50 protein-coding genes (2 of these 50 only partly in view) are annotated in these 57,671 nt (G+C 54.2%); 30 read left to right on the top strand and 20 right to left on the bottom strand.

Going from position 1 to position 57,671, the window contains the following annotated elements; genetic code table 11:
- The 4 genes from ACHHZ6_RS16945 to ghrB form a co-directional block, all read left to right on the top strand.
- A protein-coding gene (locus ACHHZ6_RS16945; RefSeq protein WP_182273043.1) for a sugar phosphate isomerase/epimerase crosses the window boundary here: on the top strand, window positions 1–402 show its 3' portion. It extends 345 nt beyond the left edge of the window; only the last 402 of its 747 coding nucleotides appear in the window; its start codon lies off the left edge, out of view; the stop codon is at window positions 400–402.
- A 3-nt stretch (window positions 403–405) separates the two neighbouring features.
- Window positions 406–1,344: a sugar kinase gene (locus ACHHZ6_RS16940; RefSeq protein WP_182919225.1), complete on the top strand. Its 939-nt coding sequence runs from the start codon at window positions 406–408 to the stop codon at window positions 1,342–1,344.
- Window positions 1,345–1,463: 119 nt separating this feature from the next.
- Complete coding sequence (locus ACHHZ6_RS16935; RefSeq protein WP_395122772.1) at window positions 1,464–2,744, top strand: MFS transporter; 1,281 nt, start codon at window positions 1,464–1,466, stop codon at window positions 2,742–2,744.
- Window positions 2,745–2,770: 26 nt separating this feature from the next.
- On the top strand, window positions 2,771–3,748 hold the full coding sequence (gene ghrB, locus ACHHZ6_RS16930) for a glyoxylate/hydroxypyruvate reductase GhrB (protein WP_182273046.1): 978 nt from the start codon (window positions 2,771–2,773) through the stop codon (window positions 3,746–3,748).
- A 59-nt stretch (window positions 3,749–3,807) separates the two neighbouring features.
- On the opposite strand, the gene cspA is transcribed toward ghrB, so the two are convergent.
- Window positions 3,808–4,020, bottom strand: a complete 213-nt coding sequence (gene cspA / locus ACHHZ6_RS16925) for an RNA chaperone/antiterminator CspA (protein ID WP_003860775.1) — start codon at window positions 4,018–4,020, stop codon at window positions 3,808–3,810.
- Window positions 4,021–4,267: 247 nt separating this feature from the next.
- Window positions 4,268–4,978, bottom strand: coding sequence for a DUF3053 domain-containing protein (locus ACHHZ6_RS16920; protein ID WP_182919224.1), 711 nt, complete (start codon window positions 4,976–4,978; stop codon window positions 4,268–4,270).
- A gap of 330 nt (window positions 4,979–5,308) precedes the next feature.
- Between ACHHZ6_RS16920 and ACHHZ6_RS16915 the strand changes: the two genes are divergently transcribed.
- Window positions 5,309–5,596 (top strand): HTH-type transcriptional regulator, encoded by a 288-nt coding sequence (locus ACHHZ6_RS16915; RefSeq protein ID WP_182273048.1) that lies wholly within the window; start codon window positions 5,309–5,311, stop codon window positions 5,594–5,596.
- 42 nt (window positions 5,597–5,638) lie between these two features.
- On the opposite strand, the gene ACHHZ6_RS16910 is transcribed toward ACHHZ6_RS16915, so the two are convergent.
- The gene (locus tag ACHHZ6_RS16910; protein ID WP_395122771.1) at window positions 5,639–7,258 is read right to left on the bottom strand and encodes an ABC-F family ATP-binding cassette domain-containing protein; all 1,620 of its coding nucleotides are present in this window, start codon (window positions 7,256–7,258) and stop codon (window positions 5,639–5,641) included.
- Between the two features lie 928 nt (window positions 7,259–8,186).
- On the opposite strand from ACHHZ6_RS16910, the gene ACHHZ6_RS16905 reads away from it, so the two are divergent.
- Window positions 8,187–8,624 (top strand): hypothetical protein, encoded by a 438-nt coding sequence (locus ACHHZ6_RS16905; RefSeq protein WP_395122770.1) that lies wholly within the window; start codon window positions 8,187–8,189, stop codon window positions 8,622–8,624.
- 93 nt (window positions 8,625–8,717) lie between these two features.
- Here ACHHZ6_RS16905 and glyS read toward each other — a convergent pair whose 3' ends face one another.
- From glyS to ACHHZ6_RS16890, 3 genes are all read right to left on the bottom strand, one after another.
- Entirely contained in the window at window positions 8,718–10,787 is a 2,070-nt protein-coding gene (gene glyS / locus ACHHZ6_RS16900) for a glycine--tRNA ligase subunit beta (protein ID WP_182273051.1), read from the bottom strand.
- A gap of 9 nt (window positions 10,788–10,796) precedes the next feature.
- Window positions 10,797–11,708, bottom strand: coding sequence for a glycine--tRNA ligase subunit alpha (gene glyQ, locus ACHHZ6_RS16895; protein ID WP_003860141.1), 912 nt, complete (start codon window positions 11,706–11,708; stop codon window positions 10,797–10,799).
- 161 nt (window positions 11,709–11,869) lie between these two features.
- On the bottom strand, window positions 11,870–12,175 hold the full coding sequence (locus tag ACHHZ6_RS16890; RefSeq protein WP_182273052.1) for a YsaB family lipoprotein: 306 nt from the start codon (window positions 12,173–12,175) through the stop codon (window positions 11,870–11,872).
- A gap of 182 nt (window positions 12,176–12,357) precedes the next feature.
- Here ACHHZ6_RS16890 and ACHHZ6_RS16885 point away from each other — a divergent pair, with 182 nt between their 5' ends.
- Window positions 12,358–13,353, top strand: a complete 996-nt coding sequence (locus ACHHZ6_RS16885) for an acyltransferase (RefSeq protein ID WP_182919222.1) — start codon at window positions 12,358–12,360, stop codon at window positions 13,351–13,353.
- A 47-nt stretch (window positions 13,354–13,400) separates the two neighbouring features.
- On the opposite strand, the gene xylB is transcribed toward ACHHZ6_RS16885, so the two are convergent.
- Window positions 13,401–14,855, bottom strand: coding sequence for a xylulokinase (gene xylB, locus ACHHZ6_RS16880; protein ID WP_395122769.1), 1,455 nt, complete (start codon window positions 14,853–14,855; stop codon window positions 13,401–13,403).
- 72 nt (window positions 14,856–14,927) lie between these two features.
- Window positions 14,928–16,250: a xylose isomerase gene (gene xylA / locus ACHHZ6_RS16875; protein WP_182273055.1), complete on the bottom strand. Its 1,323-nt coding sequence runs from the start codon at window positions 16,248–16,250 to the stop codon at window positions 14,928–14,930.
- A gap of 371 nt (window positions 16,251–16,621) precedes the next feature.
- Here xylA and xylF point away from each other — a divergent pair, with 371 nt between their 5' ends.
- The 4 genes from xylF to xylR all read left to right on the top strand — a co-directional run bounded on the left by xylF (window position 16,622) and on the right by xylR (window position 21,598).
- On the top strand, window positions 16,622–17,614 hold the full coding sequence (gene xylF, locus ACHHZ6_RS16870) for a D-xylose ABC transporter substrate-binding protein (RefSeq protein ID WP_182273056.1): 993 nt from the start codon (window positions 16,622–16,624) through the stop codon (window positions 17,612–17,614).
- A gap of 72 nt (window positions 17,615–17,686) precedes the next feature.
- Window positions 17,687–19,228, top strand: coding sequence for a xylose ABC transporter ATP-binding protein (locus ACHHZ6_RS16865; RefSeq protein WP_395122768.1), 1,542 nt, complete (start codon window positions 17,687–17,689; stop codon window positions 19,226–19,228).
- Complete coding sequence (xylH, locus tag ACHHZ6_RS16860; RefSeq protein WP_395122767.1) at window positions 19,206–20,387, top strand: xylose ABC transporter permease XylH; 1,182 nt, start codon at window positions 19,206–19,208, stop codon at window positions 20,385–20,387. Before ACHHZ6_RS16865 ends, xylH begins: the two co-directional genes overlap by 23 nt.
- Before the next feature lie 32 nt (window positions 20,388–20,419).
- Window positions 20,420–21,598, top strand: coding sequence for a D-xylose utilization transcriptional activator XylR (gene xylR, locus ACHHZ6_RS16855; protein WP_182273059.1), 1,179 nt, complete (start codon window positions 20,420–20,422; stop codon window positions 21,596–21,598).
- Between the two features lie 39 nt (window positions 21,599–21,637).
- On the opposite strand, the gene ACHHZ6_RS16850 is transcribed toward xylR, so the two are convergent.
- The gene (locus ACHHZ6_RS16850) at window positions 21,638–22,462 is read right to left on the bottom strand and encodes a protein bax (RefSeq protein WP_182273060.1); all 825 of its coding nucleotides are present in this window, start codon (window positions 22,460–22,462) and stop codon (window positions 21,638–21,640) included.
- A 314-nt stretch (window positions 22,463–22,776) separates the two neighbouring features.
- Here ACHHZ6_RS16850 and ACHHZ6_RS16845 point away from each other — a divergent pair, with 314 nt between their 5' ends.
- Both ACHHZ6_RS16845 and avtA read left to right on the top strand, forming a co-directional pair.
- Window positions 22,777–24,807 carry an alpha-amylase gene (locus tag ACHHZ6_RS16845; RefSeq protein WP_182273061.1) on the top strand — a complete coding sequence of 677 codons (2,031 nt, stop codon included), beginning with the start codon at window positions 22,777–22,779 and terminating at the stop codon, window positions 24,805–24,807.
- Between the two features lie 230 nt (window positions 24,808–25,037).
- Complete coding sequence (avtA, locus tag ACHHZ6_RS16840; protein WP_182273062.1) at window positions 25,038–26,294, top strand: valine--pyruvate transaminase; 1,257 nt, start codon at window positions 25,038–25,040, stop codon at window positions 26,292–26,294.
- 4 nt (window positions 26,295–26,298) lie between these two features.
- Here avtA and ACHHZ6_RS16835 read toward each other — a convergent pair whose 3' ends face one another.
- Together ACHHZ6_RS16835 and yiaJ are read right to left on the bottom strand one after the other, a co-directional pair.
- Window positions 26,299–26,754: a 4Fe-4S dicluster domain-containing protein gene (locus ACHHZ6_RS16835; RefSeq protein WP_395122766.1), complete on the bottom strand. Its 456-nt coding sequence runs from the start codon at window positions 26,752–26,754 to the stop codon at window positions 26,299–26,301.
- Between the two features lie 3 nt (window positions 26,755–26,757).
- Window positions 26,758–27,576 carry an IclR family transcriptional regulator YiaJ gene (gene yiaJ / locus ACHHZ6_RS16830; RefSeq protein ID WP_182273064.1) on the bottom strand — a complete coding sequence of 273 codons (819 nt, stop codon included), beginning with the start codon at window positions 27,574–27,576 and terminating at the stop codon, window positions 26,758–26,760.
- Window positions 27,577–27,801: 225 nt separating this feature from the next.
- On the opposite strand from yiaJ, the gene yiaK reads away from it, so the two are divergent.
- The 8 genes from yiaK to araD are packed head-to-tail and all read left to right on the top strand — an operon-like array spanning window position 27,802 to window position 35,362.
- Window positions 27,802–28,800: a 3-dehydro-L-gulonate 2-dehydrogenase gene (yiaK, locus tag ACHHZ6_RS16825; RefSeq protein WP_395122765.1), complete on the top strand. Its 999-nt coding sequence runs from the start codon at window positions 27,802–27,804 to the stop codon at window positions 28,798–28,800.
- Between the two features lie 10 nt (window positions 28,801–28,810).
- A complete protein-coding gene (locus ACHHZ6_RS16820; RefSeq protein ID WP_395122764.1) occupies window positions 28,811–29,278 on the top strand; it encodes a YhcH/YjgK/YiaL family protein in 468 nt (155 codons plus the stop codon).
- 26 nt (window positions 29,279–29,304) lie between these two features.
- Window positions 29,305–30,231 (top strand): DUF4862 family protein, encoded by a 927-nt coding sequence (locus ACHHZ6_RS16815; protein ID WP_182919218.1) that lies wholly within the window; start codon window positions 29,305–29,307, stop codon window positions 30,229–30,231.
- 47 nt (window positions 30,232–30,278) lie between these two features.
- On the top strand, window positions 30,279–31,598 hold the full coding sequence (locus tag ACHHZ6_RS16810; RefSeq protein ID WP_395122763.1) for an MFS transporter: 1,320 nt from the start codon (window positions 30,279–30,281) through the stop codon (window positions 31,596–31,598).
- A 56-nt stretch (window positions 31,599–31,654) separates the two neighbouring features.
- Window positions 31,655–33,160 carry an FGGY-family carbohydrate kinase gene (locus ACHHZ6_RS16805; RefSeq protein ID WP_395122762.1) on the top strand — a complete coding sequence of 502 codons (1,506 nt, stop codon included), beginning with the start codon at window positions 31,655–31,657 and terminating at the stop codon, window positions 33,158–33,160.
- Window positions 33,157–33,810, top strand: coding sequence for a 3-keto-L-gulonate-6-phosphate decarboxylase UlaD (ulaD, locus tag ACHHZ6_RS16800; protein WP_182273069.1), 654 nt, complete (start codon window positions 33,157–33,159; stop codon window positions 33,808–33,810). The genes ACHHZ6_RS16805 and ulaD overlap by 4 nt, the downstream gene beginning before the upstream one ends.
- Window positions 33,811–33,812: 2 nt before the next feature.
- A complete protein-coding gene (locus ACHHZ6_RS16795; protein ID WP_182273070.1) occupies window positions 33,813–34,673 on the top strand; it encodes an L-ribulose-5-phosphate 3-epimerase in 861 nt (286 codons plus the stop codon).
- On the top strand, window positions 34,667–35,362 hold the full coding sequence (gene araD / locus ACHHZ6_RS16790) for an L-ribulose-5-phosphate 4-epimerase (protein ID WP_182273071.1): 696 nt from the start codon (window positions 34,667–34,669) through the stop codon (window positions 35,360–35,362). The genes ACHHZ6_RS16795 and araD overlap by 7 nt, the downstream gene beginning before the upstream one ends.
- Here the strand turns inward: araD and ACHHZ6_RS16785 are convergent, their stop codons facing one another.
- Entirely contained in the window at window positions 35,363–36,181 is an 819-nt protein-coding gene (locus tag ACHHZ6_RS16785; RefSeq protein ID WP_182273072.1) for an AraC family transcriptional regulator, read from the bottom strand.
- A 224-nt stretch (window positions 36,182–36,405) separates the two neighbouring features.
- On the opposite strand from ACHHZ6_RS16785, the gene ACHHZ6_RS16780 reads away from it, so the two are divergent.
- Complete coding sequence (locus ACHHZ6_RS16780) at window positions 36,406–37,806, top strand: MFS transporter (RefSeq protein ID WP_182273073.1); 1,401 nt, start codon at window positions 36,406–36,408, stop codon at window positions 37,804–37,806.
- A 10-nt stretch (window positions 37,807–37,816) separates the two neighbouring features.
- On the top strand, window positions 37,817–39,772 hold the full coding sequence (locus tag ACHHZ6_RS16775; protein WP_395122761.1) for a glycoside hydrolase family 127 protein: 1,956 nt from the start codon (window positions 37,817–37,819) through the stop codon (window positions 39,770–39,772).
- Window positions 39,773–39,908: 136 nt separating this feature from the next.
- On the opposite strand, the gene ACHHZ6_RS16770 is transcribed toward ACHHZ6_RS16775, so the two are convergent.
- A complete protein-coding gene (locus tag ACHHZ6_RS16770; RefSeq protein ID WP_182273075.1) occupies window positions 39,909–40,649 on the bottom strand; it encodes a MipA/OmpV family protein in 741 nt (246 codons plus the stop codon).
- Between the two features lie 118 nt (window positions 40,650–40,767).
- Here ACHHZ6_RS16770 and ACHHZ6_RS16765 point away from each other — a divergent pair, with 118 nt between their 5' ends.
- Complete coding sequence (locus tag ACHHZ6_RS16765; protein ID WP_182273076.1) at window positions 40,768–41,733, top strand: LysR family transcriptional regulator; 966 nt, start codon at window positions 40,768–40,770, stop codon at window positions 41,731–41,733.
- Here the strand turns inward: ACHHZ6_RS16765 and aldB are convergent.
- From aldB to ACHHZ6_RS16730, 7 genes are all read right to left on the bottom strand, one after another.
- Entirely contained in the window at window positions 41,730–43,268 is a 1,539-nt protein-coding gene (gene aldB, locus ACHHZ6_RS16760) for an aldehyde dehydrogenase AldB (protein WP_182273077.1), read from the bottom strand. The two genes, ACHHZ6_RS16765 and aldB, sit on opposite strands and share 4 nt — an antisense overlap.
- An 85-nt stretch (window positions 43,269–43,353) precedes the next feature.
- Window positions 43,354–44,505 carry an L-threonine dehydrogenase gene (yiaY, locus tag ACHHZ6_RS16755; protein ID WP_395122760.1) on the bottom strand — a complete coding sequence of 384 codons (1,152 nt, stop codon included), beginning with the start codon at window positions 44,503–44,505 and terminating at the stop codon, window positions 43,354–43,356.
- Window positions 44,506–44,672: 167 nt separating this feature from the next.
- Window positions 44,673–46,529 (bottom strand): selenocysteine-specific translation elongation factor, encoded by a 1,857-nt coding sequence (gene selB / locus ACHHZ6_RS16750; protein ID WP_182273079.1) that lies wholly within the window; start codon window positions 46,527–46,529, stop codon window positions 44,673–44,675.
- A complete protein-coding gene (gene selA / locus ACHHZ6_RS16745) occupies window positions 46,526–47,911 on the bottom strand; it encodes an L-seryl-tRNA(Sec) selenium transferase (RefSeq protein ID WP_196390679.1) in 1,386 nt (461 codons plus the stop codon). The genes selB and selA overlap by 4 nt, the downstream gene beginning before the upstream one ends.
- A 103-nt stretch (window positions 47,912–48,014) precedes the next feature.
- A complete protein-coding gene (locus ACHHZ6_RS16740; protein WP_196390678.1) occupies window positions 48,015–48,623 on the bottom strand; it encodes a glutathione S-transferase in 609 nt (202 codons plus the stop codon).
- Between the two features lie 90 nt (window positions 48,624–48,713).
- Window positions 48,714–49,850, bottom strand: a complete 1,137-nt coding sequence (locus tag ACHHZ6_RS16735) for an HlyD family secretion protein (RefSeq protein WP_395122759.1) — start codon at window positions 49,848–49,850, stop codon at window positions 48,714–48,716.
- A 2-nt stretch (window positions 49,851–49,852) separates the two neighbouring features.
- On the bottom strand, window positions 49,853–50,209 hold the full coding sequence (locus ACHHZ6_RS16730; RefSeq protein WP_182273082.1) for a DUF3302 domain-containing protein: 357 nt from the start codon (window positions 50,207–50,209) through the stop codon (window positions 49,853–49,855).
- Window positions 50,210–50,869: 660 nt separating this feature from the next.
- Here ACHHZ6_RS16730 and ACHHZ6_RS16725 point away from each other — a divergent pair.
- From ACHHZ6_RS16725 to lldR, 6 genes are all read left to right on the top strand, one after another.
- A complete protein-coding gene (locus ACHHZ6_RS16725; protein WP_395122758.1) occupies window positions 50,870–52,777 on the top strand; it encodes a PTS mannitol transporter subunit IICBA in 1,908 nt (635 codons plus the stop codon).
- Window positions 52,778–52,859: 82 nt separating this feature from the next.
- Window positions 52,860–54,023 carry a mannitol-1-phosphate 5-dehydrogenase gene (gene mtlD, locus ACHHZ6_RS16720; RefSeq protein ID WP_395122757.1) on the top strand — a complete coding sequence of 388 codons (1,164 nt, stop codon included), beginning with the start codon at window positions 52,860–52,862 and terminating at the stop codon, window positions 54,021–54,023.
- Window positions 54,020–54,610 (top strand): mannitol operon repressor MtlR, encoded by a 591-nt coding sequence (gene mtlR, locus ACHHZ6_RS16715; RefSeq protein ID WP_196390675.1) that lies wholly within the window; start codon window positions 54,020–54,022, stop codon window positions 54,608–54,610. The genes mtlD and mtlR overlap by 4 nt, the downstream gene beginning before the upstream one ends.
- Window positions 54,611–54,668: 58 nt before the next feature.
- Window positions 54,669–55,031: a YibL family ribosome-associated protein gene (locus ACHHZ6_RS16710; protein ID WP_395122756.1), complete on the top strand. Its 363-nt coding sequence runs from the start codon at window positions 54,669–54,671 to the stop codon at window positions 55,029–55,031.
- Between the two features lie 313 nt (window positions 55,032–55,344).
- Window positions 55,345–57,000: an L-lactate permease gene (gene lldP, locus ACHHZ6_RS16705; protein ID WP_182919214.1), complete on the top strand. Its 1,656-nt coding sequence runs from the start codon at window positions 55,345–55,347 to the stop codon at window positions 56,998–57,000.
- On the top strand, window positions 56,997–57,671 hold the 5' portion of the coding sequence (gene lldR, locus ACHHZ6_RS16700) for a transcriptional regulator LldR (protein WP_182273087.1). 99 nt of this gene lie beyond the right edge of the window; only the first 675 of its 774 coding nucleotides appear in the window; the start codon lies at window positions 56,997–56,999; its stop codon lies off the right edge, out of view. Before lldP ends, lldR begins: the two co-directional genes overlap by 4 nt.

Here is a 57,671-nt window from a genome sequence, read left to right as displayed (position 1 = left end):
TTGCGCACGCTGCTCAATGAAAGCGGTATGGCACTGGTGGTCGAAAACGACCAGACCGACTGCGGCCAGCTTGCTCCCATGCAGCGCTTCCAGACCGCCTGCCGGGAGATGGCATTGCCCGTCACGCTGACGTTCGATATGGGCAACTGGCTGTGGGTCGGCGACTCGCCGGAAGAAGCCGCACACCATCTGGCCCCCGCCGTGAGCTATATCCACGTTAAAGCCGCCGTGCCGCATAAGACACAGTTCCGTGCCGTTGCGCCCGATCGCGCCGACGCACGCTGGCTGGATTTGCTCAATCAGCTGCCTGCCGATGCCCCGCGTGGTATCGAGTTCCCGCTGGAAGGGGCGGATTTAACCGCGGTTACCCGCCATTACGTAAACCTGCTGCGTGAGGAGTAAACCATGCACAAGACGCTGGATGTGATCACCATCGGCGAGGCCATGACCATGTTTGTCGCCACCGAAACGGGCGAACTGAGCACGGTAGAACACTTTATTAAACGCGTGGCGGGTGCAGAGCTGAATGTGGCAACCGGCCTGGCACGCCTCGGTCTGAACGTTGGCTGGGTGAGCCGGGTGGGTGATGACAGCTTTGGTCGTTTCGTCCTGAACTCGTTGAAAAAAGAGGGTATTGATGCCACAGGCGTTACGCTCGACGGACGCTTTGCGACCGGTTTTCAGCTGAAATCTAAGGTTGAAAATGGAACCGATCCCATCGTGGAGTATTTCCGTAAAGGATCGGCGGCAAGCCACCTTTCTGTGGAAGATTACCATGCCCACTATTTCGCCAGCGCGCGCCATTTGCACCTGAGCGGCGTTGCTGCGGCACTGTCTGCCAGCTCGTATGAATTGCTCGATCACGCGGCAACGACAATGAAAGCGCAGGGCAAAACGATCTCTTTCGATCCGAACCTGCGTCCGGTGCTGTGGAAAAGTGAAGCGGAAATGGTCGAAAAGCTGAACCGTCTGGCATTCCAGGCGGACTGGGTTCTGCCTGGTGTAAAAGAAGGGATGATCCTCACGGGTGAAAATACCCCTGAAGGGATTGCCGATTTTTACCTGAACAACGGGGTAAAAACCGTGGTGCTGAAAACCGGAGCCGATGGCGCATGGTTTAAAACGGCCGACGGTGAGCAAGGTGCGGTCGCGGCGGTAAAAGTTGAGAACGTGGTCGATACCGTGGGTGCGGGCGATGGCTTTGCCGTGGGAGTGATCAGTGCCCTGCTGGAAGGCAAACCACTGCATCAGGCCGTGGCACGGGGGAACAAAATTGGCTCGCTGGCGATCCAGGTGCAGGGCGACAGCGAAGGATTACCAACACGAGCACAACTCGAATCTTAAGTTCCCTCTCCCTGTGGGAGAGGGTCAGGGTGAGGGCAATAACCCGCACCAAATAACATTAAACCACCGTGTACCCTACATACAACGGCGGTACCAACCTCAACAACAGAGGCAAGCCTATGAACAGTTCGACCAATGCAGTAAAACGCTGGTGGTACATCATGCCCATCGTGTTCATCACGTACAGCCTGGCGTACCTTGATCGTGCCAATTTCAGTTTCGCTTCCGCCGCAGGGATCACCGAAGACCTCGGGATCACCAAAGGTGTTTCATCACTCCTGGGTGCCCTTTTCTTCCTGGGCTACTTCTTCTTCCAGATCCCTGGCGCTATCTACGCGGAACGCCGCAGCGTACGCAAACTGATCTTCATCTGTCTGATCCTGTGGGGCGTCTGTGCGTCACTCACTGGCGTGGTGAATAATATTCCGGCGCTGGCTGCCATTCGCTTTATCCTCGGGGTGGTTGAGGCGGCGGTGATGCCCGCAATGCTCATCTACATCAGCAACTGGTTTACTAAATCCGAGCGTTCACGTGCGAACACGTTCCTGATCCTCGGTAACCCGGTCACCGTACTGTGGATGTCTGTCGTTTCTGGCTACCTGATCCAGTCCTTTGGCTGGCGCGAAATGTTTATCATCGAAGGGATCCCGGCGGTTATCTGGGCATTCTGCTGGTGGGCGCTGGTCAAAGATAAGCCTGCCCAGGCAAAATGGCTCTCTGAAGATGAAAAAGCCGCGTTGCAGACGCAGCTGGATAAAGAGCAGCAAGGGCTTAAAGCAGTGCGTAACTACGGTGAGGCCTTCCGTTCCCGCAACGTGGTGCTGCTGTGCATGCAGTATTTCACCTGGAGCATTGGCGTGTACGGCTTCGTGCTGTGGCTGCCATCCATTATCCGCAGCGGCGGCGAAAACCTTGGTATGGTAGAAGTGGGCTGGCTGTCGTCCGTACCTTACCTGGCAGCCACCATCGCAATGATTGTCGCGTCATGGGCGTCAGACAAGCTGCAGAACCGTAAGCTGTTTGTCTGGCCGCTGCTGCTGATCGCTGCCTTCGCTTTCATTGGCTCCTGGGCCGTGGGGGCTAACCACTTCTGGATCTCTTACACCCTGCTGGTCATTGCCGGTGCAGCAATGTACGCCCCGTATGGCCCATTCTTTGCCATCATCCCGGAGATGCTGCCGCGTAACGTGGCAGGTGGTGCGATGGCACTGATCAACAGTATGGGTGCGCTGGGTTCGTTCTGTGGCTCCTGGTTTGTGGGCTATCTGAACGGCGCAACCGGCAGCCCGTCAGCCTCGTACATCTTTATGGGGGTAGCGCTTTTCACCTCAGTGTGGCTAACTCTGATTGTAAAGCCTGCTAATAATCAACAACTCCCTGTCGGCGCACGTCACGCCTGACCCCTTAAAAATCAACGGAGATTAGCATGAAGCCGTCCGTCATTTTGTATAAAGCACTGCCTGAAAATCTGCAAAAACGCCTGGAAGACCACTTCACCGTGACCCGGGTGAAGGATCTTAGCCCGGACACCGTGGCGCAGCACGCTGATGTGTTCGCCAGCGCCGCAGGTCTGCTGGGTTCCAGTGAGAAAGTGGATGTCGCTTTGCTTAAGAAAATGCCGAAGCTTCATGCTGCTTCAACGGTTTCCGTGGGGTATGACAACTTCGACGTAGACGCACTTAACGCCCGCAAAATCCTGCTGATGCACACGCCACATGCCCTGACGGAAACCGTGGCCGACACGCTGATGGCGCTGGTGCTCAGCACTGCCCGTCGTGTGGTGGAAGTGGCCGAACGCGTCAAAGCCGGTGAATGGACAAAGAGCATTGGTCCGGACTGGTTCGGCGTGGATGTCCACGGCAAAACGCTGGGGATTGTCGGGATGGGTCGTATCGGTCTGGCACTGGCGCAGCGCGCGCATTTCGGTTTTAACATGCCGATTCTGTACAACGCGCGTCGTCGCCACAACGAAGCGGAAGAACGTTTCAACGCCCGTTACTGCGAACTGGATACCCTTTTACAGGAGGCGGATTACGTCTGCCTGATCCTGCCACTGACAGATGAAACTCATCATCTGATTGGCAAAGCCGCGTTTGAAAAGATGAAGAAGTCGGCCATTTTCATCAATGCGGGTCGTGGCCCGGTGGTGGACGAAAAGGCGCTGATCGAAGCACTGCAAAACGGTGAGATCCACGCCGCCGGTCTGGACGTGTTTGAACAAGAGCCTCTTCCGCTGGACTCCCCGCTACTGACACTCCCCAACGTGGTAGCATTGCCCCACATCGGCTCGGCGACCCATGAGACGCGCTATAACATGGCAGCCACTGCGGTAGACAACCTCATCGCCGCACTTGGCGGAGGAAAAGTTGAGAGAAACTGCGTCAACCCACAGGTTCAACAGTAGAAACGAAAAAACCCGCCAGAAGGCGGGTTTTTAAATTCATTTGCTACTGGGTTGGAAGCTTACAGGCTTACAACGTTACCAGCTGCTGGGCCTTTAGCGCCGCTTTCGATGGTGAAGGAAACTTTCTGACCTTCGTCCAGAGATTTGTAGCCATCGTTCTGGATAGCAGAGAAGTGTACGAACACGTCTTTAGAGCCATCGTCAGGAGTGATGAAGCCGAAACCTTTATCAGCGTTGAACCATTTTACCAGACCAGTCATTTTAGCAGACATAGAAATTACCTTATTAACAAATATATTGTGCCTTCCGGCTTGATGGGTTGCGTTACAGATTTTTAAGCGATGAAGGAAGGGTCACTACGAAGGGTATCTATGGATAACAATCTGGACTGCTTTACTAAACTGCTTTAGGTCTGTGTAACAAACCGACAGGCACTGTTATACCGATGTGGTAGATGAATGACAAGCGTTATTTTAGACACGTATAAAAAACCCCGCACCAGGCGGGGTTTTTTTTGGTTTATTCGGTGGCCGTCACCGCTGTACTCCACGCCTGGCTAAACGCCTGGTGCTGAGAAGCCAGCGGCCCAATCAGCGTATTGTACTGACTTGCCTGCTGTGAGGTCGGGAACTGAATACCGTTCGCAACAAAGCTCACCTGAGTTCCCTGCTGGGAAATGTAATCCCCAACCTGAACCAGCTGTTGTGTGAAGATCTGCGCGGCCGGGATCAGCGGTTGCATGGCGTCAGAAGGTTTAGTGACCACTTTCTCATACACCTTGTCGAAGACCGGCTTGAGATCGTCGCCCTGCTTCAGCGCTGAACGCGAAGCATCCGCCTGCATTTTCGCATTCTGCAGCTGCTGGCTCAGCACGCCGAGCGCACCGTTGGACTGGCGCAGCGGTTCACGCTGGGTCATATAATCCTGTGGTACACGGATGGCATTAACGCTATCCAGCACCGGGCGAAGACCTGAATCCATCGCCTGGCTCACCTGCTGTGAATAACCATACAGAATGGCGTAATCGGACACGAAGGGGCCAAACTGTTTTTTCTGATCCGCAGTCAGCGTTGGTAAACGCTCGCCGCTGCGCATCACCGTATTCTGCAGAAAATCGATAAACGCTTTGCGCTGATCGCCTTCCTTATCGAAACACCCACTCAGGCTAACAACCATCAACAACGCCGCAACAGGCGCAAACCAGCGAGAGCAGGACTTTCCTGTCGCCATTTTATTACTCCTTTCACCCAAAAAAGCGCACACCGGCACACGCGTGCCCGACGTTGACAAGGATAGTCCAGGTCAGCCTTGCAAGATACTCTTTTCATGCAAAACGGCTATTGCCGTTTTAATACTGTCAATTTACAAAAAAAATATGCTGCAGGCCGGTTTCTGAATAATCAGTCAATTAGGCTGAACACCCCTTCTGCTGAAACGCATGTCGTCATGGCAACCGCACGATTAATCACAACCACAGCGATCCTCCCCCTTTTTACCGACTATTCTTAATTGGCTCTCTGATGTTCACGATCCCGCAGTGTGATTTAAGAGGAGTTCTCAATGGAATACAAAGATCCTGAGTTTGAGCTGTTGAGTAGTCTGGAACAGATTGTTTTTAAAGACGTACCGCAGGCATTTACCCTACAACAAAAATCCAACCCCTTTACAGAATTTGAACAATTGCGCAAAGGGACGGGACTGAAAACAGATGAATTCGCCCGAGAAATGGGTGTCAGCGTGGCGATGGTGCTGGAGTGGGAGTCAAAACGTGTCAAACCCTCCGCCACCGAGTTAAAACTGATGCGTCTGATTCAGGCCAATCCAGCACTCAGCAAACAGATAGCATAGTCTAAGATTGTTACCGCCCCCGCACCTGCGGGGGCTTGTGTTTTAAAGGCTGTCGCAACGCCACCCGGCCTCTTCCCACACCAGCTCATGCGTTAATGTTAATCCTTTCAGGAAAGCCTCATCGTGTGACACCACCAGCAGCGCGCCCGGGAAACCAACCAGCGCGGCCTCAATCGCCTGAACGGATGCCAGATCCAGGTGGTTAGTCGGTTCATCCAGAAGCAGTAGCTGCGTGGCCTCTTCCCGCCACAACACACAGGCCAGTGCCGCTTTCAAACGCTCACCGCCACTCAACGCCGCCAGCGGAAGCGTGACCTTATCCGCACCAAGCTGCAGCTGAGCTAAACGGGTACGCAGCATCCCCTCTTCCAGCGGCGTATTGCCCAGATTCAGGTGCGACATCACCGATAGCGAAAGATCCAGCTGCGACAGGTGTTGATCGAGATAAGCACACGTCACCGACACCCTGCAGGTTCCCGAACGGGGGGCAATCTCTCCGAGGATGACTCTTAACAGCGTCGATTTTCCGCAGCCGTTCGGCCCTCTTAGCGCTACACGCATCGGCCCGGCCATACGCCAGCTGGTCGGTGGGATATTCACATGTGGCAGCACCAGATCTTCCAGCACCAGCACCTGTTTCCCCTCTGCAATCTGGCTTCCTGGCAGGGTGAACATCACCGGGTTGTCCTCTTCAACCCGTTCACGCGCCCTGTTCACCGCCGCATTCAGCGCATCGTTTTGATCGTTATGCTGTTTTTTCCAGGAGCCAATGCGCTCTTTCGCCGCCATTTTGTATTTAATGCGCTCAAACGAGGCGATATTCAGTGTATCAACCGTACGCAGCGTTTTTGCCGAACGCCGCTGGCTGTCGTCATGCTCCTTTTGCATACGGGCGCGAGTGCGCTTGCGCTCCGTAGCCGCATGTTCCAGCGCCGCGCGGGCAGACTGCTGTTCGGCCTCACGCTGACGCTGATAATCCGTGTAATTCCCGCCATAGCTTCGCAGACCGGAAACGCTCAGTTCAAGGATGCGCGGCACCAGTGTCAGTAACTCACGGTCGTGAGAGGCCACCAGCACGCCACCCTGATAGCGGGCAAGCTGGTCGTAGAACCACTCCCGGCCTTCCCTGTCGAGGTGGTTGGTGGGTTCATCCAGCAACAGATGGTCAGCTCCGGCGGTAAACGCACCGCACAGCAATGCGCGAATGCGCTCGCCCCCGCTGAGTGTTACAGCGGGTTTATCAGGATCAAACGGCGGGAGTTTCGCGTTGTTAAACGCGTCGCTCAGACGTTCTGCTAAATCCCAGTATCCGTCGAGCGTATCCAGATCCTCAGGCTGATAATCACCGCTGTCGATACGCTGACGCGCCGTAAAAATCGTGTCATAACCGAGCAGTTCCGCAAGCGTAGTCTGCGGGGAAATATCATGCTGCTGTGCCACATAGACATATGTTCCAAAGCGTTCAATATGACCGTTTGCCGGTTTATCCAGCCCCGCCAGCAGGCGTAGCAGACGTGTTTTCCCGCTACCGTTGCGGCCCACCAGTGCGCACAGAGACGGCTCCAGCGACAGATCCAACGGGCCAAAAAGGGTATCGCCCGTCGCAAACTGACAGGTGACCTGATGCAAAATAAAAGAAGGGGACTGCGCAAAATGAGCCATAAGCACTCCTGAATGAAATCAAAACATCCCCTGCCGACGCGGTAGCGTTTAGCAAGGATCGAAATTCATCAGTCGTGTTTGTTCATTTTTGGGGGGCGCTCCAGGGGGAGAAATTTAACGGGGATAAGGATAACGGTAATTTGTTGACCATTTCAAGGTTAAATTGTGGGCGGTTTATACTCCCTCTCCCTTTGGGCTGAGGGATCTCCACAAAATAATACCTGCACAGACGACCCCGTCTCCCTTGAGGGAGAGGGCTGGGGCTGGGGCTGGGGCTGGGGCGAGGGGGGAACATACGGCTGTAGTGGTCATTCCGTTCACTTTATGTTCCTTGCTACTCTGTAACTCCATAACCGGTGAACGTGCCAGGGTGGCTCAGTCGCCACCACCCTGGCAACCCGGGCTCCCGGCGGTAAATCGCCGCTACGCGGTACCTTCGGCTTATTCCTTCCGGCTTATCGGGGACGGGCGGAGGTAACATCCCTGTAAAGCCCGCCCTCTCGGCACATCCATGCGCCTCGCCCCGGCCTGCAGGAAACGCCTCAGCGATTTACAGCCGGACCAGGGCATCGCTGTAAGACCTCTGCCTGCAGCATATTTCTCATTGCGGTAATTTTGCGAGCCTCTTTCCAGAAATGGTAATATCCTCAGCAACATAGCTCAAAACTGTTGCCGCCTGTTTTGATGAGCAGTAAGTTCTCTTCGCACCTGCAAAATCAGGTGCCGGGATTGGAACCCTGACTCACTTCACTGGCGACACAGGCTCTGTGTCGTACGGCCTGCTACATTTCAATGGCGAGCCGGACGGGGGCGCTGTAAAGCGCGCTGGTGTCAGTGAGGCCAGTCGTTCCAACCCTGTTCGGTTCCGCCACCAGCGAGCCTGGAACCTCCAGTGGCGGAAGATATACCACTCACTGAGGTTATTGTTATGACTATGGCTGACTCTTTAATCACCCTTCCCTTCAACCACACCACCGCCTTCACCGAACTGGCGGATAACTGTGAACGCTTCACCGACGTCCTGATTGATTGCGAAGAACCCACCCAAAAAATGGCGCTCTACGGCAGACTGTCCGCTTGCCTGAATCTTCTGCAACCCACGCTTCTGGAACCTGTCCCCGAATATTTAAAAGCCAGCCTGACCGTGGAAGAATTTCCTTCACGCGTTCCGGTTTTCGAACCTGAATGCGATCAGCTGGGGCGCTACTGTCAGGAGATTACGCAGTTGCTGATGAACGGTTCACTGCCGCGACAATCTGAAATCGTGATGGAAGATTTGCTGTGCGAACTGGTCAGCTACTTTGCCGATACGCTGAAGGCACCACGCTGGCTGCAGACGGACGAAGGCACAGTCGCGATCGGCTAAACCTGCCGGATGATGCTACGCGTATCCGCCCTACAAAAGACCCATAAAAAAACCCGCCGAAGCGGGTTTTTAGCATTTGTAACAACGGGCACCTTACTGCAGCAGCGAAATATCCGCCACGCGCAGGAACAGCTCGCGCAGTTTTTCGAGCATAGAGAGACGGTTAATACGCAGATCTTTATCTTCTACGTTCACCATCACTTTCTCGAAGAAGGCGTCGATCACTTCACGCAGCTCAGCCAGTTCAACCAGTGCTTCCTGGTAGCGGCCTTCCGCGAAGAACGGCTCCAGCTTGTCGCGCAGTACCACAACCTGCATCGCCAGAGCGATCTCTTCCGGTTCTTTCAGCGTCGCGGCGTTCACGCGCTCGTTCAGCGTTTCGTCGGACTTCGCGAGGATGTTGGATACACGCTTGTTAGCCGCAGCCAGCGCAGATGCCGCTTCCAGGGTACGGAAGTGGGAAACCGCCTTCATACGCGCATCGAAATCTGCCGGACGGGTCGGACGACGCGCCAGTACCGCCTGAATAGTGTCGACGGTATAACCTTCGTCCTGATACCACGCACGGAAACGGCCGAGCATAAAGTCGATCACGTCATCCACAACGTTGGTATTGGTCAGCTTGTCGCCGTACAGACGCACCGCTTCTTCCGTCAGGGTCTGCAGATCCAGGTTCAGGTTCTTCTCAACGATGATACGCAGCACACCCAGCGCGGCACGACGCAGTGCAAACGGGTCTTTGTCGCCTTTCGGATGCTGGCCGATACCGAAGATACCCGCCAGGGTGTCCATCTTGTCGGCAATCGCCACCGCACAGGCAACCGGGTTAGACGGCAGGTCATCACCCGCGAAGCGCGGCTGGTACTGCTCGTTCAGGGCAACAGCCACGTCTTCCGCTTCACCATCGTGACGCGCGTAGTGCATCCCCATTACGCCCTGGGTGTCGGTAAATTCGAACACCATGTTGGTCATCAGGTCGCACTTGGACAGCAAACCAGCACGGGTCGCGTGGTTCACGTCAGCCCCGATTTCACGGGCGATCCAGCCGGACAGCTCTGCGATACGGTCGGTTTTGTCGCGCAGCGTACCCAGCTGTTGCTGGAACAGCACGGTCTGCAGACGCGGCAGATGATCTTCCAGACGCTTTTTGCGGTCGGTATTGAAGAAGAACTCGGCATCTGCCAGACGCGGACGAACCACTTTCTCGTTACCAGAAATAATCTGGATCGGATCTTTGGATTCGATGTTCGCCACGAAGATGAAGTTTGGCAGCAGCTTGCCGTCGTTGGCATAGACCGGGAAGTACTTCTGGTCACCCTTCATGGTGTACACCAGTGCTTCAGCCGGAACGGCGAGGAATTTCTCTTCGAACTTCGCGGTCAGCACCACCGGCCATTCAACCAGAGAGGTCACTTCTTCCAGCAGGCTTTCGCTCAAATCAGCGTTGCCGCCAATTTTGCGCGCCGCTTCTTCTGCGTCCGCTTTGATTTTTGCTTTACGCAGTTCGTAGTCAGCAATGACTTTACCGCGCTCCAGCAGGATCTCTGGATACTGATCGGCGTTGTCGATGGTGAACTCTGGCTCACCCATAAAGCGGTGGCCGCGGATCACGCGATCGGACGCCACGCCCAGAATGGTACCCGGGATAACAGCATCGCCCAGCAGCAGGGTCACGGTGTGAACCGGACGCACGAAGTGTACGTCGCTTGCACCCCAGCGCATCAGTTTTGGAATCGGCAGTTTCGCCAGTGACGTCGCCACCATATCTGGCAGCAGCGCTTCTGCACTCTCGCCTTTCACGTGAGCACGGTACAGCAGCCATTCACCTTTATCGGTGCTCAGACGCTCGGCCTGGTCAACGGTGATACCGCAACCACGCGCCCAGCCTTCTGCCGCTTTGCTCGGTTTGCCTTCAGCGTCAAACGCCTGTGCAATCGCCGGGCCACGTTTCTCGACTTCACGATCCGGCTGAGACGCCGCCAGATTTGCCACTTTCAGCGCCAGACGACGCGGTGCAGCAAACCATTCAATTTTACCGTGCGCCAGGCCAGCGTTATCCAGCTCAGCCGTCACGTTCGCAGCAAAAGATTCAGCCAGGCTGCGCAGGGCTTTTGGTGGCAGCTCTTCGGTGCCGATTTCCACCAGGAAAGTTTTCTCAGACATGGCCGCCTCTTATTTGTTTCGGTTGCACATCGGGAAGCCAAGGGCTTCACGGGACGCGTAGTAAGCTTCAGCAACGGCTTTGGTCAGGGTACGAATACGCAGAATGTAGCGCTGACGTTCAGTCACGGAGATGGCTTTGCGGGCGTCCAGCAGGTTGAAGCTGTGGGCGGCCTTCAGAATACGCTCGTAAGCAGGCAGCGGCAGCGGAGTTTCCAGCGCCAGCAGTTGCTGTGCTTCTTTCTCGTACTGCTCGAAGCAGGTGAACAGGAAGTCCACATCCGCGTATTCGAAGTTATAGGTGGATTGCTCCACTTCGTTCTGATGGAACACGTCGCCGTAGGTAGTTTTACCCAGCGGGCCGTCGCTCCAGACCAGGTCGTAAACGCTGTCTACGCCCTGAATGTACATGGCCAGACGTTCCAGACCGTAGGTGATTTCACCGGTAATCGGTTTACATTCCAGACCGCCAACCTGCTGGAAGTAAGTAAACTGCGTCACTTCCATACCGTTCAGCCACACTTCCCAACCCAGACCCCAGGCACCCAGCGTTGGGTTTTCCCAGTTATCTTCCACGAAACGAATGTCGTGGATGGTCGGATCCATACCCAGCTCTTTCAGCGACCCGAGATACAGTTCCTGAATATTGTCTGGCGATGGCTTAATCACCACCTGGAACTGATAGTAGTGCTGCAGACGGTTCGGGTTTTCGCCGTAACGGCCATCAGTTGGACGACGAGATGGCTGCACATAGGCAGTCGCCATTGGCTCTGGCCCCAACGCGCGTAAGCTGGTCATCGGGTGTGAAGTGCCTGCGCCGACTTCCATGTCCAAAGGTTGAACAATGGTGCAGCCCTGACGAGCCCAGTAATCCTGTAAGGTCAGGATCAGGCCCTGGAAGGTCTTGGTATCAAACTTTTGCATAGTATTTCGTGCTGGATACGTGTGGTTTTAAATGGAAGGGTTCAGTATACCCGCTGCCTGCAAGATATACAGTATGAAACGGGTTTGTTTAGGGAAAATTGGGGAAATAAGCCTTTCAGCCAGAACTCCGAAGGCGTCTGGCTGCTGATTATGCGAGCACGTTAGCGCATTGAGAGGTGTAAAAACTGACCGTCCGCGTCAAACGAACAGACAAAGCCCTCTTTACGAGAGGTATGGCCCCGCAGCTCATAGCTTCCCTGAAAATGCTCAAACCCAGTGACCTCAATGTTCTGAACATCAGAATTATAGCGGTGGGCGGCCTGATCTTTACAGAGTTGTTCCATGTTCAGGGAATGTTCCGGGCCAATTTTGCCCTGCTGCGCTCGCTGCACGGGAGCATCTTGTGGAGCACTGCATCCCGCAAGCGTAAGCAGCAGAAAGAGTGATACCACGCGCGTCATCATCATTTTTATTACCGCCCTGGTCAGTGGCTGTTATTTTTAGTATCAGGATTTATAGATTAAGGTCTGGCATTCTGCGAATCTCGCGGCCTGCATACAAGCCAGCGCCATAAAACTCAGAATTTTCTAAGGGAAGATTTTTACACAATGGCAGTCACACTCTTTTTACCAGGAAAACAGAGGAACTGATGCAGTCGAAAATTAACTGGATTGATAACCTGCGAGGAATAGCGTGCCTGATGGTAGTGATGATCCACACCACGACCTGGTATGTCACCAATGCGCACAGTATCAGCCACGTTAACTGGGATATCGCCAATATTCTCAATTCCGCGTCGCGCGTGAGCGTGCCACTGTTCTTTATGATTTCCGGCTTCCTTTTTTTTGGCGAGCGTAGCGCGCAGCCGAGGCACTTCATACGTATAGCCTCGTGCCTGGGGTTCTACAGTGCCGTCGCGCTGCTGTACATCACGCTGTTCACTTCAATTAACCCCGTGATATCGCTGAAATACCTGCTGCAAAAACCGGTGTTCTATCATCTGTGGTTTTTCTTCGCCATCATCGTTATTTATCTGGTTTCACCGCTGATTCAGGTGAAAAACGTCAGCGGTAAGATGCTGCTGGCGCTGATGGTGGTGATTGGCGTGGTGGCAAACCCGAATACGCTCTCGCAAAAAATTGACGGCGTTGAATGGCTGCCGGTCAACCTCTATATCAACGGCGATACCTTTTACTACGTGCTGTACGGCATGCTGGGGCGTGCTATCGGCATGATGGATACCCAAAGACGCGGGCTGAACTGGCTGTGTGGGGCGTTATTTATCCTCGGCGTGATGGTCATTTCGCGCGGGACACTGTACGAGCTGCAATGGCGCGGTAACTTTGCCGACACCTGGTATCTGTACTGCGGCCCGATGGTCTTTATCTGCGCGATGTCCCTGCTGACGCTCGTCAAAAACACGCTGAATGCGCGCCCCCTCCCCGTGCTGGGGTTTATTTCCCGGCACTCGCTGGGAATTTACGGTTTTCACGCACTGGTGATCCACGCGCTGCGAACGCGCGGCGTTGAACTCAAAAGCTGGCCGCTGCTGGATATTATCTGGATTTTCACCGCCACGCTGGTAGTGAGTTTGTTCCTGTCCATGCTGTTGCAAAAAATAGACACGCGCAAATTTGTGAGCTAGCCCGGCGGCGCTGCGCTTACCGTGCAAGCGCAGCGCCGGGTGGGTGTTTACGACATCAGCGGTAAAAGCTGCTGATAAATCCGGCGGAACACATCACGCCGTTCTGCGTAAAGTGCGTGTTTTTTCGCGTCAGGCAGATGACGCTGTTCAAGCGGCAACTGTGGTAAAAGTTGAGACAATGGTGTCCCAGGCTCCACCGCAATCTGCGCCAGTCGCGCCGCACCGAGTGCAGGCCCAACATCGCCTCCGGTACGGTAATCCAGCTGCAGCCCGCTGATATCAGACAGCATCTGCCGCCAGTAACTGCTGCGTGCCCCGCCGCCAATCAGCGTAATACCTGATGGCTTCAGACCGCAGTCATGCACCACGTCCATGCCATCCGCCAGCGCGTATCCAACCCCTTCCAGCACTGCCCGGGCCAGCTCTGCCGGGCCATGTTGATGGGTTAAGCCAAAGAACACCCCTTTCGCTTCCGGGTTGTTGTGTGGCGTACGTTCACCGGAAAGATACGGTAAAAACCAGACAGCACCTGCGCTCTCATCCGCCTGTTGCGCTGCGGATATCAACGCCGGAACATCGCTCATCCCGGTGAGTTTCACCGCCCAGTCCAGACAGGATGCGGCACTCAACATCACCGACATCAGGTGCCATTTTCCAGGAAGCGCATGGCAGAAACTGTGAACGGCACTTTCAGGGTTGCTGCGATAACCGTCGCTGACGGCAAAATAGACACCAGACGTGCCAAGCGACAGCATAGCCTGTCCCGACTCAACCATCCCGACACCCACGGCACCCGCCGCGTTATCACCGCCTCCGGCAACAACCGGCACGGCAGGGATATTCCAGCGTTTCGCAATGGAGGGATCTAACGTCCCCGTGATCTCGCAGCCTTCAAAGAGCGCAGGCATATGTTCACGCGTCAGATGGCAGGCATCAAGCATCGCCTCGCTCCAGTCACGTTTCGCCACATCAAGCCACATCGTGCCAGCGGCGTCGGACATATCGCTGGCAAAATCACCCGTCATGCGAAAACGCAGATAATCTTTTGGCAGTAATACTTTTGCCACCTGACGGAAAATTTCCGGTTCGTGGCGCTGCACCCACAGTAATTTTGGCGCGGTAAAACCGGGCATCATCAGGTTACCGGTGATCTCACGAGACGTGGGCACACGGCCTTCGAGCATTGCGCACTCTTCCGCGCAGCGGCCGTCGTTCCAGAGAATAGCCGGGCGTAACACGCGATGCTGCGCATCCAGCAGCGTTGCACCATGCATTTGCCCGGCGATACCAATCGCTTTTACCTCACGCAAGCTATGTCGCTCACCTAAGGCTTTAATGGTGCTATCTGTCGCCTGCCACCACTGCTCCGGGTCTTGCTCCGACCATAGCGGATGCGGACGTGACACCTGCAGTTTTTCTGTCTGCGTTGCTAACACGTCGCCCTGCTCACTTAACAGAATGGCTTTCACACCCGATGTGCCAAGATCAATCCCGATATACATATAGTGGATCCCTTAACTGAAAATGCCCGGTGGCGCTGTGCTTACCGGGCCGACGTTTTCCTCGACTGCCTGTTACTTATCGAACAGATAGTGATTGACCAGGTTTTCCAGCAGTTCCTGATGCCCGCTCTGATGCTGCGGTGCCAAATGATGCTGTTCAGCGTACTTCGCGATATCCGCAAGCGATAACTGACCTTTCAAAATTTGCTGGCCCAGCTCACTGTTCCAGCCGCTATAACGCTTCGCAACGCGTTTATCCAGCTCACCGTCTTCAATCATACGAGCCGCGACTTTCAGCGCCAGCGCCATCGTATCCATCGCGCCAATATGACCATAGAACAGATCGTATTTATCGGTACTCTGGCGGCGCACTTTGGCGTCGAAGTTGAGACCACCGGTTGAGAAGCCCCCCGCCTTGATGATTTCGTACATCACCAGCGCATTCTCTTCCACGCTGTTCGGGAACTGATCGGTATCCCAGCCCAGCTGTGCATCACCACGGTTAGCATCCACAGAGCCGAAGATACCCAGTGCAATGGCAGAAGCAATTTCATGGTGGAAGGAGTGACCCGCAAGCGTTGCGTGGTTGGCCTCAATGTTTACTTTGATCTCTTTTTCCAGACCGAATTGCTTCAGGAAGCCGTACACGGTGGCAACGTCGTAATCGTACTGATGCTTGGTTGGCTCTTGTGGCTTCGGCTCAATCAACAGCGTGCCGCGGAAGCCGATTTTGTGCTTATGCTCAACAACCATCTGCATGAAGCGGCCAATCTGCTCACGCTCCTGACGCAGGTCGGTGTTCAGCAAGGTTTCATAACCTTCACGGCCACCCCACAGTACATAGTTCTCACCACCCAGTTGGTGCGTGGCGTTCATCGCAGTCACAACCTGCGTTGCCGCCCAGCTAAACACTTCCGGGTCTGGATTCGTGGCCGCACCGGCACCATAACGTGGGTTGGTGAAGCAGTTTGCTGTGCCCCAGAGCAGCTTCACGCCGCTTTGTTGCTGTTTTGCTGCCAGCACATCCACCATCTGCGCGAAGTTGTTCAGATACTCTTTCAGCGATGCGCCTTCTGGCGAGACATCCACATCATGGAAGCAGTAGTACGGTACGTTCAGCTTGTGGAAAAATTCAAAAGCGACGTCCGCTTTACGTTTTGCCAGCTCAATGGCTTCACCCGGCTGTTGCCACGGGCGGTCGAACGCGCCCACGCCGAACATATCGGCTCCATTCCAGCAGAAGGTATGCCAGTAACAGGCGGCAAAGCGCAGATGATCTTCCATGCGCTTACCCAGTACCAGCTCATCCGGGTTGTAGTGACGAAATGCTAAAGGATTGGTCGTTTTCGGGCCTTCGTAACGAACGCGATCGAGTTGGTCGAAATAAGCTTGCATATTGAGCTCCATAATCAGGGTATGCGGCGAAGTATTGTGACGTCAGTAATAGTGAATACACATTCCAGCTTGCTCAATTACGTTATTTCACACTGCTATTGAGAGAATGCACAACTGTGCGCTGGCTCGCAAAATATGAGCAGGCAACCTATTTTTCGGCGCATATTCCAGAATCAAATGTAATTAATAGGTTACGCATTTTAAAATCCGATCGCGGTCATAAATTCAGAAATAAACCAAATATCATAATGAGAAGATAAAAATCTGTAATTGCCAGCCCGCCTTTCCACGTTAAAAATTTGCTGCGTCTAAGCAGTGAATGTTTCTTTTATCTCAGCAGCAACATACCCCTACAAAAAGGCCCTATAATTATGAAGATAAAGAACCTGTCCCTTACTCTCTGCACTACTCTGCTGCTTGCCAGCTTTGCCGGGCATGCAAAAGAGGTCAAAATTGGCATGGCGATTGATGACCTCCGTCTGGAGCGCTGGCAAAAAGATCGCGATATTTTTGTGAAAAAAGCCGAATCACTCGGTGCAAGCGTGTTTGTTCAGTCGGCTAACGGCAACGAAGAAACGCAAATGTCGCAAATTGAGAATATGATTAACCGTGGCGTCGATGTGCTGGTCATTATCCCGTATAACGGCCAGGTATTAAGTAACGTAGTGAAAGAAGCCAAACAAGAAGGCATAAAAGTGCTGGCATATGACCGCATGATTAATAATGCGGACATTGATTATTATATTTCGTTCGACAATGAGAAAGTGGGCGAATTACAAGCCAAAAGCCTGATCGATAAAGTGCCTCAGGGAAATTATTTCCTGATGGGCGGCTCTCCTGTTGATAACAACGCCAAACTGTTCCGCCAGGGTCAAATGAAAGTCCTTAAGCCGTATATTGATGACGGTAAGATTAAAGTGGTGGGCGATCAATGGGCTGACGGCTGGCTTCCAGAAAACGCGCTGAAAATTATGGAAAACGCGTTAACGGCCAACAACAACAAAATTGATGCGGTAGTGGCATCCAACGATGCCACCGCAGGCGGTGCCATTCAGGCACTTAGCGCCCAGGGTCTTGCCGGGAAAGTCGCCATTTCTGGTCAGGATGCCGATCTCGCCGGTGTAAAACGCATCATGGCGGGTACGCAAACCATGACGGTTTATAAACCCATCACCGAGCTGGCGAATACGGCAGCTGAAATTGCCGTGGAGCTGGGTAATGGTCAGCAACCCAAAGCAGACGCCACTCTGAACAACGGACTCAAAGATGTTCCGGCTCGCCTGCTCACACCAATCGAAGTCAATAAAGAGAATATTGACGCCACCGTCATCAAAGACGGTTTCCACAAAAAGAGTGAACTGTAATCCAGCGCTGCCCCTGCCCTGCGGGGGCGCATCGACTTGTGCTGTTCTTCCTTCGGGTCATGTGGAGCAGTTATGCCTTATTTATTAGAAATGAAAAGCATCACCAAACGCTTTGGTGCGGTGAAAGCGGTCGACAACGTGAGCCTGCGGTTGAACCCCGGTGAAGTGGTGTCACTGTGCGGCGAAAACGGCTCAGGCAAATCAACACTGATGAAAGTGTTGTGCGGGATCTACCCGCACGGCAGCTACGAGGGCGAAATCGTCTTTGCCGGAGAGGTTATTCAGGCCACACACATTCGCGATACCGAACGTAAAGGCATCGCCATTATTCACCAGGAGCTGGCGCTGGTGAAACATCTCACCGTGCTGGAGAACATTTTCCTGGGAGCCGAAATTTCGCACCACGGCGTACTGGATTACGACACCATGACGCTGCGTTGTGAAAAATTGCTGGCCCAGGTGAGCCTCGCGATTTCACCAGACACGCGCGTGGGTGATTTGGGGCTGGGGCAACAGCAGTTGGTTGAGATCGCGAAGGCACTGAACAAACAGGTGCGTCTGCTGATCCTTGATGAGCCAACCGCCTCACTTACCGAACAGGAAACGGCCGTCCTGCTCAATATCATTCGCGACCTGCAAAACCACGGCATTGCCTGCATCTACATTTCGCACAAGCTCAATGAGGTGAAAGCCATTTCCGACACCATCTGCGTGATCCGCGACGGGCAACACATCGGTACGCGTGAAGCGGCAGGCATGAGTGAAGATGACATCATTACCATGATGGTAGGGCGCGAGCTTACTGCGCTCTACCCGAATGAACCCCACACCGTGGGTGAAGAGGTGTTGCGCGTGGAGAACCTGACCGCCTGGCACCCCGTTAACCGTCATATCAAGCGCGTGAACAATATCGCCTTCTCCCTCCACCGTGGCGAAACCCTCGGCATCGCAGGTCTGGTCGGGGCCGGGCGTACCGAAGCCGTGCAGTGTCTTTTCGGCGTTTGGCCGGGTCGCTGGGAAGGCTCGATTTATATCGACGGGGAACAGGTACGCATCAACAACTGCCAGCAGGCGATTGCCCACGGTATTGCAATGGTGCCTGAAGACCGCAAAAAAGACGGCATCGTACCGGTCATGGCCGTTGGTAAAAACATCACGCTTGCGGCACTCAATCAGTTTTCCGGTGCGCTGAGCAGCCTGGATGATGCCGCAGAACAACAGTGCATTCTCCAGTCACTCGCCAGACTCAAGGTGAAAACATCCTCTCCGGAACTGGCCATTGGCCGGTTGAGCGGTGGTAACCAGCAGAAGGCCATTCTGGCGCGCTGCCTGCTCCTCAACCCGCGAATATTAATCCTGGATGAACCCACTCGCGGGATTGATATCGGTGCGAAATATGAAATCTACAAACTGATTAATCAGCTTGTGCAGCAAGGGATTGCCGTCATTGTCATCTCGTCTGAACTCCCTGAAGTGCTGGGCCTGAGCGACCGCGTGTTGGTCATGCACGAGGGGAAACTGAAAGCCAACCTGATTAACCAGAACCTGACGCAGGAGCAGGTCATGGAAGCCGCCTTAAGGAGCGAACGTCATGTCGAAAAGCAATCCGTCTGATATCAAAGTCGCAGTGCCGACACCCGGCGCATTCGCGGGGCTAAAAGCGCTGAACCTGCAGGTTTTTGTGATGATTGCAGCGATTATCGCCATCATGTTGTTCTTTACCTGGATGACCGATGGCTCTTACCTCAGCGCACGTAATGTCTCTAACCTGCTACGCCAGACTGCCATCACCGGCATTCTGGCCGTGGGAATGGTGTTTGTGATTATCTCAGCGGAAATCGATCTGTCGGTGGGGTCGATGATGGGTCTGCTCGGCGGTGTCGCAGCGATTTTTGACGTCTGGCTCGGCTGGCCGCTGCCGCTGACCGTCGCGGTTACGCTGGTACTGGGGTTATTGCTTGGGACCTGGAACGGCTGGTGGGTTGCATACCGGAAAGTCCCGTCGTTCATCGTTACCCTGGCGGGGATGCTGGCCTTCCGCGGGATATTGATTGGTATCACCAACGGCACCACCGTCTCCCCCACCAGCGCGGCTATGTCGCAGATTGGTCAAAGCTACCTCTCTGATGGCGTGGGCTTTACGATCGGTGTCATGGGCCTGCTGGCATTTGTTGCGTGGCAATGGCGTGGGCGTATGCGCCGTCAGTCGTTGGGTCTGGCTTCGCCAGCGTCCACATCCGTTGTGGGGCGTCAGGCCCTTACTACTGTAATTGTGCTGGGTGCCATCTGGCTTTTGAATGACTATCGCGGCGTCCCGACCCCGGTACTGCTGCTGGCACTTTTACTGCTGGGCGGAATGTTTATGGCCACGCGCACCGCATTTGGTCGCCGTATTTATGCCATCGGTGGCAACCTTGAAGCCGCGCGTCTTTCGGGTATTAACGTGGAACGCACCAAACTTGCCGTCTTTGCCATCAACGGCCTGATGGTGGCTATTGCGGGGCTGATCCTTAGCTCGCGTCTGGGGGCTGGTTCACCGTCTGCCGGTAACATCGCAGAGCTGGATGCCATCGCCGCCTGCGTCATTGGCGGAACCAGTCTCGCAGGTGGTGTTGGCAGTGTGGCAGGTGCCGTGATGGGGGCATTTATTATGGCTTCGCTGGATAACGGAATGAGTATGATGGACGTCCCGACGTTTTGGCAGTATATCGTGAAAGGTGCCATTCTTTTGCTGGCAGTCTGGATGGACTCGGCAACCAAGCGGCGAGCCTGAGAACAGTATTGTTACTTATGGGATAGTAAGCCATGTTTGAAAAGCGTCACCGCATTACGTTGTTATTCAATGCCAACAAAGCCTACGACCGCCAGGTGGTTGAAGGAGTTGGGGAATATTTGCAGGCGTCGCAATCCGAGTGGGATATTTTCATTGAGGAAGATTTCCGCACTCGCCTCGAGAACATCAAAGACTGGCTGGGCGATGGCGTCATCGCCGACTATGACGATCCAGTAATTGAACAACTGCTGGCTGACGTCGACGTCCCCATTGTGGGCGTCGGCGGCTCTTACCACTCACCCGAGCACTACCCGCCGGTTCACTATATCGCTACCGATAACCACGCGCTGGTAGAGAGCGCGTTTCTCCATTTAAAAGAGAAAGGCGTGCACCGCTTCGCCTTTTACGGTTTACCCGTCTCAAGCGGAAAGCGCTGGGCAATGGAGCGTGAGTATGCATTTTGCCAGCTGGTTGCGCAGGAGAAGTATCGTGGGGTGGTCTATCAGGGGCTGGAAACCGCCCCCGAAAACTGGCAGCACGCGCAAAACCGACTGGCAGACTGGCTGCAAACACTGCCGCCGCAAACCGGAATTATTGCGGTAACAGACGCCCGTGCCCGCCACGTGCTACAGGTCTGTGAACATTTGCATATTCCGGTACCCGAAAAGCTGTGCGTGATTGGCATCGATAACGAAGAGCTTACGCGTTACCTTTCGCGCGTGGCACTCTCCTCCGTGGCGCAGGGAACCCGTCAGATGGGTTATCAGGCCGCAAAGTTACTTCATCGCCTGCTGGATAACGAATCCCTGCCGCTCCAGCGCTTACTGGTTCCCCCTGTGCGCGTGGTAGAACGCCGCTCAACGGATTATCGCTCCTTAAACGATCCGGCCGTCATTCAGGCCATGCACTACATCCGCAACCATGCCTGCAAAGGTATCAAGGTCGATCAGGTGCTGGATTCGGTCGGTATTTCTCGTTCGAATCTGGAAAAACGCTTTAAAGAGGAAGTGGGCGAAACCATTCATGCTGTCATTCATGCGGAAAAACTGGAGAAAGCACGCAGTCTGCTGATCTCCACGTCGCTGTCTATCAACGAAATCTCGCAGATGTGTGGCTACCCGTCGTTGCAGTATTTCTACTCGGTGTTCAGGAAAGAGTATGACACCACGCCAAAGGAGTATCGGGAGCGTTACAGTGAGGTGCTGCTGTAGAAAAGAAAACGCCTTCCATCGGAAGGCGTTTTTTTGGGATTACATATGTGCGGCGATAAGACGCTGATTGTCCTGGAACATAGCAAACAGATAGTTGTTATAGCTCTGTCCCTGGGTGGAATACCCTTTCAGCTTGTGGATCATCGTGCTGGCCGTCAATTCCTGATCCGCTTTACGCAGCTGAGCGCGTGACTTACGGAACGAAGAGTAAGCGGGGTGCGTGTTCAGGTTCACCACATAAGCATTCACGGAATCTTTAACCGATTCAAACTGTGAATAGCCTTTCACTTTACCTGGAGCATCGTTACAACGGCCTTTGACGCATTTCATGCCGAAGAGGTTGTTGTTGCTGCGTGCCAGCTTAGACGTCCCCCAGCCACTTTCGGCGGCAGCCATCGTCGCAACCATGCTGCCTGGGATGATATCCACACGCTCTAAGAGAGAGTTCCACGGCACGTGACGTGTGTTACCGTTCCAGCTCACCTTGTAGCGCTTCGCGATATCTTTCAGACGCGTGCGTTCAGCAGGCGACCAGCGGCTATCGTACTGTTTTGAGATCATCCAGTTACGATCCGCAGTAATCGCGGCATTTTGACTCGTAATGTAAGGCATTACCGTCCGGAGAAACGCTTTTTTCCTTGGTGTCCCGGAAGGGTATTTTCGCAAATCAGGAAGTGAACTACTCTTTGCACTATTGCGAGAATACTCTTGTTTACTGCTAACCTTACTACTTGTCGTCTTTATGACGTGGGCCTTTTTACTCGTTGTATCCGTGTGCGTTTTCGCAAGCACCTCACCTGAAAATGCCACAGTGAGTAACACGAGTAACGTAGCCCCAAATCGTCGAATGGGGGTCGACATCATTAGGTCTCCTGGTCGGATATAAACATTCCAACACCTTATTTTTTCACAAATTTGAGAGCGGAATCTCAAATCATAACAAAAATAGACTTCAAGAGCATCTAAAGAAATAGTCCAATTCCGAAACTATGTCACCAAAAAACTGCTCACTAAAGCATCATTCCTGAGAAATTGTGTTTGATATCGCAGATAACTCTCTAATTTTGCGCGGGATCACTCATCCTTTCGCATACTCCCGGGAGAAAGCACCAGGGGGATGAGTTTTTCATCAGCGTCAGATGGCACACTGGCTAAAAATGCCGCGACAGGAAAATGGAATGAAACGCACCGCATTAGCTTTTCTGATGTTACCCGCACTGGCACACGCGGGCTGGTCATCGCCGGGGTTTACCACGTTTAATGCCGAAGGCACTGGCGTGTTCACCAGCCAGACAAAGCTGACGAAGGGTACTCGTCCTCTCACTGTGAGTTTTGACAACACGTGCTGGCAGCCAACGGGTGCAATAAAACTTAATGAAATGCTGTCGCTAAAACCCTGTGAGGGCACGCCACCGCAGTGGCGTCTGTTCCGCGACGGTGAGTACCAGATGCGTATCGATACTCGCTCCGGCACACCCACCCTGATGCTGACCATCCAGAGCGCAGCGGAACAACCTGTCGCGAACGTCATCCGCCAGTGTCCGAAATGGGACGGTAAACCGTTGACGCTTGAAGTCAGCAGCACCTTCCCGGAAGGCTCCGTGGTGCGGGATTTCTACAGTAAGCAAACGGCAACGGTGCAGAATGGAAAAATCACCCTTCAGCCTGCCGCCAACAGCAACGGCCTGCTGTTGCTTGAGCGCGCCGAGACAGACAAACCCGCGCAGTTTAGCTGGCAAAACGCCACCGTCTATTTCGTGCTGACCGATCGCTTTGTTAATGGCGATCCCACCAACGACAACAGCTATGGCCGCCACAAAGATGGCATGCAGGAGATTGGTACCTTCCACGGTGGCGATCTTAAAGGGCTTACCGGAAAGCTCGATTATTTGCAGCAACTGGGCGTGAATGCGCTCTGGATCAGCTCCCCGCTGGAGCAGATCCACGGCTGGGTGGGTGGTGGCACCAAAGGCGACTTCCCGCACTACGCCTATCACGGCTACTACACGCAGGACTGGACGAAGCTCGATGCCAACATGGGCACCGAAGATGATTTACGCCATCTGGTCGACGAAGCGCACAAACGTGGTATCCGTATCCTGTTCGACATCGTCATGAACCACACGGGCTACGCCACCCTTGCAGACATGCAGACGTACCAGTTTGGTGCGCTGTATCTGCAGGGTGATGAGCTGAAAAAAACGCTGGGTGAACACTGGACGGACTGGAAGCCGGGTGCCGGTCAAAGCTGGCACAGCTTCAATGATTACATTAACTTCAGCGACAAAGCCGCATGGGAAAAATGGTGGGGTAAAAAATGGATCCGCACCGACATCGGCGATTATGACAACCCCGGCTTTGACGATTTGACCATGTCGCTGGCATTTTTACCGGATCTGAAAACGGAATCCACGACACCTTCCGGCTTGCCAAACTTCTATCAACACAAGCCCGATACCCATGCGAAAGCCATCTCTGGCTACACCCCGCGTGACTACCTGACTCACTGGCTCAGTCAGTGGGTGCGCGACTACGGTATCGACGGTTTCCGTGTTGATACTGCAAAACACGTTGAGCTTGCAGCCTGGCAACAGCTGAAAGACCAGGCAAGCCAGGCGCTGGCCGCGTGGAAAGCCGCAAACCCGGACAAAAAACCCGACAACGCGCCATTCTGGATGACCGGGGAATCCTGGGGCCACGGCGTCATGCAGAGCGATTACTACCGCCACGGTTTCGATGCGATGATCAACTTCGATTACCAGGAGCAGGCGGCAAAAGCGGTGGATTGCCTGGCCGACATGGACATGACCTGGCAGCAGATGGCGGAAAAACTGCAAAGCTTCAATGTTCTGAGCTACCTCTCTTCGCACGATACGCGCCTGTTCCGCGAAGGGGGCCAGCGCGCCGCTGAACTGCTGTTGCTGGCACCGGGCAGTGTACAAATCTACTACGGGGATGAATCTGAGCGTCCATTCGGCCCAACAGGTTCCGACCCGCTACAGGGAACGCGCTCTGATATGAACTGGCAGGACGTCACGGGCAAGGAAGCTGTCACCGTTGCCCACTGGCAGATACTGGGGCAGTTCCGCGCCCGCCATCCGGCCATTGGTGAAGGCAAACAAACCACGCTTTCACTGAAAGAAGGATATGGCTTTGTGCGTGAGCATAATGGCGATAAAGCGATGATAGTGTGGGCGGGTAATCAATAAACAACCCCTCACGCTACCCCTCTCCCCGAAGGGAGAGGGAACCGCACGGAGCCGTCTTTCCCCCTCGCCCCTTTGGGGAGAGGGGATAAAAAACCACCAGAACAATTCACTGAATAAATATCAATTCTCCCTACAAAACCACAAACCCTCTCTCACCTCTCGATTTGCACCCACACGATGCTAGCGTTATGGTTACCCACTTTCATAATAAGCTCGACAGATCACCTGCTATGACGTTTTCACTTTTCGGCGACAAATTTACCCGCCATTCAGGCATTACCCGCCTGATGGAGGATCTCAACGACGGGCTGCGCACACCGGGCGCAATCATGCTCGGCGGCGGAAACCCGGCTCAAATCCCGGAGATGAATGAGTATTTCCAGACGCTGCTGGCTCAGATGCTGGAAAATGGCAAAGCGACTGAGGCACTGTGCAATTACGACGGCCCTCAGGGTAAAACTGAACTGCTGACACTCCTCGCCGATATGCTGCGTGAAGAGCTGGGTTGGGATATCGAACCACAGAATATTGCACTAACAAACGGCAGCCAGAGCGCGTTTTTCTACTTGTTCAATCTGTTCGCAGGACGTCGCGCCGACGGCACCACCAAAAAGGTACTGTTCCCGTTGGCTCCGGAGTATATCGGCTATGCCGATTCCGGCCTGGAAGAAGACCTGTTCGTCTCAGCGCGCCCGAATATTGAGCTGCTCCCGGAAGGCCAGTTCAAATACCACGTCGATTTTGAACACCTGCATGTGGGCGAAGAGACGGGCATGATCTGCGTATCGCGTCCCACCAACCCGACGGGTAACGTCATCACTGATGACGAGCTGATGAAGCTGGATGCGCTGGCTAATCAGCACGGCATCCCGTTGGTGATCGATAACGCCTATGGCGTACCGTTCCCGGGCATTATCTTCAGCGAAGCACGTCCGCTGTGGAACCCGAACATCGTACTGTGCATGAGCCTCTCCAAGCTGGGCCTGCCAGGCAGCCGCTGCGGCATCATCATCGCCAATGAAAAAATCATCACCGCCATTACCAATATGAACGGCATTATCAGCCTTTCTCCGGGCGGCATTGGCCCGGCGATGATGTGTGAAATGATTAAACGCAACGACCTGCTGCGTCTGTCGAATGACGTGATCAAACCGTTCTATTACCAGCGCGTACAGGAGACGATCGCGATACTTCGCCGTTATTTACCTGAAGAACGCTGCCTGATCCATAAACCAGAGGGAGCGATTTTCCTGTGGCTGTGGTTTAAGGATCTGCCGATTACGACAGAGCTGCTCTATCAGCGCCTGAAAAAACGCGGCGTACTGATGGTGCCGGGTGATTACTTCTTCCCGGGGCTGGATAAACCGTGGCCGCACACGCACCAGTGCATGCGCATGAACTACGTTCCCGACCCGGAAAAAATCGAAGCGGGCGTGAAAATTCTCGCCGAAGAGATTGAAAACGCCTGGCACGAAAACGGCCTGTAGCACCTTACGCCAGGTTACGCAGCCGTTCCGTGCGTAATCTGGCGGGATCGACACAGCTCAGCGCGTGGGTTGGACACGCCTCCACACAGGCAGGTCCGCTCTCGCGATGCGCGCATAAATCACATTTCAACGCCTGAACGTCATTTCCCACCTGCTGAACCTGCATCGCCCCAAACGGGCACGCCACCATACAGCTTTTGCACCCAATACAGCGCGCCTGCTCGACATGCCAGACTCCCGCATTGCGGCGGACCGCCTGTGTCGGGCAGACATTGGCACAGGGAGCATCTTCGCACTGATGACAGCCAACCGCCGTGGTGTACGAACCGCCTTTGACAACCCGAATGCGGGGCGTAAAGGCGTTTGCAGAGACGGAGCCCTGATGCGCCACCGCGCAAGCCACTTCACAGGTGCGACATCCTATGCATCTGGTTGAGTCCGCCACGATAAATCGGTTCATCTGTTACGCCTCGCGCACGTTAAAACCCAGTTCTTTTGAGATAGCCTCTGCCGTTTCACGCAGTGGTTTGAGCAAGTTCTTCTCACCCACCTGCTTCATGCGGGAGGTCGACAGCGAAATGGAGATCGCATACGGCACACGGCCATGAATATCAAACACCGGCACGGCAATACAGGACACACCCAGCTCGTTCTCTTCTTTGTCCATCGCCAGGCTGTGTTCACGGATATCTGCCAGCTCGTCGTACATGGCGCTCAGTTCAGTGATGGTGTTGCGGGTCAACGGCTGGATCTGCTCCTGATGGCTTTCCCAGTAGCTCGCCACATAGTCCTGGTGACCAAACGCCATGTAGATCTTACCCATTGCAGAGCAGTAAAGCGGCATATGCTGGCCGATATACGCGCGCGTACGCAACATGCCGGTTGTCGGCTCCAGCTTGTAAATCAGGATGGCGTGATCGTCTTCACGGCTGGAGAAGTTCACCGTCTCGCCGGTTGCAATGTTCAGCGCCTCAAGGTGTGGTGCCGCCACGTGGATAATGTTCAGCGAGGACAGCGCCTTCTGCCCGACGGCGATAAATTTGGTGGTCAGTCGATAACTCCCCGCAGCAGGAGCCGGGGTAACGTACCCGCACGACTGCAGCCCCTGCAGCAACCGGTGCACGGTGCTCTTATTCAACCCCGCCAGTTCCGATAAGTGTGCAAGCGGACACCCGTTCGGATAGTTACTGAGGATCTCAATCAGCATCAGGCCGCGAAACAAGCTCTGGCTACCCGCTGGCCTCTCTTTTTCTTGCGTCATTTCGCTCTCTTTCATGCTCATCACATGGCTCCTTTTTTATCGCGCCCTGATGGTAGCGCAAAGTGTGGCTCAGTTCACGATCTCAACAGAAAAAACACAACCAGTTGATTTTAATCGATTTTGAAAATCATGAATGCCGTTGATCTGGCAAAATTTGATCGCTATATTTGAAATCAGATTTCGCATAGTGAAATTAAGCGATAAAAAATCACCCGCACTTGCCCCTAAAAAAACAGGAGAACAGGGATGAAAGTGACCTTTGAAGAGTTAAAAGCGGCGTTCAACCGGGTTCTGCTCGATCGCGGTGTGAAAGCAGACACCGCAGACGCATGCGCTGAGATGTTTGCCCGAACGACAGAATCCGGCGTCTATTCGCACGGCGTGAACCGCTTCCCGCGTTTTATCCAGCAGCTTGATGCAGGCGATATCCTTCCTGACGCCCAGCCAAAGCGGGTGACCACATTAGGTGCCATCGAACAGTGGGATGCCCAGCGTTCCATCGGCAACCTGACAGCGAAAAAGATGATGGATCGCGCCACCGAACTGGCATCCGATCACGGCATCGGCCTGGTGGCACTGCGTAACGCCAACCACTGGATGCGCGGCGGCAGCTACGGCTGGCAGGCGGCGGAGAAAGGTTATATTGGAATTTGCTGGACCAACTCCATTGCCGTCATGCCCGCGTGGGGCTCAAAAGAGTGCTGCATCGGTACGAACCCGTTGATCGTTGCGATTCCCTCCAGCCCCATCACGATGGTCGATATGTCGATGTCGATGTTCTCCTACGGCATGCTGGAAGTGAACCGCCTGGCCGGACGCGAGCTACCGGTGGATGGTGGTTTTGACGATGAGGGCAACCTGACCAGAGAGCCGGGCGTCATTGAGAAAAACCGCCGCATTCTGCCAATGGGCTACTGGAAAGGTTCTGGCCTGTCTGTCGTGCTGGATATGATCGCCACCCTGCTCTCTAACGGCTCCTCCGTCGCGGAAGTGACCCAGGACAACAGTGATGAATATGGTGTATCGCAGATCTTTATCGCCATCGAAGTGGATCGCCTGATCGACGCGCCAACCCGCGATGCCAAACTGCAGCGCATCATGGATTTCATCACGACCGCCGAACGGTCTGATGAGAACCTCGCTATCCGTCTGCCGGGACATGAATTCACGCGCCTGCAGGAAGAGAACCGCCGCAACGGCATTACGGTGGATGACAGCGTGTGGGCGAAAATCCAGTCTCTGTAAGGAGTGGGCCATGATATTCGGACATATTTCGCAGCCAAATCCGTGCCGCCTGCCGCAGGCGATTGAAACAGCGCTCAATTTTCTGCGCTCGACCGATTTTTCCGCGCTGGAGCCGGGCGTGGTGGAAATTGATGGTCGCAATATTTTTGCCCAGGTGCTCGACCTCACCACCAGGGAACCACACGAGAATCGCCCCGAAGTCCACCGCCGTTATCTGGATATTCAGTTTCTGGCATCGGGTGAAGAAAAAATCGGTATCGCTATTGATACCGGGAATAACGAAATAAGCGAATCATTACTGGACCAACGGGATATTATTTTTTATCACAACAGTGAAAATGAATCGTTTATCGAAATGACCCCAGGCAACTACGCCATATTTTTTCCGCAGGATGTTCACCGTCCTGCCTGTATTAAAAACAAGGAAACCACAATTCGTAAAATTGTGGTGAAAGTGGCAATCAGCGAATTACAGTAATTTTCTGATAAATACAGGAAAGCGAAATGACCAACACCGGTTTTATTATTGGTGCGTACCCCTGCGCACCCTCGTTTCACCAGAAAGGGGAACAAGAAGAGCTGGCCTTCTGGCGGGAACTTTCCGACACACCGTACATTCGCGGGCTGGAACAACCTTGCCTTGAAAGCCTCCATCCGTTTGGAGACGAATGGCTGTTTCGCCACACGCCGGGCGACTGGCAAATCGTGGTGACGGCAGTCATGGAAACCATGCGCCGTCGTGGTACCAACGGTGCCTTTGGCCTGGCCTCTGCCGATGAAGAGCAACGTAAAGCCAGCGTCGATTTTTATCGTCACCTGCATCAAAAGATTGATGCCGTGAATTCCCGCTTTCCCGGGAAAGTGAACGCGCTTGAGATGCAGGCCGCGCCACAAGCGGGGAATCCATCTGTCGATCAGGCTACCGAGGCATTTTCCCGCTCGGTTCGCGAAATAGCCGCGTGGGACTGGTCATGCGATCTGGTACTTGAGCACTGTGATGCCATGACAGGTCCCGCACCACGCAAGGGGTTCTTACCCCTGGAGCAGGTACTGGACGTCGTGAAAGGCACAGACATTAGCGTCTGCATTAACTGGGCGCGGTCGGCCATTGAAGGGCGTAACACGACTCTTCCGGTGAACCATGTGCAGGCCGCACTCAGGGCGGGAAAACTGGGCGCGCTGATGTTCTCCGGCACCAGCACTCACGGGGAGTATGGCGAATGGCAGGATCTTCATGCACCATTTTCTTCGCTCTGCGCCGACAGTTTATTGTCCACTGAACAGGCAAAAGCACTCTTTACTGCGGCGAGTGCCGCAACATTGAAATTCTCCGGTATTAAATTACTGGAAATAAATGCTAATGCTGACGTCAGCCATCGCATCGCCATTTTACGCGACGGCATTAGCGCTATGAATAAAGCGAAACAATAACAATAACAAATATCCCTATATCGGTTACATTGACTGAGACATTAAATATGAACGCTTCCTCTAATGCTCTACATGCGGATATTCCGCACCAGCGCTGGCTAAGGATCATTCCCCCTATTCTTATCGCCTGCATTATTTCATATATGGACCGTGTGAATATCGCTTTTGCAATGCCCGGCGGTATGGATGAAGAGTTAGGTATTTCCGCCACGATGGCGGGTCTGGCGGGTGGGATCTTCTTTATCGGTTATCTGTTCCTGCAGGTTCCCGGCGGGAAGATTGCCGTTCATGGCAGCGGTAAGAAATTTATCGGCTGGTCGCTGGTCGCCTGGGCGGTGATCTCGGTGCTAACCGGTATCGTCACCAGCCAGTATCAGTTGCTGGTGCTGCGTTTCTTACTCGGTGTGGCGGAAGGTGGGATGCTGCCCGTCGTACTCACCATGATCAGTAACTGGTTCCCTGACGCCGAACGCGGTCGTGCCAATGCGATTGTGATCATGTTCGTACCTATCGCCGGGATCATCACCGCCCCGCTATCAGGCTGGATCATCACCGCGCTCGACTGGCGCTGGTTGTTCATCATTGAAGGGTTGATGTCTGTTGTTGTGCTGGTGCTGTGGGCCTTCACCGTCTATGACCGCCCGCAGGAAGCACGCTGGATCTCAGAGGCCGAGAAGAACTACCTGATGCAAACGCTGGCGGCAGAGCAGAAAGCGATTGCCGGTAAAGAGGTAAAAAATGCCTCATTGGGTGCGGTACTGTCCGACAAAACCATGTGGCAGCTGATCGCCCTGAACTTCTTCTACCAGACCGGGATTTACGGCTACACCCTCTGGCTGCCGACCATCCTGAAAGAGCTTACGCACACCAGCATCGGCCAGGTGGGGATGCTCGCCATTCTGCCTTACATCGGTGCCATTGCGGGCATGTTCCTGTTCTCCTCGCTCTCTGACCGTACCGGCAAGCGCAAGCTGTTTGTCTCTCTGCCGCTGATTGGCTTTGCGCTCTGCATGTTCCTCTCCGTGGCGCTGAAAGAAAACACCTGGCTGGCTTATGCCGCGCTGGTGGGTTGCGGGTTCTTCCTGCAGTCGGCAGCGGGTGTGTTCTGGACCATTCCGGCGCGTTTGTTCAGCGCGGAAATGGCAGGCGGTGCGCGCGGCGTCATCAACGCGCTGGGCAACCTCGGCGGGTTTTGTGGCCCTTATGCGGTGGGCGTGTTGATCACCCTGTACAGCAAAGATGCGGGGGTTTATTGCCTGGCGGTGTCCCTGGCACTGGCCTCACTGCTGGCCCTGCTGTTACCAGCGAAATGCGATACCGGCTCAGAAACGACCCCCACGGTGAACCCGCATAAACATGCGGCCTGATGCCCTCACCCAACCCTCTCCCACGCGGAGAGGGTGCAAGACAAGAGAATCAAAAGATGAGTGAAAAAGAGCCCTTCTGGCTGGGTATCGATTGTGGCGGTACTTATCTGAAAGCCGGTTTATACAACAGCCAGGGCAAAGAAATCTGTATTGAACGCCGTTCGGTTGCCACGCTCAGCCCGCGCCCTGGCTACGCCGAACGGGATATGCACCAGCTATGGCAGCATTGCCATACTACCGTCGCCACACTGCTCAAAAATGCCCATGTTTCTGGCGAACAAATCAAAGGCCTGGGTATCTCCGCTCAGGGTAAGGGGCTGTTTCTTCTCGATAAAAATGACCAACCGCTGGGAAATGCCATGCTCTCCTCTGACCGCCGGGCACTGGAGATTGTTCAGCGCTGGCAGCAGGACGGCATTCCCGAAAAACTCTATCCGCATACGCGTCAGACATTATGGACAGGGCACCCGGCCTCGCTCCTGCGCTGGGTCAAAGAGAACGAGCCGCAGCGCTACCAACAGATCGGCTGCGTGATGATGGCGCACGACTATCTGCGCTGGTGCCTCACGGGCGTGAAAGGTTGCGAAGAGAGCAACATTTCAGAGTCCAACCTCTACAACATGAACACCGGTCACTATGACCCACAACTCACGCGCTGGCTTGGTATTAGTGAAATCGACGGCGCACTGCCACCGGTTGTCGGTTCAGCAGACATTTGCGGAGGAATCACCGCTCAGGCAGCCGCTCTGACCGGTCTTACGGCGGGAACGCCCGTCGTGGGTGGTCTGTTTGATGTGGTTTCTACCGCGATCTGCGCCGGACTGCACGACGAACATACGCTAAACGCCGTGATGGGTACCTGGGCCGTCACCAGCGGAATTGCCAACGGCATCCGCGACAACGAACCGTTCCCTTATGTCTATGGCCGCTATGTGCATCCGCTGCAATACATTGTTCACGAAGCCAGCCCCACCTCTTCCGGCAACCTGGAGTGGCTGACCGCACAGTGGGGCGATATGTCGTTCAGTGAAATCAACCAGGCTGTTTCCAGCCTGCCGAAGGCTGAAAGCGATGTGTTCTTCCTGCCCTTTCTTTATGGCAGCAACGCTGGCCTGGAGATGACCAGCGGTTTTTACGGCATGCAGGCGCTGCACACCCGCGCGCATCTGCTGCAGGCGGTTTACGAGGGCGTGGTATTCAGCCATATGACCCATCTCAACCGCATGCTCGAACGCTTTACCCACGTGCAGACGCTGCGCGTTACGGGCGGCCCAACCCATTCGGATGTATGGATGCAAATGCTCGCCGACGTCAGTGGTCTGGCGATTGAACTGCCTCAGGTAGAAGAGACGGGGTGTTCCGGTGCAGCACTGGCTGCACTGGTCGGCACCGGCATGTATCCCGATTTCCACACAGCGCAGCACGCCCTCAGACATGACATTCGGATCATTGAACCTGATATGCGCGCCCATGCGGCCTATCAGCGCAAATACCACCGTTACCAGTTACTGATTTCAGCACTACAGGGCTATCACGCCCGCGTTAAGGAGTACGACCTATGAGCCGACCATTACTGCAGCTGGCGCTCGACCATACCTCACTTCAGGCCGCTCAGCGCGATGTCGCTTTGCTTTCAGACCACGTCGATATCGTCGAAGCAGGCACCATTTTGTGTCTGACTGAAGGGCTGAACGCCGTGAAGGCACTGCGCGAGCAGTGCCCGGAAAAGATTATCGTGGCGGACTGGAAAGTGGCCGATGCCGGAGAAACACTGGCTGAGCAGGCGTTTGGCGCGGGGGCGAACTGGATGACCATCATCTGCGCCGCGCCGCTGGCAACTGTCGAAAAAGGTCATGAGGTGGCACTGCGCTGCGGCGGTGAAATTCAGATGGAGCTGTTTGGCAACTGGACGCTGGACGACGCCCGCGCCTGGCACCGCGTCGGCGTGAAGCAGGCAATCTACCACCGTGGGCGTGACGCGCAGGCCAGCGGTCAGCAGTGGGGCGAAGCGGATCTCACCAGAATGAAAGCGCTCTCTGATATTGGTTTACAGCTCTCGATCACCGGCGGCATTACCCCCGCTGACCTGCCGCTGTTTAAACAGATTAACGTCAAAGCGTTCATTGCCGGGCGTGCGCTGGCAGGGGCGATCCATCCGCAGCAGGTGGCACATGCCTTCCATTCACAAATCCGCGACATCTGGGGAGAGTAGCCATGCGTCAGCATCCGTTAGGTATCTACGAAAAAGCGTTGCCGAAAACACTCACCTGGCCGGAGCGTCTGGTTCTGGCAAAAAGCTGCGGGTTTGATTTTGTCGAAATGTCGGTCGATGAGACTGACGAACGGTTATCGCGCCTTGAATGGAGCACCACGCAGCGCGCCTCGCTGGTTGAAGCGATGCTGGAAACCGGCGTGTCGATCCCCTCGATGTGTTTGTCCGCTCACCGCCGTTTTCCGTTTGGCAGCCGGGATGAAACCGTGCGCGAACGCGCCCGCGAGATCATGACCAAAGCCATCAAACTGGCGCGCGATTTAGGGATCCGCACCATCCAGCTTGCGGGTTATGACGTCTACTACGAAGAACACGATGAGGGCACTCAGCAACGCTTCGCCGAAGGGCTGGCGTGGGCCGTCGAGCAAGCTGCCGCCGCGCAGGTGATGCTGGCGGTGGAGATCATGGACACCGCGTTTATGAATTCCATCAGCAAGTGGAAAAAATGGGATGAGATGCTCGCATCACCGTGGTTCAGCGTTTACCCGGACGTCGGCAACCTGAGCGCGTGGGGCAACGATGTCACCGCCGAGCTGACGCTGGGTATTGACCGTATCGCCGCGATCCACCTGAAAGATACCCAACCCGTGACGGCACAAAGCCCCGGACAATTCCGCGACGTGCCGTTTGGTGAGGGCTGCGTCGATTTTGTGGGCGTGTTTAACACGCTCAATCAGCTGAACTATCGCGGCGCATTTCTGATTGAAATGTGGACCGAAAAAGCGAAAGAGCCGGTGCTGGAAATCATCCAGGCACGCCGCTGGATTGAAGCCCGTATGCAGGAAGGAGGCATGACATGTTAGAACAACTCAAAGCCGACGTGCTGGCGGCAAACCTGGCGCTGCCCGCCCACCAGCTGGTGACGTTTACCTGGGGCAACGTCAGCGCGGTTGATCGCGAAAGCGGCCTGATGGTGATCAAACCTTCCGGCGTGGAGTATGACGTAATGACCGCGGAAGATATGGTGGTGGTAAATATCGCCACAGGTAACGTGGTCGAGGGCAGCAAAAAACCCTCCTCCGACACGCCAACCCACCTTGCGCTGTACCGGCGTTACCCGGAGATTGGCGGTATTGTTCATACTCACTCCCGCCACGCGACTATCTGGTCGCAGGCGGGGCAAGATTTACCGGCCTGGGGCACCACCCACGCCGACTACTTCTACGGGGCAATCCCCTGTACACGGCTGATGACCACGGCTGAAATTGCAGGGGAGTACGAATACCAGACGGGGGAAGTGATCATTAAAACCTTCGAGGAACGCGATTTAAGCCCGATGCAGATCCCGGCGGTGCTGGTGCATTCCCACGGCCCGTTTACCTGGGGTAAAGATGCCGCCGATGCCGTACACAACGCTGTGGTGCTGGAAGAATGCGCATATATGGGCCTGTTCTCGCGCCAGCTTGCACCACAATTACCGGTTATGCAGCAGGCATTGCTGGACAAGCATTATCTGCGTAAACACGGGGTGAATGCGTATTACGGGCAGTGATCACCCGGAATTGATGCGTTCCTTGCAGTACCGCCGTTTCCAGACGGCGGGGGTTAACCCCGTGTACTTCGAAAATATCTGCCGGAAATACCCGACATCATTAAAGCCGCAGCGGGTTGCCACTTCGGTTAATGATGCCGCATCATTCAGCAGCAACTTTTCTGCCGCCCTGACGCGCTGGCGATGAATCGCCTCCGTCAGGGTTAAATGAAATGTCCGGCGAAATACGCGCCCCAGGTAATCTGCATTACAGTGCAGCTCTTTTGCCAGCTGCGAGGTGGATAACGGTAAATGAAACTGCGTGCGAATACGTTGTTTTGCCTTCCACGCTAATGCTGCACCGGCTTCATCGGCATTGTCTTCATATCCCGAAGAGATCGACACTTGCTGTAAAATCAGCAATAAAATCATTTCCAGCGCTACGCTTCGCTGCAATTTCTCCTGCTCACTCAGGAATTGCCGAAAAAGGGCAATCACATATTGTGCATCTCTCACACAGCAGTGTTGTTCTATTGTCAGAGGAGAAGCATTTGGCAAAAGTGGCGGCATACGCTCAACCTCAAAATGCAGCCAGTAAAACCGAAGGTCAGCCGGAAAATCTTCGGTTCCCACGTGCCGGCGATCCGGCCAGAGCAGTAAACTTTCCCCCGCCTTCACCTCAAAAAGTGTGTTTTCCTCCTGGATCGATAATGTCCCCTTTTCGACAAAGATAATTTCCCACGATGTTAATTTACGCGCCGGATGACGGCCCACTCCCCGGGAAATAAATAACCCACCATTTTGTACTTTAATCGGAAGCGCTATGGATAATTCAAGCATCTGTATTCACTATTCCGCTTTTATTGTCGCAATTATTGGACTTACCCTTTGATTATTAATAAATAGATGAATGTCTTCCCGATCAAATTCACATTTTTATCATCAGGTCGGAATCGTCACCTTTTTATACTTATCCCTTCCCTTGTTGGCCTTACCGTTCGGTGCAGAATAAATGGGTACCTTGCACAAATACGATAATAAATCGCTTACCGAGGAGTTACCTCATGACTTCCACCCCGATTACCGAATCTGACGTTGCACAACGGGCGAGAGATGATCGTTTGTCCGTTCGCGAAAAAATAGGCTATGGCCTGGGCGATGCAGGCGGCACCGTGATCACTTGCCTGATCATGAACTTCCTTACCTTTTTCTATACCGATATCTTTGGCCTGACGCCCGCTCTCGTGGGCACGCTGTTTATTGCCCTGCGCGTATTTGACGCCATCTCCGACCCGGTGATGGGCATTATTGCTGACCGCACGCAGAGCCGCTGGGGGCGTTTTCGTCCCTGGCAGCTGTGGGTGGCGTTCCCCATCGGGATCATCGGCGTACTGACCTTCACCGTTCCTGATGCCAGCATGGGGGTGAAAATCGCCTGGGCATTCGGGACGTATTTAATGCTGTCAGTGGGTTACACCGCCATCAACGTACCTTATTGCGCGCTGATTAACACCATGACCACCCGCCATAACGAGGTTATTTCCTGCCAGTCCTGGCGCTTTGTGCTGTGCGGCGTTGCCGGTTTTTTAGTCTCCGTTGGCCTGCCGTGGCTGGTCGCGGAATTGGGCCAGGGCAATGCCGCACGGGGCTATCAGCTTGGCGTTGGCGTACTTTGCGCTATCGCCGTGGTGATGTTTCTGTGCTGTTTCTTCTGGGTGCGCGAGCGTGTTCCACTGGCGCTGATGGGCAAATTCACCTTACGCGAGCATCTTGCCGGGCTGCGTAAAAACGACCAGTTGCTGCTGATGCTGGTGATGTCATTCCTGCTGATTAACGTCTTCAACATCCGTGGCGGCGGATATATGTACTTCATCACCTACGTGCTCCAGGGGAGTACCGCATATACCTCGCTGTTTTTCACGATGGTGACCTTTGCGGCCATCCTCGGGGCGGTCATTGTGAATCCCCTGTCCCGACGTTTCGATACCGTCAAACTCTACTACTACACCAACCTGTTACTGGCCGGGCTCGCCGCAGGTATGTGGTTCCTGCCTAATGGTCCGGCTTACCAGACGCTCTGGCTGGTTATCATTCTGAGCAATGGCGTGATCCTGGGCTTTACGCTACCGCTGCACTTTTCGCTGATGGCCTTCGCCGACGACTACGGTGAGTGGAAAACCGGTGTGCGTTCATCGGGCATGAATTTCGCCTTCAACCTGTTTTTCATCAAGCTCGCGTGGGCCTCCAGCGCCGGGATCATCAGTCTGGTGTTTATCGCCGTGGCCTATCAGCCGGGCGTGGGCAACCAGACGCCTGCATCGTTGCAGGGCATCACCGCAATGGAAACGCTGCTCCCCGCCCTTTTCCATCTGCTACTGGCCGTCGCTATTCGCTGGTGCAGACTCAACAATCCCATGATGTCGCGCATTGCCACCGACCTGCGCCAGCGTCACGTACTGTCCTGAGGAGAATGATATGTCCATAATGGAAGCCGACCTGCACCAACTGAAAATCAACGACCCGTTTCTCGGCCAGTATCAACGGCTGGTGCGTGATGTGGTGATCCCCTACCAGTGGGATGCGCTTAACGATCGCGTGACGGAAGCCGAACCCAGCCATGCCATCACCAACTTCCGCATTGCGGCAGGTCTGGAACAGGGTGAATTCTACGGCATGGTGTTTCAGGACAGTGACGTGGCGAAATGGCTGGAAGCAGTGGCATGGTCTCTGTGCCAGAAGCCCGATGCGGAACTGGAAAAGACCGCCGATGAGGTGATTGCGCTGGTGGCAGCGGCGCAGTGTGAGGATGGTTATCTCAACACCTACTTCACAGTGAAGGCTCCCGGCGAGCGCTGGACGAACCTGGCCGAGTGCCACGAGCTGTACTGCGCCGGGCATATGATTGAAGCCGGCGTGGCGTATTTCCAGGGAACCGGAAAGCGCCATCTGCTTGAGGTCGTATGCAGGCTGGCAGATCATATCGACAGCGTGTTTGGCCCCGGAGAGAACCAGCTACACGGTTACCCGGGTCACCCGGAAATTGAGCTGGCGCTGATGCGGCTTTACGACGTCACTCAGGAGCCGCGTTACCTGAACCTGGTGAAATACTTCATTGAGGAGCGTGGCGCACAACCCCACTTCTACGACATCGAATACCAGAAACGTGGCAGGACATCACACTGGCACAACTATGGCCCGGCGTGGATGGTCAAAGACAAAGCCTATAGCCAGGCACTGCAACCGCTTGCTGAACAACAAACGGCCATCGGTCATGCCGTCCGCTTTGTCTACCTGATGACGGGCATGGCCCATCTGGCTCGCCTGAGCAATGACGAGGGCAAACGTCAGGACTGTTTACGGCTGTGGGAAAATATGGCGCAACGCCAGCTGTACATTACGGGGGGGATCGGCTCGCAAAGCAGTGGTGAAGCCTTCAGCAGTGATTACGATCTGCCCAATGATACGGTTTATGCTGAAAGCTGTGCCTCGATTGGCCTGATGATGTTTGCCCGCCGGATGCTGGAGATGGAGGCGGACAGCCAGTATGCCGATGTGATGGAACGTGCGTTATACAACACGGTGTTGGGTGGTATGGCGCTGGATGGTAAACATTTCTTTTATGTGAACCCACTGGAAGTCCATCCTAAGACGCTGGCATTTAACCACATTTATGATCACGTAAAACCGGTACGCCAGCGCTGGTTCGGCTGTGCCTGTTGCCCGCCAAATATCGCTCGCGTGCTGACCTCACTGGGCCATTACATCTATACCGTTCGCCCGGATGCATTGTTTATCAACCTGTACGTGGGAAACGACGTTGCAATACCGGTAGGTGAGCAGGCGTTACAGCTGCGTATCAGCGGTAATTATCCGTGGCATGAACAGGTAAAAATCGAGATCACGTCTCCTGTTCCTGTCACTCATACTCTTGCTCTGCGGCTCCCAGACTGGTGCGCGAAGCCTGACGTGACGCTGAATGGTGAAAAGGTTACTGGCGAAGTATCACGCGGCTATCTCTATCTCATGCGCAGCTGGCAGGAAGGTGATGTATTAACACTGACGCTCCCCATGCCGGTTCGCCGGGTGTATGGCAACCCGCAGGTACGCCAGCAGGCGGGTAACGTCGCGCTACAGCGCGGCCCGCTGGTCTACTGCCTGGAAGAGGCCGACAACGGCGCAAACCTGCACAATCTCTCTCTGCCTGCAGACAGCGAATTCCGGGTCTTTGAAGGAAAAGGTATTTTCGCACACAAGATGCTGATTCAGGCGGAAGGGGTGGCTCATCGCACAACGGACACAGGGTCTGGTGCTCTCTGGCAGTACGATCGCTCACCGGTGCAGCGTCAGCCCCAGACGCTGACCTTTATCCCGTGGTTTAGCTGGGCGAACCGTGGCGAAGGGGAGATGCGGATTTGGGTGGATGAGGTGTGATTATCTGCGGCCTGATACCCTCACACCAACCCTCTCCCACGGGAGAGGGAGTAAGGCTCGCAGGCCAGATAAAAACAAGACCACCGTCCGGTAAAGTAAAAAGGCTGTCCCCATCCGTGGGGACAGTTTTAAACCATCAGAAACGCCAGGTCATGCCGGTCATCAGCGCAAAGCTGTCGTCACGGTCGATCATCGGGCTGTTTTTCACGTCATCAGGCAACACGGTGTACACCGCGCTGGCGTTCAGGAACAGCTTCTGGGTCAGCTGATATTTCGCCGCCAGGCCAACGTATGGCGTCCAGCTGTCACCTGCGGTGTATTCCTTCAGACCAGAGCGGCGAGATTCGCTACTGGACACACCGTAGTAGTAATCGTTATAGCTTTCGTCACTGTAGAAAACGCCTGCAGATGGCGTCAGGGTCAGACGCTCCATCCGGATAGGGTGGAAGTATGACAATTCACCCACCATGCCACCGCTTTCATCCATCGCGTCGCCGGAGACGGCAAACTTCAGGGAGCCCCAGCTTTCGTGGCGATAGTATGCCCCACCCAGGAATGCAGACGCTTTACGCTCATCAAGGTGTTTCATCTGATCGTCGTCATTGTCATCAGGGTCAAAGCTCAGAGGCATCCACGACGCGGTGAGGCTTAACTCATTTTTAGCATCTTTCCACAGGATCCATCCCCCTGTAGTCTGGCGTACGTAAAAACGATCGCCTTCATAGCTAATTAACGGTACTGCGGTAGTATTTTCGTTATACCCTTTGTAAGGCGACTCATTAAATACAGCACCTACCCCAAGTGAAAAATCACTGGCCATTGCGGATGATGCGGCAAATAGCGTGGCAGCGATGAGTAAATTCTTTTTGATATTCATTCCATGCAATCCATTTAAACGCCAGACAAGCGAGGCGAATAATAATGGTTACAAATTTACCCATGCAACGATACAGTTTATATAATACTATATATAAAATCATATAGATGCGGTGCGCATGATGAATAAACTACAACTGAAGCCACGTGAGTTAAAAATTATTTCTGTCATTGCCGCAACCCGCAGCATCGGTGATGCCGCCGCCCTGTTGGGAATGGCACAGGCCAACGTGAGTAAATATCTCTCTGACTTTGAGACGCGCGTAGGCCTCAAGGTTTTTGAGCGCACCACCCGCCAGCTGGCGCTCACCCAGTTTGGCGAGGCTCTGCTACCCTACGTTAACGCCTCGCTGGATAAAAATAGCCAACTAATTAATTTTATTGCCGATTATAAGCATGAAAAACGCGGGAAAGTGACGATTTACGCCCCAACGGGTATCGTGACCTATCTGGCGCGCCATGTTATCCACAAAATTGAAGAGATTGGTGATATTCACCTTTCACTGAAAACATACAATCTTGACAGTAATGAATTTTCTGAGGGTGTTTCATTCCCTGATGATTGCGACATTTTACTGACCTACGCGCAGCCGAAAGATGAAAATTTAGTGGCAAGCGTACTGACAAAATATTCCGTAACAGCGTTTGCGACAAAAGAATATTTAATTAACCACCCCATCTCTGGCCCGGATGATTTAATTAACCACTCTTGTATATTAATAGATTCAATGCTGGTTGATGATGCTAATATCTGGCGTTTTCGTGCTCATGGTAGTGAGTTCGTTCATGATTACAAAGTGACCGGTAACTATATTTGCGATAATACGCTGACGGCGCTGGAACTGGCCAGAAATAATCTTGGGATTGTTTTCGCCCCGAAAGAGAGCCTGAAAAAAGAGCTAACGCACGGTATGCTTGTCCCCTGCTTCCCCCATCAGGAAGAATGGTGGCTCGATCTGACCGCGATATTCCGCAAGCGCGAATATCAACCCTGGCGCGTACAATATGTGCTGGACGGCGTACTGAACTGCTTGCGTCAGCAAATAGCTCAGGCCGCCCAGGGACGGCCTGAACTGGAGAATTAAAACAGCCCCAGTGGTTTATCAGAATAGCTGACCAGCAGACATTTCGTTTGCTGATAATGCTCCAGCATCATCTTATGGGTTTCACGCCCAATACCCGACTGCTTGTAACCCCCAAACGCAGCATGTGCCGGATAAGCGTGGTAGCAGTTAGTCCACACTCGCCCGGCCTGAATGCCCCGCCCCATCTTATAGGCCAGATTACCGTTGCGGCTCCAGACGCCAGCACCTAAGCCATACTGCGTATCGTTGGCAATTTCCAGCGCCTCCTCCATCGTTTTGAAGGTCGTCACGGCCAGTACCGGGCCAAAAATCTCTTCCTGGAAGACACGCATGTTGTTCTGACCAAACAGGATCGTCGGCTCAAGATAATAGCCCTCCTGCAGATCGCCCCCCAGAACCTTACGTCGGCCCCCGGTCAGCACATCCGCCCCTTCTTTTTTGCCGATATCAATGTAGTTGAGGATGGTTTCCAGCTGCCCATGTGACACCTGTGCCCCCATCTGTGTGACGCTATCAAGCGGGTTACCGCTGCGGATCGACTCCACGCGGCGGATTGCCCGTTCCATAAAGCGTTCATAAATGGACTCCTGCACCAGCGCCCGGCTTGGGCAGGTACAGACTTCCCCCTGGTTGAAAGCAAACAGCGCAAACCCTTCCAGCGCTTTGTCGAAGAAGGCATCTTCTTCGTCCATCACATCAGCAAAGAAGATGTTCGGGGATTTCCCCCCCAATTCCAGAGTGACCGGTATAATGTTCTGAGTCGCGTACTGCATGATCTGCTGGCCCACTTCCGTCGACCCGGTAAACGCCACTTTGGCAATGCGTTTTGAGGTAGCCAGATATTCGCCGATCTCGCCCCCGGCCCCGTTAACGACGTTAATCACGCCAGGCGGCAGCAAGTCACCGATGACCTCCATCAACAGCAGTACCGACAGCGGGGTTAAGCGCGCCGGTTTCAGCACAACGCAGTTCCCTGCCGCCAGTGCAGGAGCCATTTTCCAGCTCGCCATCAGCAACGGGAAGTTCCACGGAATAATTTGCCCCACCACGCCCAACGGTTCGTGGAAGTGATACGCCACGGTGTCGCTATCTACTTCACTGATCCCGCCCTCCTGCGCGCGAATACAGGAGGCAAAATAGCGGAAGTGGTCAATCGCCAGCGGCACATCCGCCGCCATCGTTTCCCGTATCGGTTTGCCATTGTCCCAGGTTTCCGCTGTCGCCAGCAGCTCCAGATTCTGCTCCATCCGATCGGCGATTTTGAACAAGATAGCTGCCCTGTCCTGAACGGAGGTATGCCCCCATGTATCTTTGACTTTATGCGCAGCATCCAGCGCCAGGTCGATATCACGCTTACCTGAACTGGCGATTTCACACAGCGGCTGGCCAGTGACAGGCGTCAGGTTGGAATAGTATTCACCGTCGACGGGTGCCACCCAGTCGCCGCCAATAAAGTTGTCATAACGCGGTTTTAGCTTGAGGGGGAAACCATACTCGCCAGGCTGAATGCGCGATGAGGGAGGATTGTTTGTCATGACCGTCTCCTTACTGTTGATGTACAACAAGGGTAGTTCCGACTGGCGATTTTCTCGCCAGTCGGTGACGGGTTTACGACGGATGTCACATCGCGGCGCGGTAAATCGCCATGATCTCTTCGTGGGTTGCCTGCACAGGGTTAGTGAACCCGCAGGCGTCCTTCAGCGCATTGGTTGCCAGAACCGGAATATCTTCCTCTTTGACATTCAGCTCACGCAGACCCGCCGGGATATTTACCTTGCGCGCCAGAGTACGAATTTCAACAATGCAGGCCTGAGCACCCTGCTCATCCGTCATCTTGCTGACATCCACCCCCATTGCTTTTGCACAGTCACTCAAGCGCGCCGCCGCCACTTTGCTGTTGAACACCTGAACATGCGGCAGCAGTACTGCGTTACACACACCATGCGGCAGGTCGTAGAAGCCACCCAGCTGATGCGCCATTGCATGCACATAGCCTAAAGAGGCATTGTTAAAGGCCATCCCGGCAAGGAACTGCGCATACGCCATCGCCTCACGCGCCTGAGCGTTACTGCCATCTTCGACAGCCTGCACCAGGTTTTCGCTAATCATCGTTACCGCTTTCAGTGCACAGGCATCGGTAATCGGTGTGGCCGCCACGGAAACATAGGCTTCAATCGCGTGTGTCAGAGCATCCATGCCGGTTGCTGCCGTCAGCGATTTTGGCATGCCGCTCATCAGCGACGCGTCGTTAACCGACAGCAATGGCGTGACGTGTTTATCCACAATGGCCATTTTAATATGGCGCGCCTCATCGGTAATAATACAGAAGCGCGTCATTTCAGATGCAGTACCAGCGGTGGTATTAATGGCGATCATCGGTAATTGCGGTTTTGCCGAACGATCAACGCCTTCATAATCACGAATATCGCCGCCGTTTGCAGCCACCAGCGCAATACCTTTTGCACAATCGTGTGGTGAGCCACCGCCAAGAGAAATAACGCAATCGCACTGATTGGCTTTTAATATTTCCAGGCCAGCAGCCACGTTTGCTGTTGTTGGGTTAGGGTGCGTTCCATCATAAACTACACTGTTAATATTGCGTTCTTTCAGTGCGTTTTGAATATCAGCAGCCATCCCCAGTTTGTTCAGCATAGCATCGGTAACAATCAGCGCGCGACGCCAGCCATAATCACGCATGGTATCCATTGCGCACGATAATGAATCAGAACCAATAATATTCACAGATGGAATATAAAATACGGATGCAGCCATGATATTTCCTCAAAGAGATAAAAACTGTCGGCAGCATACGGAAAAGATTATTTAAAAAACATGATCAAAAACTTGTTTTTGCGTACACCTTCGCAAGGTTAATAAATTTAAACATGCGAAGGTGTTAATCAATATATATATCTATTTCGATCTATTCAAATTATGTATTAATGCCTTGATTGTGTTTCAGGAAATAATAATGAATCACGTAATACATGATCGTTACCACGGCGGCGGGTAAAGCCAATTCGGTTAAAATATTCCAGGATTTGAATAGCCAGCTTGCGACCCACATTGAGACGATCGCGGAAATCTGCCGCACAGGTAGAGCCTCGCGCCTGATCCAGTTCGCGGATCAGGTTAGCAAACGCCACAATCCGATCGTTACGGTAATAACGATCTTTAACGATCGCCACTATCAGCCCCTGTTGTGCGGCATGGCGTAACACCTGGCGCATCACCTGCTCATCAGTATTCGTTTCACGTGCGAGATCGCGAACCCACCACGGCTCATCGCCAAACAGCGACACCACTTTTTGCCATATCGCCTCTTGTTCTGCAGTAAATCCGGCTTTGTGATCCGGCAGATGCAACCAGCCGTGGTGGCTTTTAATCACGCCACTTTCACGCATATTTTCAATCAGCAGCAACACCAGCGCATCGTCTTCCATCGGCAACGCCATGCGTCGCAGACGTTCGCGCCCCGGCCCGGGTTCATCCTGATGCTGTTCATGGTATGTCGCCAGCGTGTTCAACACTTTACGCTGCCAGCATGCCGCAACTGGCGCGTTCAGCAGACTATAACCGGCCTGAATAAAACCTGGCTCTTGTGTCAGCTGGTGCAACCCCTCGCCGCTGAGCTGGCGAGCCCACGCGAAATCAACAAGATTGACAGCACCGCGCTCCAGATGAACCAGCAATGCAGCCTTATCATCCTGCGCCTGCGCCAGCGCTGCCAGCCACTGAAGATACTCGGGCTTACGTTTACCACGACGGGGGGGATTGAGCGTTACCACGCGCGCCCCGGCCAGCGTTTCCCGCGCCGAAATGTCCCGCAGCACCAGGCGGTCATTATCGGCAAGCCACAGTGGAGCGTCGAAAACCAGTTCAGCGAGGTCATTTTCCAGCAGCGACACACGCCCGGTAATATGGCTGGCCGCATGATGAATGTGCAACGGCTGCCACTGGGTAAGCGGTATATGCGTCTGCAGGGAGACGATCACCCGCTCAGACGGTTCAGGTGGTGCATCGGCCAGCAGCCAGTCACCACGGTTAAGCTGCTCTTTTTCCGCATCTCCGGCAATATTCAGTGCGATTCGCTGCCCGGCATGGGCACGCTCAGCAGGCTGGTTTTGCGCATGCAAACCCCGTACGCGCATCGGTTTGTTAACGCCCGTTAGCCACAGGGTATCTCCCACGTTCACTTCGCCGCTCAGTGCCGTACCGGTGACCACCAGACCCGCCCCTTTAACGGTAAACGCCCTGTCGATCGCCAGACGGAAGCGGTGATCGCTGACGTGTTCACGTGGTGTAAGTTGCTGTAGATGGTTGCGCAGGGCATCAATGCCGCGCCCCTCCGTCGCCACGGTGACAAACAGCGGCGCATCGGCAAAACCGTATTCACGCAGTGCGGCCTGCACCGTTTCGCGCACCTCGTCAATGCGAGCCTCATCCACGCGGTCAGCTTTGGTCAGGGCAACGGTCAGCTGCGGGTTGCCCGTCAGTTGCAGGATTGCCAGGTGCTCACGCGTCTGCGCCATGATGCCATCATCACATGCCACCACCAGTAGCGCATGGTCAATGCCCCCCACGCCCGCCAGCATATTGGAAAGAAATTTTTCGTGCCCAGGTACATCAATAAACCCCAGCACGCGGCCATCGGGCTGCGGCCAGTAGGCATAACCCAGATCGATGGTCATGCCGCGCTTTTTCTCTTCCGGCAGACGATCGGCATTTACGCCCGTGATAGCCTGCAATAAGGTGGTTTTTCCGTGGTCAACGTGACCGGCGGTGGCAATAATCATTTCAACAGCATCTCCAGAAATCGCTCTTCATCTTCAAGACAGCGTAAATCCAGCCACATTCGGCCATCGTATATGCGCCCGATAATGGGTGTCGGCAATGCGCGCCAGCGAGCCGACAGCGCATCAAGCTGGCTGCCGCGTCCGTCACGGGGTGTGAACGTGAGCGCCGCACTGGGCAGTCTGTCCACGGGCAGAGAGCCGCTGCCAATCTGCGACTGACAGGATTCGAGGCGCACATCAAAACCAGGGTAGTGCGGCACGACGTTTGGCAACAGCAGCTCGCCCTGAGCGCGAATTGAGGCAGCATCACGCGTCAGCAGACGCAGTGTTGGCAGTCGGTCGCCCAGTTTCTCCGGGTGGAGATAGAGTCGCAGCGTCGCGTCCAGCGCGGCGAGCGTCATTTTATCCGCCCGCAGGGCGCGCTTGAGCGGGTGTTGCTGCAGCTTAGCAATCAGCTCGCGCTTACCAACGATAATCCCCGCCTGCGGCCCGCCCAGCAGTTTGTCGCCGGAAAAACTCACGAGGCTTACCCCTGCCGCAATCATCTCCTGTGGCATAGGTTCTTTTGGTAAACCGTACTGACTCAGATCCACCAGCGAGCCGCTGCCGAGATCGGCAATGACCGGCACATTCAGCTCGTGCCCGAGCGCCGCCAGCTCCGCTTCATCGACGGTTTTGGTAAAACCTTCAATATGGTAATTACTGGTATGCACCTTCATCAGCAGCGCAGTATTTTCATTCACCGCAGCGCGATAATCTTTCGCATGGGTGCGGTTAGTGGTTCCCACTTCATGCAGAGTACAGCCCGCCTGACGCATCACATCCGGAATACGAAACGCACCGCCAATCTCCACCAGTTCACCGCGGGATACGACCACCTCTTTACCGCTCGCGGTGGCCGCCAGCATCAACAGCACCGCCGCCGCATTGTTATTCACAATGCAGGCATCTTCCGCGCCGGTAAGCTGGCAGAGAAGATCTGCCAGGGCACGGTCACGGTGTCCGCGACCGGCTCCGTCCAGATCGTACTCCAGCGTGACGGGCGAACGCATGACCTGCGTCACGGCATCTACCGCCGCTTCTGCCTGTTGCGCACGCCCCAGGTTGGTATGCAAAACGGTTCCCGTCAGGTTAATGACCGGACGCAACGCGCTTTGCGCTTTCTCAATCAGCCTTTTCCCGGCCTCCTGCCCCCACGCAGCGCACCAGTCCGGCAATGTGTTTTCTGCCTGAATATGGCTGCGGGCTTCGCCCTGAAGCAGGCGTAACATGTCTACCGTCGCGGTATGGCCGAACCGCTCCAGTGCGGCAAGGACGTGAGGCTCACGAAGCAGACGATCGGTAGCAGGGATCTGGCTGTAGAGAGAATGATGAGTAGTCATGAAAGCGCCTGGCGAGTAAATATCATCCCCCCTCCCGACGGGAGAGGGAGTTAACATGTAGAGGGATTGTACCGCCTCCGGCAGTGAAGTGTTATAACCCGCATCAAGCCTTTGGCGGTTCGGTACGGGCAAAGCTTTCACGCTGGAAGAGCGTTTGAGCAAGTTTCACCAGTAATGGACGCTCGACGCACCAGCCTGGGGAAACGCGACGAAAGTTGAGATAGCCGATGGCGCAGGCGATAGCAATCGTTGCCAGATCCAGGCTATCACGTTGAATTTTACCCTCCCGGATGAGCTGCTCGCACATATCCAGGCTGCGGTTGATTTTTTCACGCTGCCGCAATAGCTCCGCTTCCGATTGCTGCGCGGCAGGTCTTGCCTGCTCGCGCACAGAGGCGAGCGCGGCATCCATAATGCCATCGGCCAGGGCTTCAATTTGCTTCATCATCAGCGCTGCTTTTGGCTCACGCGGCAGCATCGCCGGGGCGACATCGAGCAGTTCGATATACTCCGCAATAACCGGAGAATCAAACCAGTATTCCCCCTCATCCGTCACCAGCGCCGGGACTTTTCCCAACGGGTTGTACTGCGCAACGCCATTTTCGGCGTGATAAGGCTGTTCATTTACAAATTCAAATTCAATCCCTTTCTCCAGCAGGAGAACCGAAATTTTGCGCACGAAGGGACTGGTGTAGCTGCCGATGAGTTTCATTGCCTGATCCTTGATGCCGGAAAAGAACCAGTATGGATCAAGCAATGAAAAAAGGCAGGTATGCGTATCGCATTCCTGCCCCTGGAAGGATTAATGGTCGAGGTAGAGGTAGTGCATCCAGCTGGTCATACGCAACAGCACCTTACGCATCACGGAAACATGTGCGAAGTGGTCGGAATAGACCGCCACCTGGGCATAGATACCATCTGGCAATGCATCAACATCAGCATTCGGATCCAGTTCGATGGTACCAATTACGCCGTCCATCCCCGGTGCCACCGTCAGAGACTGCAACGCTCCCTGAGCCTGATACGAACCGCCAGGCACTACCGGCAGAATGCTGGTGAGCTTACCGGAGAACACCTGACCCGGCAGCGCGTTGAACACGACTTCCGCTTCATCACCCGGTTTCAGACGCAGTAACGAGTTCTGACGGAACTGAGCAATAATCTGCCGTTTTTGTTCCGGAATAAAGACCATCACCGGACGCAGAGGCAGTGCCGCTGCATAGGTACCCGGACGGATCAGCACCTGGGTGATATAGCCATTGCTCGGTGCACGCACCACAGTCTGTTCCAGATTGTATGTCGCCTCAGCAAGCTGGGCGCGCAGAGAAGCAACCTGGGATTGTTCACCGTTAACCATACTGTCTAATTGAGTCTGGATCTGCGTCTGCTCGGCAACGGAGCCTTTTACCAGTGCATCCTGTGCCAGATAGTTCTGACGCGCGTTGTCGATATCGCTTTCAGAGTACGGGTTAACCTTTGCCTGGCTGCCTTTCAAATAACGCTGATAGTCTTTATACAGACGGTCACGTTCAGCAGACACACGGGTGGTATTGGCTACCGCTTCCGAAAGCTGTGCTTTCAGATTGTCGATATTATGCGTGGCGGTCACCAGGTCTGCCTGCAGCCTGTCGACGCGCGCCTGATAGCGACCTGGATCGAGTTTAAATAACACGTCACCTTTTTTAATGAGCTGGTTATTTTTATCGGTGACTTCACTGACAATCCCTGTAACCTGCGGCGTAATCGGAATTGAAATAACCGCTTTTTGCGCCGTAAAAGTATACGGATGGTTATAGTTCATTAATAAGATGAGGCCCGCGACAATAAATACCCCACCTAAGGTGGCGGTGGCGAGCGTCCACTGGTTTACCGGAATACGGAATATTTTAAAAATGGCCCAGGCAAATGCCACATAGGTCAGAATAATCAACAAATCCATGATTAGCGCTCCAGCGTGTTCTTATCAGCAGTGGGTTGCACCGCGGCCAGTTTTTGCTCCAAATCGGCTACACGTTTTGCAAGCGCATCGACGTCAGGGCTTCCCCCTGACGGCGAAATGTGGTTTTGCATTCCCCAGCCACGTTCTGGCTGGTAGAGGGTTGCCCAGATCCACAGGAATGGCCAGATAGCATGCAGTGTAAACAGACTAATCCAGCCCGCTGTATGAATAGCATCGGCATGGGGATGGTTCCGCTTTTTGGCCATATTATAAGGGATGTCATGGATGGCAATGATTCCATAAAACAGAACCAGGAACACAAAAATCAATACGCCCAGCGCAAAATAGTTGAGAAACATATTCTCCTCACTTAAACAACGTCAACTCATTAAATTGATAAAATAGTACACAAACCAATTAGTTTATTTTAAACACAGATAGCGCGCTTACTATTTCAAAGCCGGTGAGTATCGTTTTATACAATATCTCCACGCAAGTTTATAAGCGTGTCAAAATATATCATGAATAATAATAGACTTAACCTTACAATATCAGCGTAATCCAGGTTTTTGCTTTTCGCCATACCACATTTAAAAAGTGGTTTTTTAGCTTTAAATGTTACCTGCAAACATCCTGGTGCCTGGCGGAAAAGCAGAGCTTGCCGTCGATCACATCTGTAGAAATCGGCATAAAAATTTTTTGCGACTTAAATCACAATTCACAAACAAACACACGGCCACTCAATGTGATATCAATCACAAATAATGGGATGTTTTGCTCTTTTTATGCCCGTTGTATTTTTTTTATGCGTCACTTTTGTGATCAGCATCACTTCATTAATATCCTCTTACCCTACATTTGCGTGATTTAGATCACACAAATTTTCACCGTCTGGACAGTTGAACGATTCAGTGCCAGATTTCACAACATCAGAACAGAGCCCGGCTACCTCTACCGCCGCACATTAACGATAAACCTCGGGCCGCAAGCCTTAGCGTAAACAGAAGAAGGGGTGTTTTATGTCATCCGATTTCAAGATCAAAGTTCAAAGCTTTGGTCGCTTCCTCAGCAACATGGTGATGCCAAATATCGGCGCGTTTATCGCGTGGGGTATCATCACTGCATTGTTCATTCCGACAGGGTGGTTGCCTAACGAAACGCTGGCGAAACTTGTTGGCCCAATGATTACCTATCTGCTGCCTCTGCTCATCGGTTTCACCGGTGGTCGTCTGGTCGGCGGTGACCGTGGTGGTGTGGTCGGTGCTATTACCACGATGGGTGTTATCGTCGGTGCGGATATGCCGATGTTCCTCGGGGCAATGATTGCCGGGCCGTTGGGCGGCTGGGCGATCAAACATTTCGACGCCTGGGTTGATGGTAAGATCCGCTCTGGCTTCGAAATGCTGGTGAACAACTTCTCTGCCGGTATCATCGGTATGATCCTGGCGCTGCTGGCATTCCTCGGCATTGGCCCGGCAGTTGAAGTGCTGTCCAAGGTTCTGTCAGCGGGCGTTAACTTCATGGTTGTGCATGACATGCTGCCGCTGGCGTCCATCTTTGTTGAACCGGCGAAAATCCTGTTCCTCAACAACGCCATCAACCACGGTATCTTCTCACCGTTGGGTATTCAGCAGTCCCATGAGCTTGGCAAGTCTATCTTCTTCCTGATTGAAGCAAACCCAGGCCCGGGTATGGGTGTTCTGCTGGCGTACATCTTCTTCGGTCGCGGTAGCGCAAAACAGTCTGCTGGCGGTGCGGCTATCATCCACTTCCTGGGTGGTATCCACGAGATTTACTTCCCGTACGTGCTGATGAACCCACGTCTGATCCTGGCCGTTATCCTCGGCGGTATGACTGGCGTGTTCACTCTGAGCGTGCTGGGTGGTGGTCTGGTTTCTCCGGCATCTCCGGGGTCTATTCTGGCAGTTCTGGCGATGACGCCAAAAGGCGCTTACTTCGCTAACATCGCAGCTATCTGTGCGGCAATGGCGGTCTCCTTCGTCGTTTCTTCTATCCTGCTGAAAACCAGCAAAGTAAAAGAAGAGGACGACATCGAAGCGGCTACCCGTCGTATGCACGACATGAAAGCAGAATCCAAAGGCGCAACCCCGCTGGCGGCTGGTGATGTCTCTAACGACCTGAGCCACGTACGTAAAATCATCGTTGCCTGCGACGCCGGTATGGGTTCCAGCGCAATGGGTGCAGGCGTGCTGCGTAAGAAAGTACAGGATGCGGGTCTGACCCACATCTCCGTCACCAACAGCGCCATCAACAGCCTGCCACCGGATGTTGATCTGGTTATTACGCACCGCGATCTGACCGAACGCGCCATGCGTCAGGTACCACAGGCCCAGCACATTTCGCTGACCAACTTCCTGGACAGCGGTCTGTACACCAGCCTGACCGAACGTCTGGTTGCAGCGCAGCGTCATGAAGACAATGAAGTCAAAGTGCGTAGCAGCCTGCAGGACAGTTTCGATGCAAACGATAGCCACCTGTTCAAACTGGGCGCGGAGAACATCTTCCTGGGCCGTACTGCTTCCAACAAAGAAGAAGCGATTCGCTTTGCCGGTGAGCAGCTGGTGAAAGGCGGTTACGTTCAGCCTGAATATGTTGATGCAATGCTGGAACGTGAAAAACTGACCCCAACCTACCTGGGAGAATCCATTGCGGTTCCACACGGTACGGTTGAAGCGAAAGACCGCGTGCTGAAAACCGGCGTCGTGTTCTGTCAGTATCCACAGGGTGTGCGCTTCGGTGAAGAAGAAGACGACATCGCCCGCCTGGTGATTGGTATCGCTGCACGTAACAACGAGCACATTCAGGTGATTACCAGCCTGACCAACGCCCTGGATGACGAGTCTGTCATTGAGCGCCTGGCCAGCACCACCAGCGTAGAAGAAGTACTGGCTCTCTTAAACAAGTAAGTCCGAACTATTCCCTCTCCCTTTGGGAGAGGGTTAGGGTGAGGGATAAGCCTCACCCCAGCCCTCTCGGGTAAAAACATTGATGAAGGTTAACACTATGAAAGCATTACATTTTGGCGCAGGTAATATCGGTCGTGGTTTTATCGGCAAACTGCTGGCAGACGCGGGCATTACGCTGACATTCGCCGATGTGAATCAGGTAGTACTCGACGCCCTGAATGCCCGTCATAGCTACCAGGTACACGTGGTGGGAGAAAACGAGCAGGTTGAGACGGTATCTGGCGTAAATGCAGTAAGCAGCATTGGTGACGACGTGATTGACCTGATCGCAAGCGTTGACCTGGTCACGACGGCCGTTGGCCCGGTCGTGCTTGAACGCATCGCTCCTGCGGTAGCAAAAGGTCTGGCAAAACGTAAAGCACAGGGTATCGAAACCCCACTGAACATCATCGCCTGCGAAAACATGGTACGCGGTACCACGCAGCTGAAAGGCCACGTTCTGGCAGCCGTCGCCGACGAAGACAAAGCCTGGGTTGAAGCGCACGTTGGCTTTGTGGATTCCGCCGTTGACCGTATCGTACCGCCGTCTGAATCCGCCACCCGCGACCCGCTGGAAGTGACGGTAGAAACCTTCAGCGAGTGGATCGTCGATAAAACGCAGTTTAAAGGTACGCTGCCGACCATCCCGGGAATGGAATTAACTGATAACCTGATGGCATTTGTCGAACGTAAACTCTTCACGCTGAACACCGGGCATGCTATAACCGCGTACCTCGGAAAATTGGCCGGTCATCAGACCATTCGTGATGCGATCCTCGATGAGAACATCCGCGCGGTGGTGAAAGGGGCAATGGAAGAGAGCGGCGCGGTGCTGATCAAACGTTACGGTTTTGATGCTGACAAACACGCAGCATACATCCAGAAAATCCTCGGTCGTTTTGAAAACCCGTATCTGAAAGATGACGTTGAGCGCGTTGGCCGTCAGCCATTGCGTAAACTGAGCGCAGGTGACCGCCTGATTAAGCCCCTGCTGGGTACGCTGGAATACAGCCTGCCGCATGCCAGCCTGGTGAAAGGGATTGCTGCCGCGATGCATTACCGCAGCGAGCAGGATCCACAGGCACAGGAGCTGGCTCAGTTGATCGGCGATGAAGGCCCACAGGCTGCACTGGCGCAGATTTCTGGTCTGGATGCCAACAGCAACGTGGTTGTGGAGGCGGTTAACGCATACAACGCAACCAAATGATGCAGAATGCGGCGCAGGTTAACCTGCGCCCAAATTACAGATTGTCAGATATGCAGGCAATAATGGAACAAACCCAGGCCTTTGAAAATCGTGTGCTTGAGCGTCTGAATGCTGGCAAAACCGTACGAAGTTTCCTGATTGCCGCCGTCGAATTACTGACAGAGGCGGTGAACATTCTGGTACTTCAGGTGTTTCGCAAAGACGACTACGCGGTAAAATATGCTGTAGAACCGTTACTGGACGGAGACGGACCGCTGGGCGATTTATCGGTTCGCCTGAAGCTGATTTATGGTCTTGGCGTGCTGAGCAGGCCAGAGTATGAAGACGCTGAGCTGTTAATGGCGCTGCGCGAAGAGTTAAATCATGACGGGAATGAGTACGCCTTCACCGATGATGAAATTCTGGGACCTCTCGGCGAGCTACACTGCGTCTCCGCACTGCCTCCTGTACCGCATTTTGATAACAGCGATCCTGAACTGTACGCGATGCAAAAGCTTCGTTATCAACAGGTTGTCAGATCCACTATGGTGCTTTCCCTGACAGAGCTGATTTCCCGAATCAGCTTAAAAAAAGCGTTTCAGAAGTAAGCCTGCGCACATTGGTGTATCCTTCCTGTAAATTCCCCCGTTTTTAGAGTCATTTGTCATGAAAGAAGTCGAAAAGAACGAAATTAAACGCCTGAGCGACCGCCTGGATCTGATCCGCCACCAGATGGCTGGTCTGTCACTTATCGATTCCGCTGAAAAGTACGCTGAGCTCGAAAAAGAGACAGCCACGCTCGAAACAGAAATCGAACGTCTGCGCGAAGTTAAAGGCCAGAAGCTGAGCAAAGAAGCCCAGAAGCTGATGAACATGCCGCACCGCCGCGCGATCACCAAAAAAGAGCAGGCTGACATGGGCAAGCTGAAGAAAAGCGTCCGTGGCCTGGTGGCGGTGCACCCGATGACCGAACTTGGCCGTGAAATGGGCCTGAAAGAGATGACGGGTTTTTGTAAGACGCCGTTCTGATCATTTTCCCCTCACCCTAACCCTCTCCCCAAAGGGGCGAGGGGACTGTACGGCGCAGTTTGCCGGGGTGAGGGTATCAGGTCCCATCCCACTTCAAATTGGCCCAACCAATCCCATAACCAATCCTCCCCCGGTTCACATTTCCATCATTTTTGCTCACAAAATCATTGCCTATCTATAACATTCAGTTAACCATTCATTGTCATTCACCCTACACAACAACATTGGCAGGACCACTTTTACACAGACTGTGACACGGAGATGAGCGGAGACTCACCCGAAGTGCAGACTGTATGGTCCCCAGGAGACCTGCATGAGCCTCTGGCAACAAAACTACGATCCAGCCGGGAATATCTGGCTGTCGAGTCTGATCGCATCGCTTCCGATCCTGTTCTTCTTCTTTGCGCTGATTAAGCTCAAGCTGAAGGGCTATCTTGCCGCCACGTACACCGTCACCATCGCCCTTCTGGTGGCGCTGTTTTTCTATAAAATGCCGGTCGACCGCGCCCTGGCTTCCGTCGTGTATGGCTTCTTCTACGGCCTGTGGCCGATTGCGTGGATCATCATTGCTGCGGTGTTTGTCTATAAAATCTCGGTGAAAACCGGGCAGTTCGACATAATCCGCTCGTCGATCCTCTCCATCACACCTGACCAGCGCTTACAGATGCTGATTGTCGGCTTCTCCTTCGGCGCATTTCTTGAGGGTGCGGCAGGGTTTGGTGCGCCTGTAGCTATCACCGCCGCATTACTGGTAGGCCTGGGCTTTAACCCACTGTATGCCGCAGGTCTTTGCCTGATTGTGAACACCGCACCGGTGGCGTTTGGTGCAATGGGGATTCCGATTCTGGTGGCCGGACAGGTTACCGGGCTGAACAGCTTCGAAATTGGCCAGATGGTTGGCCGCCAGTTGCCGTTCCTGACCATCATCGTGCTGTTCTGGATCATGGCGATTATGGACGGCTGGCGCGGTGTGAAAGAGACCTGGCCTGCAGTGATGGTGGCGGGTGGTTCGTTCGCTATTGCCCAGTTCCTCAGCTCAAACTTCCTCGGCCCGGAACTGCCGGACATTATCTCCTCGCTGGTCTCACTGGTCTGTCTGACGTTGTTCCTGAAGCGCTGGCAGCCGGTGCGTATTTTCCGTTTTGCCGATATGGGTGCTGCGCAGGTCGATAACACACTGGCACGCACAGGCTACACCCCGGGGCAGATTGTCCGCGCATGGTCACCGTTCCTGTTCCTGACCGCAACCGTTACGCTGTGGAGCATTCCACCGTTTAAAGCCCTGTTCGCCCCTGGCGGTGCGCTGTACGACATGGTGATTAACATCTCCGTGCCGTTCCTCGACAAGATGGTTGCCCGCATGCCACCCGTGGTACACGCGGCCACGCCGTATGCTGCGGTGTATAAATTTGACTGGTTCTCCGCAACCGGTACGGCCATCCTGTTTGCCGCTATTCTTTCAGTGGTATGGCTGCGCATGAAACCTGCCGCCGCCATTCAGACCTTTGCGGCAACCATTAAAGAACTGATGCTGCCGATTTACTCCATCGGCATGGTGCTGGCGTTCGCATTTATTTCGAACTACTCCGGCCTCTCCTCCACGCTGGCACTGGCGCTGGCTCATACCAGCCATGCCTTTACCTTCTTCTCGCCATTCCTCGGCTGGCTGGGGGTATTCCTGACCGGTTCAGACACCTCATCTAACGCCCTGTTTGCCGCACTACAAGCGACAGCCGCGCAGCAGATCGGCGTCTCAGACGTACTGCTGGTTGCGGCCAATACCACTGGCGGCGTCACCGGCAAGATGATTTCTCCGCAGTCCATCGCCATTGCCTGTGCCGCGGTGGGACTGGTGGGTAAAGAGTCGGATCTGTTCCGCTTTACCGTTAAACACAGCCTGATATTTACCTGCATGGTCGGGGTAATCACCACGCTGCAGGCCTATGTCTTAACCTGGATGATCCCATGATAGTGATGCCCAGACGCCTGTCCGACGAGATTGCCTCTCGCGTGCGGGCGCTGATTGAAGAACAACAGCTGGAGGCGGGCATGAAGTTGCCCGCCGAGCGCCAGCTTGCCGCTCAGCTTGGTGTGTCGCGCAATTCACTGCGCGAAGCGCTGGCCACGCTGGTTAGTGAAGGCGTGTTGCTGAGCCGTCGCGGCGGTGGCACATTTGTCCGCTGGCAGCATGATGACTGGTCCGAGCAAAACATCGTCCAGCCGCTGAAAACGCTGATGGAAAACGACCCGGACTACAGCTTTGACATCCTCGAAGCACGCCACGCCATCGAAACCAGCACCGCCTGGCATGCGGCCATGCGGGCAACTGAGGCCGACAAAGAGAAGCTCAAAGCCTGCTTCGAAGCGACCCAAAGCAGCGACCCGGACATCGCCTCCCAGGCGGACGTGCGCTTTCATCTGGCGATTGCCGAGGCGTCGCACAACGTCGTTCTGCTGCAAACCATGCGCGGTTTCTTCGACCTGCTGCAATCTTCCGTGAAGCAGAGCCGTCAGCGTATGTATCTGGTTCCGCCCGTTTTTGCCCGGCTGACCGAGCAGCATGAGGCGGTACTCAACGCCATTCTGGCCGGTGATGCCGACGCCGCGCGCAAAGCGATGATGGCGCATCTGGGCTTCGTC

This window comes from Enterobacter cloacae complex sp. 2024EL-00214, assembly GCF_043945575.1.
GTDB classification, from domain to species: Bacteria; Pseudomonadota; Gammaproteobacteria; order Enterobacterales; family Enterobacteriaceae; genus Enterobacter; species Enterobacter cloacae_P.
The sequence above is the reverse complement of the archived record's forward strand: the minus strand, read 5'-3'. Positions and strand labels throughout refer to the sequence as shown.

Excerpts from the sequence above, each read along its gene's own strand:
- ACHHZ6_RS16940 (WP_182919225.1), top strand. The coding sequence starts at position 406 with ATGCACAAGACGCTGGATGTGATCACCATCGGCGAGGCCATGACCATG.
- ACHHZ6_RS16935 (WP_395122772.1), top strand. The coding sequence starts at position 1,464 with ATGAACAGTTCGACCAATGCAGTAAAACGCTGGTGGTACATCATGCCC.
- ghrB (WP_182273046.1), top strand. The coding sequence starts at position 2,771 with ATGAAGCCGTCCGTCATTTTGTATAAAGCACTGCCTGAAAATCTGCAA.
- cspA (WP_003860775.1), bottom strand. The coding sequence starts at position 4,020 with ATGTCTGCTAAAATGACTGGTCTGGTAAAATGGTTCAACGCTGATAAA.
- ACHHZ6_RS16920 (WP_182919224.1), bottom strand. The coding sequence starts at position 4,978 with ATGGCGACAGGAAAGTCCTGCTCTCGCTGGTTTGCGCCTGTTGCGGCG.
- ACHHZ6_RS16915 (WP_182273048.1), top strand. The coding sequence starts at position 5,309 with ATGGAATACAAAGATCCTGAGTTTGAGCTGTTGAGTAGTCTGGAACAG.
- ACHHZ6_RS16910 (WP_395122771.1), bottom strand. The coding sequence starts at position 7,258 with ATGGCTCATTTTGCGCAGTCCCCTTCTTTTATTTTGCATCAGGTCACC.
- ACHHZ6_RS16905 (WP_395122770.1), top strand. The coding sequence starts at position 8,187 with ATGACTATGGCTGACTCTTTAATCACCCTTCCCTTCAACCACACCACC.
- glyS (WP_182273051.1), bottom strand. The coding sequence starts at position 10,787 with ATGTCTGAGAAAACTTTCCTGGTGGAAATCGGCACCGAAGAGCTGCCA.
- glyQ (WP_003860141.1), bottom strand. The coding sequence starts at position 11,708 with ATGCAAAAGTTTGATACCAAGACCTTCCAGGGCCTGATCCTGACCTTA.
- ACHHZ6_RS16890 (WP_182273052.1), bottom strand. The coding sequence starts at position 12,175 with ATGATGATGACGCGCGTGGTATCACTCTTTCTGCTGCTTACGCTTGCG.
- ACHHZ6_RS16885 (WP_182919222.1), top strand. The coding sequence starts at position 12,358 with ATGCAGTCGAAAATTAACTGGATTGATAACCTGCGAGGAATAGCGTGC.
- xylB (WP_395122769.1), bottom strand. The coding sequence starts at position 14,855 with ATGTATATCGGGATTGATCTTGGCACATCGGGTGTGAAAGCCATTCTG.
- xylA (WP_182273055.1), bottom strand. The coding sequence starts at position 16,250 with ATGCAAGCTTATTTCGACCAACTCGATCGCGTTCGTTACGAAGGCCCG.
- xylF (WP_182273056.1), top strand. The coding sequence starts at position 16,622 with ATGAAGATAAAGAACCTGTCCCTTACTCTCTGCACTACTCTGCTGCTT.
- ACHHZ6_RS16865 (WP_395122768.1), top strand. The coding sequence starts at position 17,687 with ATGCCTTATTTATTAGAAATGAAAAGCATCACCAAACGCTTTGGTGCG.
- xylH (WP_395122767.1), top strand. The coding sequence starts at position 19,206 with ATGTCGAAAAGCAATCCGTCTGATATCAAAGTCGCAGTGCCGACACCC.
- xylR (WP_182273059.1), top strand. The coding sequence starts at position 20,420 with ATGTTTGAAAAGCGTCACCGCATTACGTTGTTATTCAATGCCAACAAA.
- ACHHZ6_RS16850 (WP_182273060.1), bottom strand. The coding sequence starts at position 22,462 with ATGATGTCGACCCCCATTCGACGATTTGGGGCTACGTTACTCGTGTTA.
- ACHHZ6_RS16845 (WP_182273061.1), top strand. The coding sequence starts at position 22,777 with ATGAAACGCACCGCATTAGCTTTTCTGATGTTACCCGCACTGGCACAC.
- avtA (WP_182273062.1), top strand. The coding sequence starts at position 25,038 with ATGACGTTTTCACTTTTCGGCGACAAATTTACCCGCCATTCAGGCATT.
- ACHHZ6_RS16835 (WP_395122766.1), bottom strand. The coding sequence starts at position 26,754 with ATGAACCGATTTATCGTGGCGGACTCAACCAGATGCATAGGATGTCGC.
- yiaJ (WP_182273064.1), bottom strand. The coding sequence starts at position 27,576 with ATGAGCATGAAAGAGAGCGAAATGACGCAAGAAAAAGAGAGGCCAGCG.
- yiaK (WP_395122765.1), top strand. The coding sequence starts at position 27,802 with ATGAAAGTGACCTTTGAAGAGTTAAAAGCGGCGTTCAACCGGGTTCTG.
- ACHHZ6_RS16820 (WP_395122764.1), top strand. The coding sequence starts at position 28,811 with ATGATATTCGGACATATTTCGCAGCCAAATCCGTGCCGCCTGCCGCAG.
- ACHHZ6_RS16815 (WP_182919218.1), top strand. The coding sequence starts at position 29,305 with ATGACCAACACCGGTTTTATTATTGGTGCGTACCCCTGCGCACCCTCG.
- ACHHZ6_RS16810 (WP_395122763.1), top strand. The coding sequence starts at position 30,279 with ATGAACGCTTCCTCTAATGCTCTACATGCGGATATTCCGCACCAGCGC.
- ACHHZ6_RS16805 (WP_395122762.1), top strand. The coding sequence starts at position 31,655 with ATGAGTGAAAAAGAGCCCTTCTGGCTGGGTATCGATTGTGGCGGTACT.
- ulaD (WP_182273069.1), top strand. The coding sequence starts at position 33,157 with ATGAGCCGACCATTACTGCAGCTGGCGCTCGACCATACCTCACTTCAG.
- ACHHZ6_RS16795 (WP_182273070.1), top strand. The coding sequence starts at position 33,813 with ATGCGTCAGCATCCGTTAGGTATCTACGAAAAAGCGTTGCCGAAAACA.
- araD (WP_182273071.1), top strand. The coding sequence starts at position 34,667 with ATGTTAGAACAACTCAAAGCCGACGTGCTGGCGGCAAACCTGGCGCTG.
- ACHHZ6_RS16785 (WP_182273072.1), bottom strand. The coding sequence starts at position 36,181 with ATGCTTGAATTATCCATAGCGCTTCCGATTAAAGTACAAAATGGTGGG.
- ACHHZ6_RS16780 (WP_182273073.1), top strand. The coding sequence starts at position 36,406 with ATGACTTCCACCCCGATTACCGAATCTGACGTTGCACAACGGGCGAGA.
- ACHHZ6_RS16775 (WP_395122761.1), top strand. The coding sequence starts at position 37,817 with ATGTCCATAATGGAAGCCGACCTGCACCAACTGAAAATCAACGACCCG.
- ACHHZ6_RS16770 (WP_182273075.1), bottom strand. The coding sequence starts at position 40,649 with ATGAATATCAAAAAGAATTTACTCATCGCTGCCACGCTATTTGCCGCA.
- ACHHZ6_RS16765 (WP_182273076.1), top strand. The coding sequence starts at position 40,768 with ATGATGAATAAACTACAACTGAAGCCACGTGAGTTAAAAATTATTTCT.
- aldB (WP_182273077.1), bottom strand. The coding sequence starts at position 43,268 with ATGACAAACAATCCTCCCTCATCGCGCATTCAGCCTGGCGAGTATGGT.
- yiaY (WP_395122760.1), bottom strand. The coding sequence starts at position 44,505 with ATGGCTGCATCCGTATTTTATATTCCATCTGTGAATATTATTGGTTCT.
- selB (WP_182273079.1), bottom strand. The coding sequence starts at position 46,529 with ATGATTATTGCCACCGCCGGTCACGTTGACCACGGAAAAACCACCTTA.
- selA (WP_196390679.1), bottom strand. The coding sequence starts at position 47,911 with ATGACTACTCATCATTCTCTCTACAGCCAGATCCCTGCTACCGATCGT.
- ACHHZ6_RS16740 (WP_196390678.1), bottom strand. The coding sequence starts at position 48,623 with ATGAAACTCATCGGCAGCTACACCAGTCCCTTCGTGCGCAAAATTTCG.
- ACHHZ6_RS16735 (WP_395122759.1), bottom strand. The coding sequence starts at position 49,850 with ATGGATTTGTTGATTATTCTGACCTATGTGGCATTTGCCTGGGCCATT.
- ACHHZ6_RS16730 (WP_182273082.1), bottom strand. The coding sequence starts at position 50,209 with ATGTTTCTCAACTATTTTGCGCTGGGCGTATTGATTTTTGTGTTCCTG.
- ACHHZ6_RS16725 (WP_395122758.1), top strand. The coding sequence starts at position 50,870 with ATGTCATCCGATTTCAAGATCAAAGTTCAAAGCTTTGGTCGCTTCCTC.
- mtlD (WP_395122757.1), top strand. The coding sequence starts at position 52,860 with ATGAAGGTTAACACTATGAAAGCATTACATTTTGGCGCAGGTAATATC.
- mtlR (WP_196390675.1), top strand. The coding sequence starts at position 54,020 with ATGATGCAGAATGCGGCGCAGGTTAACCTGCGCCCAAATTACAGATTG.
- ACHHZ6_RS16710 (WP_395122756.1), top strand. The coding sequence starts at position 54,669 with ATGAAAGAAGTCGAAAAGAACGAAATTAAACGCCTGAGCGACCGCCTG.
- lldP (WP_182919214.1), top strand. The coding sequence starts at position 55,345 with ATGAGCCTCTGGCAACAAAACTACGATCCAGCCGGGAATATCTGGCTG.